This is a genomic window from Gryllotalpicola kribbensis (genome assembly GCF_039538245.1).
In the GTDB taxonomy this organism is placed as follows: domain Bacteria; phylum Actinomycetota; class Actinomycetes; order Actinomycetales; family Microbacteriaceae; genus Gryllotalpicola; species Gryllotalpicola kribbensis.
Genome location: NZ_BAABBX010000005.1, coordinates 1 through 54373, shown reverse-complemented (window position 1 = coordinate 54373; position 54373 = coordinate 1). Strand labels below are relative to the sequence as shown.

Below are 54373 nucleotides of genomic sequence, written 5' to 3'. Positions count from 1 at the left end.
CGACATTCCGGCGACGATCGATGGGGTTCCGGCCGGGACCGGTCAGACCATCGCGATCATCGATGCCTTCGGGAGCCCCACCGTGGCCTCCGATCTCGCCGCCTTCTCGCAGACCTTCGGGCTGCCCGCGGCGGACCTGACGGTGTACTACCCCGGGGGCAAGCCGACGTGGACCGGCAAGGGCACCCAGACCAGCTGGGCGCAGGAGACCTCGCTCGACGTCCAGTGGGCGCACGCGGTCGCGCCCGGCGCGAAGATCGCGCTCGTCGTCGCAGCGAACGACTCTGGCGCATCCATCGATACCGCTGAGAAGTACGTCGCCGACAACCACCTCGGCACGGTGCTCTCGATGAGCTACGGGGTGCCCGACAGCGCCATCAAGAACGCGAATGCCAACAACGGCCAGACGCAGCAGGGCGAGAAGGCGCTCGCAGCCGCCGCTGCTGCGGGCATCTCGGTGTTCGCCTCGTCGGGCGACTCCGGGTCCGACAACGGCGCCGGCTACGCGAACTTCGCATACCCCGCCTCGGACCCCAACGTGACAGCGGTCGGCGGCACCAATCTGTGGAAGGGCAGCGGGCTCGACGAGCCGAACGAGACGGTGTGGGACGACGACACGGCCTGCCCCCTGGACTGCTCGCAGGGCGCGTTCGGGGTGACCGGCGGCGCACCGAGCCTGTTCGACGCGAAGAAGGGCTCTGACGTCGCCTACAACGCCTCCGTCTACACGGGCGTGCTGACCTACCTCGGGTTCCTCGGCGCTGACAACAGCGGCCTGTACTTCATGGGCGGCACCTCGGCCGGAGCCCCGCAGTGGGCGGCTCTGACCGCGGACGTCATGCAGGCCACGGGTCGCACCGTCGGCAACGTCGGCACCCTCGCGAAGTCGTGGGCCGCGCAGGGGCTGCTCGACGACGTGACGGTGGGCGACAACGAGACCACCACCTTCAGCGGGGGCTTCCCGGCCGCCGCCGGCTGGGACGCGCCGACCGGCTGGGGCACCCCCGACGTCGGAAAGATCATCGCCGCGCGCTCATAACGGCAGCGCCTGAGCGGATGCCGCCGCCGAGCACCGACTCGGCGGCGGCATTCACGTAGGGTGGTGCTCGGTGAGCCGGGAAGCCTGGTCGGCATCCATCAGCGACTTCTGGAGATGCCGATGACTGCCTTCCACCTCGTCCGTTCCGAGCGCGTGGCGGCCGTGCTGCTGCTCGGCGCCGCAGTGCTCGGCCTGGTTCTCGCGAACCTTCCCGGCATCGGCCATGCGCTGATCGGCTTCGCGAACTGGCACCCGTCCCTCCCCCTGCCCGGCCTCTCGCTGTCTCCGCGGCACTGGGTCAGCGACGGCCTGCTGGCGGTGTTCTTCTTCAGCGTCTCGGTCGAGCTGCGGCACGAGCTCGCGGCCGGCGAGCTGAACTCCCCTCGCAAGGCCCTGCTGCCGACGATCGCGGCGCTCGGCGGCGTGATCGCGCCCGCGCTGATCTACCTGGCGATCGCCGGGCGCGACTTCCCCACCGGCTGGCCGATCCCGACGGCGACCGACATCGCGTTCGCACTCGGGGTCCTGGGGCTGTTCGGTCGCGGCATCCCCGGTCACGTCCGCGTGTTCCTGCTCGCGCTCGCGGTCATCGACGACCTCATCGCGATCCTGATCATCGCGTTCTTCTTCACCCCTGCGGTCGAGCTGCCCTGGCTCGCGGGCGCCGCCGGCTGCCTGCTCGTCTTCGCGTGGCTGAGCAAGCTGCTCGCCCCGCGCTCCCCCTATCTGCGCGAGCGGCGGCCGCGCTGGCCCGTGATCGCGACGCTGTGGGCGCTCGCCGTGCTCACGTGGTGGTTCGTGCTGATGAGCGGCGTTCACGCGACCATCGCCGGCGTCGCACTGGGATTCGTGATCGCGCGGATGCCGGGCGAGCGCATGCGCGCGCAGCTCGAGCCCGTCACCAACGGCGTCGTGCTGCCCTTGTTCGCCTTCGCCGCCGCCGCGGTGGCGTTCCCCGCGGTCGGCATCGACGAGCTGCACGCCGAGTTCTGGGCCATCGTGGTCGCCCTGCCGCTGGGCAAGGTGTGCGGCATCGTTCTCGCGGGGCTGCTCGGCGGACTCGGCTCGCGCGCGCCCGGCATCGCCCGCAACCCGGTGGACCTCATGATGGTGGGATGCCTCGGGGGCATCGGGTTCACCGTGTCGCTGCTGATGAACGAGCTCGCGTTCCGCGGGAGCGAGCAGATCACTGATGAGGGGACGATCGCCGTGCTCGCGGGCTCGGTGATCGCGATCGCGTACTCGGCCGTGTTCGTGGCGCTGCGGTCACGGCACTACGACCGCCGCGCAGTGAGCGGTCGCTGAAGCCGCAGACTGCGGTTCTGATCAGGGATTTAGGGTCGCCTCACCTTGCTAGCGCCCGGCGCGCGGCGGTGCTTGCATAGAGATGTGTCCAACGTTCTCTCGCCGCTGCGCGCCCTTCTCGGAACCTCGAGCGCGCCCGCGCCCGAGAGCCTCGCGTCTCGGCTGAACTGGCTGCGCGCCGGAGTCCTCGGCGCGAACGACGGCATCGTCTCGGTCGCCGCCGTGGTCATCGGGGTGGCGGGTGCGACGACCGCCGTGCACCCCATTCTGCTGGCCGGCACCGCCGCACTGATCGGCGGCGCACTCTCGATGGCCCTCGGCGAGTATGTCTCTGTGAGCTCCCAGCGCGACGCGGTGCGCGCGCGCATCGCCCGTGGTGAGAGCGGCGCAGAAGACGACGACGTCAGCCCGGTGCATGCGGCGCTGGCATCCCTCGTCGCCTTCTTCATCGGCGGCCTGCTGCCGTTCCTGTGCGCCGTGCTCGTTCCGGTGCCACCGAAGGTCCCCGTCACCTTCGGGGCCGTGCTGCTCGCGCTCGCCCTCACCGGGTGGCTGGGTGCGCGCTTCGGCGACGCTCCTCCGATGCGGGCGACCGTGCGCGTCGTGGTCGGCGGCGCGATCGCCCTCGCCGTCACCTTCGCCATCGGCGCGCTGCTCGGCACCGGCATGTCGGTCTAGCGATCGCCACCGCTGGCGGCGCGGTATCGCCGCACGAGCTCGTGCGCGCTGCCGCGCCAGGGCGCTCCGTGACCCGGGATCACCACTTCGATGTCGAGGCCGAGCAGTCGCTCCAATGAGGCGGCCGCCTCGGTCGGATCATCGGTGAAGGGCGCCGGCGCCGGGCCGCGCACGCCGGTGAGCACATCGCGCGTCGTGAGCGCGTCGCCGACGAAGACGGTGCGCTGCTCAGGGAAGTACACCGCGATGCTGCCCGGCGAATGCCCGGGCAGCGCGATGAGCTGCGGCCGCCCCGGCAGTTCGAGACGGTCGCCCTCGCGCACGGGCGTGACCTCTCCGAGGTAGCGGTTGCGCAGGCCGCCCATGCCGACGGTGTAGCCGAGGAACTGCAGCACGGGCCCGACGCGCCGCCGGCCCCACGCGGGCGTGCTCTGCTCGAGCCCGCGGGCACGGGCCGCGTCGGCCGCGTGCACATAGACCGGCACACCGTGTTCCGCGCGTAGCCGCTCAGCGAACCCGATGTGGTCGCTGTCGCCGTGAGTGAGCACGAGCCCGCGGATGTCGCCGAGTGAGCGGCCCATCGCCGCCAGCTCGCGCTTCAGCCCGCGGAAGTGCCCAGCGAGGCCGGCGTCGACCACGGTGATGCCGTCGTCATCTGCGAAGAAATGGATCGCGATCAGGTCGGTGCCCACGCGATGAATTCCGGGTACGATCTCCATGAAGGCTACGGTACATAGCTTTCATGGCTAATAGCAATAGCTATCGTGAGAGGAGTCCCATGCCGGCACCCAGCCGCACCACGCACGGCGACATCGTCGCCGCCGCTCGCGGAATCGTGGCAGCAGGCGGCCTCGAGGCGCTCACCATGCAGGCGGTCGCAACTCGGGTGGGCGTGCGAGCGCCCTCGCTCTACAAGCGCATCGCGGGCCGCACCGAGCTGATCAGGCTCGTCGTCGTCGCGGTCATCGACGACCTCGAGCGGCGTCTCGCATCGGCCGCGGCCCTCGTCGCACGCGACCCGCGCGGGGCGATCGCCGACCTGGCACGCGAGCTGCGCGCCTTCGCGCACGCGGACCCGTCGGGGTTCGGGCTGATCTTCGGCGGCGCTCCGCTCGACGCGCGGCCCCCTGTGGATGTGCTCGCCCGCTCCGCTGCCCCGCTCATCGACGCCGCGCGGCGACTCGTCGGCGAGGAGCGCGCGCTCGATGCCGCACGGACGCTGACGGCCTGGGCCAACGGATTCCTCACGATGGAGCTCGCCGGCGCGTTCCAGCTCGGTGGCGACGTCGACCGGGCGTTCGAGTGGGGCCTCGCCCGGGTCATCGACGCGGTCGCGGCCGACGAGCCTCACGATTCGAAGGCCGCGCGGCGACACTAGATGCTCTTCCGGTCGGCCCCTCCCCCGGCGCGGCGACACTAGATGCTCTTCCGGCCGGCCCCCTCCCCCGGCGCGGCGACACTAGATGCCGCTCTGCGCACCGCTGCCCCCGTGCGGCGACATTGGATGCCGCTCCGAGCATCGTGTTTCAGCGCCTAGTGTCGCCGCACGAAATGGGGCCAGGGGCGAAAAGACATCTAGTGTCGCCGCACGAAATGGGCCAGGCGCGAAAGGGCGCCTAGTGTCGCCGCACGAAATGAGCCCGGGGCGAAAGGGCACCTAGTGTCGCCGCACGAAATGAGCCCGGGGCGAAAGGGCACCTAGTGTCGCCGCACGAAGAGGCCGGGGCGGCGCACGGGACCCGACGCGGCGAGCCGAGGCAGCCCCGAGGCGCGCCGACATGACGCCCGAAGTCCCTTCCGCGCGGACGGGGCTTGCCGCTATGCGGACTTCGCCCCGGCCTGCGCCGACTCGGACGCCTTCTGTTCCGTCTTCTCAGGCAGCGGGAAGATCGCCTTCAGCAGGTCACCGACCCACGCGATCAGCTCGGCGTCGGCGAGCTGCTGCCCGTCGACGGTCTTGATCGGCACCGAGATGGCGCGCTGCTGCTGGAAGTGCTTGGCCCCCGGGTAGAGGCGCTGCAGCCGCACCTGGATCGAGTCAGCGAGGTCGGCCGGCGCGAGCCGCAGATTCGACCCCATCGTGACGACCTCGCCGAGCCCGGCGAGCTGGGCATGCCGTCGCAGACGAGCGACGGCGACGAGGTTCTGCACGGGCTCGGGCAGCTCGCCGTAGCGGTCGGTGAGCTCGTCCACGACGAGGTCGATCGCGTTGTCGCGGGCGTTCGGGCCGGAGGCCGCCGAGAGCTTCTGATACGCCTCGAGCCGCAGGCGCTCGGAATCGACATAGTCCTCGGGGATGTGCGCGTCGACGGGCAGCTCGAGCCGCAGCTCGGTCTGCCCCTCGGCGACGTCGCCGCGGAACTGGCCGACCGCCTCGCCGATCATGCGCAGGTAGAGGTCGAAGCCGACGCCCGCGATGTGCCCCGACTGCTCGCCGCCGAGCAGGTTGCCCGCGCCGCGGATCTCGAGGTCCTTGAGGGCGATCTGCATGCCCGAGCCGAGCTCGTTGTTGGCGGCGAGCGTCGAGAGGCGGTCGTGCGCGGTCTCGGACAGCGGCTTGTTCTCGTCCCACAGGAAGTAGGCGTACGCGCGCTCGCGTCCGCGGCCCACGCGCCCGCGCAGCTGGTGCAGCTGAGACAGCCCGTACTTGTCGGCGCGGTCGATGATGATCGTGTTGGCGTTCGAGATGTCGAGGCCGGTCTCGATGATGGTCGTCGAGACGAGCACGTCGAACTTGCGCTCCCAGAAGTCGACCACGATCTGCTCGAGGGTGTGCTCGGAGAGCTGGCCGTGTGCCACGGCGATGCGCGCCTCGGGAACCAGCTCGGCGAGCTGCGCGGCCACCCGGTTGATCGATGAGACCCGGTTGTGCACGAAGAACACCTGGCCCTCGCGCAGCAGCTCGCGCCTGATCGCGGCCGCCACCTGCTTGTCGTTGTAGGGGCCGACGAAGGTGAGAATCGGATGCCTGTCCTCGGGCGGCGTGGCGAGGGTCGACATCTCGCGAATCCCCGTGACCGCCATCTCGAGCGTGCGCGGGATCGGGGTCGCGCTCATCGCGAGCACGTCGACGTTGGTCTTGATCTTCTTGAGCGCGTCCTTGTGCTCGACGCCGAAGCGCTGCTCCTCATCGACGATCACGAGGCCGACGTCTTTGAAGGCGACGCCCTTCGCGAGCAGGCGGTGGGTGCCGATGACGACGTCGACGGTGCCGTCGGCGAGGCCGTCGAGCACCTCCTTCGCCTCTTTGTCGGTCTGGAAGCGGCTGAGCTGACGCAGGTGGATCGGGAAGCCGGCGAAGCGCTCGCTGAAGGTCTCGAAGTGCTGCTTCACGAGCAGCGTCGTCGGCACGAGCACGACGACCTGCTTCCCGCCCTGCACGGCCTTGAACGCGGCTCGCACCGCGATCTCGGTCTTGCCGAAGCCCACGTCGCCCGAGATCAGGCGGTCCATCGGGATCGGCCGCTCCATGTCGGCCTTCACCTCGTCGATGGTCTGCAGCTGGTCGGGCGTCTCGGCGAACGGGAACGCGTCCTCGAGCTCCTGCTGCCAGGGCGTGTCGGGCGGGAAGGCGAAGCCCTTTGCCGCCATGCGGGCCGAATAGAGCTTGACGAGCTCGACGGCGATGTCGCGCACGGCCTTGCGCGCCCTCGACTTCGCCGCGGCCCAGTCGCTGCCGCCCATCTTCGACAGCGCCGGGTCCTCGCCGCCCACGTAGCGGCTCAGCAGGTCGAGCTGGTCGGTCGGCACGTAGAGCTTGTCGCCCGGGTAGCCGCGCTTCGACGGCGCGTACTCGAGCACGAGGTACTCGCGCTTGGTCTTGACCGCATTGCGACCGCCCGACGAGACCTCGCGCTGCACCAGCTCGAGGAACTTGCCGATGCCGTGGGTCTGATGCACCACGATGTCGCCGGCCTTGAGCTGCAGCGGGTCGACGACGTTCTTGCGCCGGCTGCCGAGCTTCTTGACCTGCCTGCTCTCGTAGCCGACCGCACGGCCATAGAACTCGGCCTCGCCGATGAGCGCGAGCTTCTCGTCGGCCAGTTCGAAGCCGTGCTCGACGGCGGCCTTCACCAGATAGGCGACCCCCGCCTCGGCATCCGCCGGGTAGTCGTCGACCACGCGCGCGGCGAGACCCGCCTCGCTCAGCACGTCGGAGGCGCGCCCGACGAGCCCCTGGCCCGCGGCCGCGATGACGACCTTCCAGCCGCCCGCGAGCAGCTCGCCGACGTGCTCGAGCGCGCCCATGACGTTGCCCTGGAAGCTCGGCACGGCGGCACCCGAGAGACGCACGGCGTCACCCGCCTCACCCGCGTCGAAGGTCGAGATGGTCCACCAGGGGTCGCCAGGAACGCTCGCCTTGAGCGCTTCGAGCGTGAGGAAGTCGCCGGCCTCGAGGTCGATCGGGGCGGCGGCGCCCACGGTGGCCGCGCTCCACGCGGCGGAGAGGAACTCGCGGTTCGTCTCGGCGAGGCTCACCGCGCGGCTCGCGACGCGCTCGGGGGCGATGACGGCGACGGCGGCGCCCTCGGGCAGGTAGGCCGTGACGGGAACGAGCCTGTCGACGAGCGCGGGGGCGAGCGACTCCATGCCCTCGACGGGGATGCCCTGGCCGACCCGCTCGAGCAGGCTCGACAGGCTCGGGAACTCGTGCTGCATCTCGCGCGCGCGCTGCCGCACCGACTCCGACAGCAGCAGCTCACGGCTCGGCGGCAGGGTCGCCTTGTGCACCGGCTCGGCGAGCGAGCGCTGGTCGGCGACCGAGAACCAGCGGATCTGGTCGACCTCGTCGCCGAAGAAGTCGATGCGGTACGGGTGCTCGGCGATGGGGCTGAACACGTCGAGAATGCCGCCGCGCACCGCGAACTCGCCGCGCCGCGTGACCATGTCGACGCGGGCATAGGCGAGGTCGACGAGGGTCGCGGTGATGCGATCGAGGTCGTACCCGCGGTGACCGACCTCGAGCTCGACCGGGTCGATCTCGGTGAGGTTGTCGGCGATCGGCTGCAGCGCGGCGCGCACACTGGCGACCACGACGAGCGGATGCCTCGACTCGGGCGCCTCGCCCTGCCACTGCTTGAGCCGCCGCAGCGCCGTCAGTCGCTTCCCGACGATCTCGGCGCTGGGGCTGAGCCGCTCGTGCGGCAGCGTCTCCCACGCGGGGAACTCGATGATCTCGGCCTCGGGCGCGAAGCTCACCAGCGCCTGGCGCAGCGCCTCGGAATCGCGCCCCGTCGCCGTCACGACGAGCAGGGCCTGCTGCTCTTTCGGCCGCTTCGCGAGCAGCGCTGCGAGCAGCGGGACGCGGAGGCCGTCTGTGGCCTGGAAGTCGGCGGCGCGACTCGCGTAGGCGAGGGCGTCGTCGAAGTTCTGGGCGCGCGAAAGCGCCTCGATCAATCCCTCGAGTACCACTCCTCAAGTCTACGGAAAGGGTGCCGACATCGGGCTGGGGCGGCTCTAGGGTGAAGGCATGATCAGGCACACCGTCGCGTTCCGGCTCATCCACCCCGCGGGCTCGGCTGAGGAGGCCGCGTTCCTCCAGGCGGCGGCCGAACTCGCCGACATCCCCGGCGTCCAGAAGTTCGAGGTGCTGCGCGAGGTGAGCCCCAAGAACGACTTCGCGTTCGGCCTCTCGATGGAGTTCGACGACCAGGCCGCCTACGACGCCTACAGCTTCGGGCCGAAGCACTCGGCGTTCGTGACCGAGCGGTGGCAGACCGAGGTGGCCGATTTCCTCGAGGTCGACTACGTGCCCTTCACTGCGAGCTGAGACCCGCCGACAGATCCAGCCGTCAGACCCGGCCGTCAGATCCAGCCGTCCAAGGCAGTGAGGAACGCCTCGGGGTCATCGCGGCTGATCGTGTGCGACGCACCGGGCACGACGCGCACGACGAACCCGGCTGCGGCCAAACGCGCGGCCAGCGCCTCGTCGACGAGCTTCGACTGATCCGCCAGCACCAGCAGAGAGGGCACCGTCGGCCGCTCGGGTGCGACCAGGATGTCCGCGATATCGCGGCCGAGCAGGAAGGCGCGGAACTTCGGGTCGAAGGCATGGAAGTCCTCGGACTCGATGACCGTGTCCTCCTGCGCCCAGCGCGGGTTGTTCTTCGCGACCTTCGCCGGCGTCGAGCCCAGCAGGCGCCCGACCGCGGGCCACGCGATCGCGCGCGCGAGCAGCGAGAGCCGTGGGGCAGAGAACGCAGGGTCGACGTAGACCGCCCGTGCGGGCCGCAGCCGCCCGACCGCCTGGCTGAGTGCGAAGCCGCCGAGGGAATGCCCTACGGCGAGCTCGGGGCGCGCGGGCACGCTTTCGAGCAGGCTCTCGACGAGGAGCGGCGCGGTGTAGGCATCCGCCCGCGGGCTCTGCCCGTGGCCCGGCAGATCCACCGCGATCGCCCGGTAGCCCCGCGCGGCGAGTTCGGGCCCCAGCAGCCGCCAGTTCCGCGAGCTGCTCATCACACCGTGCACGAGCACCGCCACCCGCTCGCCCGCGCCCCACTCGCGCGTGAACAGTCTCATGCTCGGCAAGAGTACTTGGGCTGCGCCGCGCACCAGCCGCAGCCGCGCGCTACGCCGACTTGGTGTGGAACTTCAGCTGGGCCGCGGTGAGGCCCTGCGTCGTGATGAGCTCGACCGCGTCGGCTGCGTCGGCGATGAGGATCGGCAGGTTCTTCCGCTCGGCCGCGCTGAACGCCTTCAGCACATGATCGGCGGCATCCGATGCCCCGGGCGGCCGCCCGACGCCCACCCGCACGCGCGTGAAGTCGCCTGTTCCGGTCGCCTTGATGATGTCGCGCACGCCGTTGTGCCCGCCGTGCCCGCCGCCGAACTTCAGCTTCAGGGTGTCGAAGGGGATGTCGATCTCGTCCTGCACGACGATCAGCTGCGCGGCGGCGAGGGAATAGAACTTGAGCAGCTGCGAGACGGGGCCGCCCGAGGTGTTCATGTAGCCGTTCGACTTCGCGAGGATCAGCTTCGGGCCGCCGACGTGCACGCGCCCCTCGGCGACGTGCGCGTTCGTCTTGTGCGATTTGAAGGTGGCGGATGCCCGCGCCGCGAGCTCGTCGACCACCATCTGCCCCACGTTGTGCCTGGTGTTCGCATAGGCCGAGCCGGGGTTTCCGAGGCCGACGACGAGCCAGGTGTCGGTGGGGGTAGCCATAGCTCTCTACGGTACGCGAAAGGCGGGCGCCCCAAGGGAGCGCCCGCCTTCCTGACGCGGTCCTACTCGGCGGAGTCGCTCTCGGCGGCCTCAGCCTCCGCGGCCTCTGCAGCCTCTGCGGTCTCCTCATCGGCGGGGGCGGCCGGCAGGACGATGCCGACGATGAGCGTCTCGGGCTCGGTCACGAGCGTCGCACCGGCGGGCAGCTCGAGGTCGCCGGCGGTGATGTGCGTGCCGGCCTCCTTGCCCTCGACGTCGACGACGACGCGCTCGGGGATGTTGGTCGCCTCGACCTCGACCGTGACGGTCGACGCGTCCTGCTCGGCGATGGCCGAGCCGAAGGGCTCGCCCTCGACGTGCACGGGGACGTCGACCGTGACCTTCTCGCCGCGCTTGACGACGACGAGGTCGATGTGCTCGATGATCTGGCGCACCGGGTCGCGCTGCACGTCCTTCACGAGCGTCAGCTCGGACTGGCCCGCGATGTCGAGCTCGAGGATGGCGTTCGCCTTGCGGATGAGCAGCATGGTCTCGTGGCCGGGCAGGGTCACGTGACGGGGGTCGGTGCCGTGGCCGTAGATGACGGCCGGGATCTTGTGGGCGGCGCGGATCTTGCGCGCAGCGCCCTTCCCGAAGGATTCGCGGATCTCCGCGGTGAGCTTGTCAGCCATGTGGGTGCCTTTGCTGTCGGTGGGCTTCCCGCCCACGTCTGGTGTGTGGTCTCAACTCGAACGCGCGAGCGCGTGAGGAATGACGTGAAGCCGGTTCCACCGCGTCGATAACGGATGCCTGTTGTGTCGGTCGCCCGACGCGACAGGCAGCCCTCGCCGAAGTCGAGTCCACTTTATCAGCCCGGGCGAGCTACTCCCTGGGGAGGATGCCTGAGCCCACCGCGCCCCCTACGCTGACCCCATGCCGGCGGGAAGAGATGAGCGGAGCCGACGCTCGGCCCTGCGCGTCTGGGTGCCGGTGGTGCTGTCGGCGCTGGTGCAGCTCGGAACGACCTTCGCGGTCCTCGCCACGCGGAGCGTGCGGTCGGCGCCGCCGTGGGTGCAGCACCATGCTCCCCAGATCGAGCAGCCGGCCGCGGTCATCATCGCCGCGGTGCTGCTCGCGCTCGCCGGCCCGGTGCTGCTCATCTGGATCAGGCGCCGCCCGGGCCCGGTGCTCGTCGCGGTCGCCGCCGTCGCGGTGCTGGGCGAGTCGCTGCTGATCGCGGTGGTCGGCGCGGTGGCGTTCTATGTCTCGGTCATCTTCGGCGTCGTGATCGCGGTGCTGCACGGGGCTCGGCTCTGGGCATGGGTCGTGACGGGTGTGCTGTGGCTCACGCCGATCGCGCTGTACCTGGTGACCCTGCAACCGGGTGCACTCCTTCTGCTCGTGCCGTGGACGATCCTGTCGATCCTCGTGCTCGTGGTGCCCGAGGGCGTGCGCAACCGGCGCGCGTGGCGCGCGCAGCTGCTGCGCGATGCCGAGGCGCGGCGCGCCGAGGAGGCGCAGGCCGAGCGGGTGCGCATCGCCCGCGAGCTGCACGACGTGCTGGCGCACTCGCTGAGCCAGATCAACGTGCAGGCATCCGTCGGCCTGCATCTGTTCGACTCGCAGCCCGACAAGGCCGCGGCAGCCCTCGCCAGCGTGAAGGAGACGAGCAAGCAGGCGCTCGGCGAGGTGCGCCAGGTGCTCGGGATGCTGCGCGGCGACGCTCCCCTCGCGCCCGAGCGCGGGCTCGCCGACATCCCCGCGCTCGTCGACGGGGTGCGCGCCCAGGGCATCGATGCGTCGCTGCGCTTCGACGTGGCCGCCGACGTGCAGGTGTCCGCAGCGACGCAGCAGGCGGCGTTCCGGATCGCTCAGGAAGCGCTGACGAACGTCACGAGGCACGCCGCGGCGACGCGGGTGCATGTCGCCGTGACCGAGGAAGGCGGCACGCTGCGGGTCAGCGTCGCGGACGACGGGCGCGGCGCCGCGGCGAGCGCGTCCGCCGACGGCCGCGGGCTGATCGGCATGCGCGAGCGGGCCGAGCTGCTCGGCGGCTCATTCGTCGCAGGTCCCGCGGAAGACGCAGGCTTCCGCGTCGAGGCTCGGCTGCCGATCGAGGCGTCGCCGTGATCCGCGTCGTGGTCGCCGATGATCAGGCGCTGATCAGGGCCGGGTTCCGCAGCCTGATCGAATCCGAGCCGGATCTCGAGGTGGTCGGCGAGGCCGGCACCGGCCGGGCCGTGCTCGACCTGGCGCGAGCGGCGCGGCCCGACGTCGTGCTGATGGACATCCGCATGCCCGACGGCGACGGCCTCTGGGCCACCGAGCAGATCGCGGCCGACCCGGCTCTGGCATCCGTTCACGTCGTCATCGTCACCACGTTCGAGCTCGACGAGTACGTCGCGCGCGCCCTGAAGGCGGGGGCGAGCGGATTCCTCGTCAAGGACACCGAGCCCGTCGACCTGCTGCGGGCGGTGCGCGTCGCGGTGGCCGGCGAGGCGCTGCTCTCGCCCGGCGTCACGAAGCGGCTGCTCGAGCAGGTGGCGGCCGGCCGTGCACCGGTCGATTCGTCGCGCCTCGACGTGCTCACCGAGCGCGAGCGCGAGGTCCTGCGGCAGGTGGGCCGAGGGCTCACGAATCAAGAGATCGGGGCGGAGCTGTTCCTCAGTCCCCTGACCGCTAAGACGCACGTGTCGCGCATCATGACGAAGCTCGCCGCGCGCGACCGGGTGCAGCTCGTCGTGATCGCCTACGAGACCGGCCTCGTTCCCTGAGCCTCGAGCGCGGAGGTCGGGGCGCGGGGCGCGGGGCGCGGGGCGCGGGGCGCGGGGCGCTGCTGGCATCATCGAACGGTGCCCCACGCCGTTCTCGTCGCGCTTCTGCTGCTCGTCGCGGGCATCGCCGCGGGCGTGATCGGAACGGCCGGGGGCATCACGAGCCTGGTCGCGTACCCCGCGCTGCTCGCCACGGGCATCGCGCCGCTCGCGGCGAACGTCACGAGCTCGGTGGCGCTGCTCGGCAGCGGGCTCAGCTCGGCCGGCAGGGCGGCGCGAGACCTCGTGGGCCACGGCGAGACGATCCGCCGCTGGGCCCCCGTCGGTGCCGCGTTCTCGCTCGCGGGCGCGCTGCTGCTGCTCGTCACTCCGGGGCACGTGTTCGACCGGATCGTCCCGTTCCTCGTGCTCGCCGGCTCGCTCGCCCTGGTGCTGCAGCCCGCGATCACGCGCTGGCAGAGTGCGCGCGGCCACCGGTGGCGCGGCGGTGCGGTGTTCGGCGGTCTCGGCGCGGTCACGCTCTACAACGGCTACTTCGGCGCCGGTTCCGGCATCCTTCTGATCGCCCTGCTGCTCTTCACCCGCGAGCCGGTGCTGCACCGCGCCAACGCGATGAAGAACGTGATCCTCGTCGCCTCCGACATCCTTCCCGCCGCACTGTTCATCGCAGCCGGCGGGGTGGTGTGGTCGGCGGCTATCCCGCTCGGCATCGGCACGGTGATCGGCGGCCTGATCGGGCCTTCCCTCGCGCGGCGCGTGCGGCACGACATTCTGCGGTGGCTCATCGCCGCGTGCGGCTTCGCGCTCGCGATCTGGCTCTTCGTGCGCGCCTGAGCCGCCGCGGCCGGCACCGCGCTGCTCCCTGCGGAGTACGCGCGGTCACTCCCCCGGGCGGATTCGCGCGGGCCGGCGCTTCGCGACGCTGGACTCAGTTCAGTTGGCACCGCGAAAGGAAACCCTCATGAACACCGCACTCGCAGCGGCCACCGTCGCCCACTGGGGCGGCCCCGGCCCGTTCTTCCCGTTCTTCATCTTCATTCCGCTGTTCTGGATCGCGGTCATCGTCGCACTCGCGATCGTCTTCGGCCGTCGGCGCCGTGCCATGTGGGGCTACTGGCACGAGCAGGGCGCCGGCTCGGCCGAGCAGACGCTGGCGCAGCGCTACGCCAACGGCGACATCGACGAGCAGGAGTACCGCGCCCGCCTCGAGGTGCTGCGTGCGAACCGCCCGCAGTTCGGGCCCGGCGGCCCGCGCTGAGCTCAACCCGTCGGTCGAGTAGCTCGCTCTGCGCCTCCGCCGCTGGTCGAGTAGCTCGCTCTGCGCCTCCCCCGCTGGTCGAGTAGCTCGCTCTGCGCCTCCCCCGCTGGTCGAGTAGGTCGCTCTGCGACCGTATCGAGACCCCCTTCTGGCAAAGAAAGCGTCTCGATGCGCCCCTCGCGCTACTCGACCAGCGGGCGAGGTGGCTGTAGCCTCGACGAAGTCGTCCGCAATCGATGCCCGGAAGGAGTGATGAGCATGACTGAGATCTTCAGCGCCTCCGTGTCCACTTCCTTCCCTGAGGCCGCGCTCTAAGCAAGCAACGCGGCCTCCCTCGCATTGGAGACCGCAGTGTCTGTATTCGGCGACGACTTCGTCGTCCCCACCTTCGCCTACGCCGATGTCACTCTCGGCGAAGGCCAGCGCTGGTCGACCTGGCCGGCGACCATGCCCACCGAACGCGGGCCCGAGCCGCGCCCCGACTGGCTCGTCACCTCGGCGGGCGCCATCGATACCGAGCTCGGCATCGTCAAGACCGGCAAAGAAGCCGACCTGTTCCTGATCGAGCGGGCGGTGCCGGATGCCTCGCCCGGCGTGCCCGGTCAGACATCCGTTCTGGCCGCGAAGCGGTACCGATCGGCCGAGCAGAGCGACTTCCACCGTTCGAGCTCCTACACGGCAGGGCGGCGCGAGCGGCGCAGCCGCGACCAGCGCGCGATCGAGCGGAAGTCGGCATACGGCCGCACCGTCGCGGCAGGGCAGTGGGCCGCCGCCGAGTTCGGCGCTCTCTGCGAGTTCTGGCGCCGCGGGCTGCCGGTGCCGTACCCCGTGCAGATCTCGTACACCGAGATCCTCATGGAGTTCATCGGCGAGGACGGCGTCGCCGCCCCGCGGCTCGCGAACGCCGTGCTCTCGCACGCAGAGCTCGTCGACTGCTTCGACCAGGTGATCGCCATCTTGCACGGCTTCGCGGCGGCGCAGACCGCGCACGGCGATCTGTCGCCCTACAACCTGCTCGTGCACCACGGCCGCGTCGTCGTGATCGACCTGCCGCAGCTCGTCGACGTCATCGCCAACCCGAACGGCTTCGAGCTGCTCGAGCGCGACGTGCGGAACGTCTGCACATGGTTCGAGCGGCAGGGGGTGCCGAACGACGCCGACGCGCTCTTCGCCGAAGTCTGTGCAGAGATCTTCGCGTAGCCGCGCGCGGCGTCAGCAATCCACCCGCTGGTCGAGTAGCTCGCTCGGCGACCCACCCGCTGGTCGAGTAGCTCGCTCGGCGACCCACCCGCTGGTCGAGTAGGTCGCTCTGCGACCGTATCGAGACCCTCTTCTCGCGAGGTCCCTGTGGAAAGCTCGCGCGCCGCACGCCCCGAGCGGCGAGACTTCCCTGATGCCAGCGGTCTACATGCTCGAGTGCGGCGACGGTTCCTTCTACGTCGGCAGCACGCGCAATCTCGAAGCCCGCATCCAGCAGCACATGGTCGGCGCGGGGTCCGAATACACGAGGTGGCGCATGCCGGTGAAACTCGTCTGGGCGATGGAACTCGACAGCGTGGCCGACGCGTACGCACTTGAGAAGCAGATTCAGGGGTGGGGCCGAGCGAAGCGAATAGCGCTCATCGAAGGCCGATTCGGCGACCTGAAGGCCCTGGCGAAGAAGAAGTTCGGCAAGCCTCCGGCGGTCGAGTAGCCCGCGCGAAGGCGCGCGCCGACTCCCTTTCCTCACCAGAAGCGGGTCTCGATACGCTCGTACCTCGCTACTCGACCAACGGGACTGCAGCGGGTCTCTCCTCGCTGGTCGGCCGACGGCGCTTCCTACCAGTCGTGCATCGAGCCGTCGAGGAGGCGGTTGACCGGCAGATACGCCGCTTCGTAGGGGAACGATGCCGCCGCCTCGTCGTCGTAGCTGACGCCGAGGCCCGGCTCCTCCGACGCGTCGAGCATGCCGCCGGCGAACGAGTACGTGGTGTGGAACACGTCGTGCGTGGCGGGCGCGTGCTGCATGTACTCCTGGATTCCGAAGTTCGGAATGGCCAGCCCGAGGTGGATCGCGGCCGCAAGCCCGACGGGCGAGACATCCGTCGGCCCATGGATCCCCGACTTGATCTGATACACGCTCGCATAGTCGAAGATCCGGCGCAGCCCCGTGATGCCGCCCGCGTGCGTGATGGGGCTGCGCACGTAGTCGATGAGCTGCTCTTCGATGAGCGTCTTGTAGTCCCAGATCGTGTTGAACACCTCGCCGATGGCGAGCGGGGTGGTCGTGTGCTGGCGCACGAGGCGCAGCGCGTCCTGGTTCTCGGCGGGCGTCACGTCTTCGAGCCAGAACAGGTCGTAGGGCTCGAGGGATTTCCCGAGCTTCGCCGCCTGGATGGGGGTGAGCCGGTGGTGGCCGTCGTGCAGCAGCGGCAGCTCGGGCCCGAACTCGTTCCGCACCGCTTCGAACACGCCGGGAATGTGCCTGAGGTACGCCCGCGTGTCCCAGCTCTCTTCGACCGGCACGGCGTTGCGGCGCGCCGGCTCATAGTCGTAGCGCTCATCGGTGCCGGCGTCCGCCCCGGCCCGCGCATTCGCGGACGACGCGACGCCGTAGACCGAGGGCAGGCCGGGGATGCCCGTCTGGACGCGGATCGCCCGGTAGCCCTCGTCCTGGTGCTCGCGGATCGAGTCGAACAGCTCGGGCAGCTCGGCCCCCGAGGCGTGCCCATAGACGAGCAGCCCGTTCCGCGATCTGCCGCCCAGCAGCTGGTAAAGCGGCAGACCCGCCACCTTCGCCTTGATGTCCCACAGGGCCGTGTCGACGGCGGCGATCGAGGCCATCGTGACGGGCCCGCGGCGCCAATACGCGCCGCGGTAGAGGTACTGCCAGGTGTCCTCGATGCGGTGCGCGTCACGGCCAACGAGCAGCGGCACGACGTGCTCGCGCAGGTACGCGGCGACGGCCAGTTCACGCCCGTTGAGCGTCGCGTCGCCGAGACCCGTCACGCCGTCATCCGTCGTGATGCGCAGCGTCACGAAGTTGCGCCCGGGGCTCGAGACGAGCACCTCTGCCTTTTCAATCAACACCAACGACTCCTTCCCTCGATAGCGCGCCGGGCGCGCTCAATCCACACGTGCACGCCGCGTCCTCACGATCTCGTCGAACGCAGCGATGGTCGCCCGGCTCGCCTCGCCCGGGTCGAGCCCGGCCGCGGCGCGCGCGGCCATGATCGCCCGCTGCCGCTGCTCGAGCTTCTCGCGGCCCTGCCGCGCGATCTGGTCGAGCCGGTGCGCGATGCGGGGGTTGGCGAACCTCGTCCGCAGCGCCGCCAGCGCGGCATCCGTCTCAGCGCCCTCGAACCCGAGGACGGGCCGCACCTCGGCCCAGAGCTGCTCGACCGTCGCGCGGATCTCGTCGTCGGCCCATGCCTCATCGACCGTCTCGAACCCGCGCAGGAGGCCCAGGTACGTCATGGTCGAGTGCGCCGCGTTCAGCAGCCAGAGCTTGCGCCGTTCGAAGGGCGCGACGTCGTCGACGAAGCGGGCGCCGACCCGGTCCCATGCGGGGCGCCCGGCCGGGAACGAGCCCGCGAGCACCCACTCCGAGAACGGCTCGGTGATCACCGTCAGCGGGTCGCTCGAGTGCGGGGTGATGCGGTCGACCATGGTCGAGGGAAAGGTTGCGTTGCGCTCGACCCAGCGCGCGAGATCGGGGTCGGATGCCTCGGCCAGCCGCACCACGGTCGAATGCAGCACCTCGCCGTTGCCCGCGAGGTTGTCACAGCTGACCACCGCGAGCGGGCCGCCGCCGGCGGCGCGGCGCGCCGCAAGGCCCGCCAGCAGACGCGCCGGGGCCGGGGAGCGCGTCGAGTCGTAGCCGGTCTCGGTCACGGTGACCGTCACCACGGCGAGCTCGGGGTCCGCGAAGACCCCGGCCCAGGCATCCGCGTTATCGCCCGCGAACGACGCCGAGACCGCGCCGATCTCCGTCGCGGCGTCGCCCTCGGCGCCGCGCTCGATCAGCATGTAGCGGTTGCCGGCCGCCGTCATCGCCGCGGCGAGCGCGGGCGACCGCCCGGTGAAGGCCGTATAGCGCCATGGGTCGGCCCCGGGCAGCGCGTTCGCGCGCTCCGTGTACCACGCCTGGTGGGCGCGGAAGAAGCCACCGAGGCCGAGATGCGCGAGCCGCGTCATGCGGTGCGGCTCGCGCGCTGCCAGGCCTCGCGAACGTAGGCGAGGTTGTCGGCCGTGCGCTCGCGCAGTGGCAGAGCGGTGGAGAAGTCTTCCAGGGTCACCCAGCCGTCATATCCGATGCGGGCCAGTTCGCGGAAGAGCGCGTCGATATCCGCCTGGCCCTCGCGCAGCGTCGCCCACTTCGCCGCCCACAGCGCACGACCGCCAGGGCCGATCTCGCCTGTAGCACGCCAGGCGACGTTCTTGACGTGCACGTGCGCGAGGTACTCGCCGAGCAGCTGGAACGCGGCCCGGAAGTCCTCGTGCCCCTCGTGGACGAGGTTGCCGATGTCGTGGATGACGCCGACGCGCGCCGGGTCGAGCCCGTCGATCAGGCGCAGCGCCGCCGAGGCGCTCGAAGTGATGGTGCGGTGGTGCAGCTCGACGAGGACCTGCACGTCGTGCGCCTCGGCGCGCGCGACCGCCCACTCGAGGTCAGCACGCGTGGCCTCGAAGGCGGCGCGGTAGTCCTCGACGGGCAGCTTCGGCATTGTCACCCGCACCCGTCGCGCGTCGAGCGCGGCGGTCGCGGCGAGCAGGCGCTCGACGCCGACGTGATCGCCCGCCTCCGCGTAGCCGCCGATTCCGGAGAACTCGAGTCCCGCGTCCCTCGTGATGCGCAGGATCTCCGGCACGGATTCCTCGAGGCCGGTGAGCGCCCAGGTGGCGCGATTGCCGGCCCAGAATCCCGGGGTCGCTGCGTCGTCCTGATCAGTGATCCGCCACTCGACGCCGTCCCACCCCTGTTCGGCGAGGGTACGGGCGGCTTCCTCCGGTGTCCATTCCGGAGTCGAAGCGGTGAAGACCGAGAATCTCACAGCGCTCCCTCCATACCGGTCGGGGCCTTCGTCGGATCGAACACGATGTCGTCGTACTGCCCGCTCAGCACCTCTGCGACCGCCACTTCCCGGCCGAGGGCCGCCGAGACATAGAGCGCGCGCACGACGGCGAGCGAGAGCAGCGCGTCGTCGGCACCGACGGCAGGCGCACGCCCGTCGCGGATCGCGGCCACGATGTCGTCGTATTGGCGCGCGTGCGCCTGCGCGAACGCGTCGGCCGGCACGGCAGCACCTTTCACGTGCTCCGGCGGCACGACATCGGGCGCGAGGTTGCGCGGCCCCAGTCGGGTGGGGTCGGCGTGCGTGTCGCCGAGGACGGCAGGGTCGATCCCCTCGCTCGGCTCGGCGTAGAAGTACTCCAGCTGGTCGCGGTCGATCAGCGCCGAGCCCTTCGAGCCGTGCACGTTCAGCCGCACGGAGAGGCCGGGAAAAGCGGCCGTGGTGGTGTGCAGCACCGCGATCGCGCCGTTCTCGAAGCGCACGGTCGCCGCGAGCGTGTCCTCGACCTCGATGCGCTCGTGCGCGAGCGAGCCGGCGTACGCGAACACCGCCACGGGGTTCCCGAGGAACCAGACCAGCAGGTCGACGGTGTGCACACCCTGGTTCATGGTCGACCCGCCGCCGTCGAGCGCCCAAGTGCCGCGCCACTCCCCCGAGTCGTAGTACTCCTGGCTGCGCCACCACCCGACCGTCGCGACGGCGCTCGTGAGCCGCCCGAGGCTGCCGCTGTGCGCGGCATCCGCAACGACGACCGAGGCCGGGTCGAAGCGGTGCTGGCTGATGACGCTCACGATCTGACCGCGATCGGATGCGTCCCGCGCGGCTCTCACGAGGGGCAGGGCCTTCCCGACCGTGGTGTCGAGCGGCTTCTCGATCACGACGTGCGCGCCCGCGGCCAGCGCCTCAAGGGCGAGCTCGACATGCGTGCCGCTCGGGGTGGCGACGACGACGACATCGGGCGCGGCTGTTGCAAGCGCCTCACCGAGCGTGTCGAACCGGGCCGGAGCGCCCCACTCGGTCTCGGCGGCGATGAGCGCTGCGATCTTCTCGCGTGCCTCGGGGTCCGGGTCGACGAGCGCGGTGACCTGCAGCGACCCGTTCAGCGCAATCGCACGCACGTGGTTCACGGCGATCACGCCGTTGCCGACGAGAGCGGCCCTCAGCTGCTCGCTCATGCTGCGTCCACCCCGATCTGCTCAAGCAGCCGGCGGAAAGCCCGGGCTGCTCGCCCGAACTCGTATGGGCCCGAGAATCCCCCGTTCTCGGCGGACAGCGCGAGATGCGGCTCCAACGACGCGAAGCCCGAATACCCGTCGTCTCTCAAAGCGGTCATCGTCTCGAGAAGCTGCCCGTCGCCTTCGCCGGCCGGGGTCACCTCGCCGTCGGAGAAGCGGGCGTCCTTGACCTGCAGGTACTCGAGATGGCTCTTCAAGAGCGGATAGGCCCTGGTGAAGGGCTCCACGCCGCACTGCACGAAGTTGGCGCTGTCCCACGCGACCCGCAGCCGATCCGAGCCGACCGACTCGATCAGATCGAGGACGCGCTCTGGGGTGTCGCCGTAGATGTCCTTCTCGTTCTCGTGCAGCAGAACCACGTCTTCGCGCTCGGCCACGTCCGCGAGCGCCCGCATGCGCGCGAGCACGGCGTCGCGCATGCTGGCAGCGGTGTCGTCGGGCAGGGCGCCGGCCGCCAGGGAATGCGACCCGTTCGCATGACCTGCCGGCCAGAAGGAGAAGACGCGGATGTACCGAGCCTGCACGCGGTGAGCGACGGCGATCACGCGCTTCAGCCGCGCCACCTCGTGGTCGACCGGCGCAGACACCTCCACCTTCCCGACCGGCGAGCCGATCGCCGAGACCTGCATGCCGCGGCGCGAGAGGGAACGCGCGACGCCGTCGAGCTGCTCCTCGGTGAACTCCGCGACGTTCGTGGACCAGGCGCTGCGCAGCTCGATGTGTCGCGCGCCCAATGCCGCGAGGACGCTGAATTGGATGTCGGGCTCCGCGTCGATCTCATCGGCGAAGCCGCTCAAGGTCCAGGTGGTCATTTCACTCCTCCGGCGGTGAGGCCGCCTACTAGATAGCGTTGAAAGATCAGATAGAGCAGCACGACGGGCGCGGCGCACACGAGCGAGGCCGCCATCAGCTGCCCGTATGCCGGCAGCGCGCCGCCTTCTTGCGCGCCGCCGAAGACCTCGAGCGCGACCGCGACCGTCTGCGTGTTCGAGTTGGTGATCACGGAGGCGAACAGCACGTCGTTCCACCCCAGCAAGAAGGCGAAGATCGCGGAGACGACGATTCCGGGCCAGCTGAGCGGAAGGATCACCTGAGCGATGATCCGCAGGTTGGAGGCTCCATCCATCCGCGCGGCCTCCTCCAGCTCGCGGGGCAGCCCCCGCAGATACGTCACCATCACCCACGTCGAGAACGGCAGCGCGAAGGTCAGATAGGTGACGATCAGCCCCCACCGGGTGCCGATGACCTGGATGCCCAGGTAGGTGCTGAAGGACGAGAACACCACGAACAAGGGCAGTACGACGAGAGTGCCCGGAACGGACTGCAGAGCCAAGAGGCCCCGAAGTATGGTCACTCGGCCGAAGAAGGCGAACCGCACCAGGACGTATGCGGTGCCGACGGCTACGGCCGTGGCGACAACCGCGGTGGTTCCCGCGGAGATGAGGCTGTTGATGATGCCGTCTGCCAGGCCCACCGTGGACCAGATCCTGCCGAAATTCGCAAGCGTGAAGCTCGACGGGAAATACTGCCCGCTCGCCACGCCGATGTCGGAGTTGACGGAGCCGAAGATCACGTACATCAGCGGCAGCACGATCGCCACGCAGATGACCACGACGATCAGCGTGCGCAGCCAGACGGGCACGAGCTGGGCGACGGCGGCGTTCGACGCCTTGCGGCTCCTCTCGGCGCGTGCGGCGCCCGGCTTCTCAGCGACCGCGGTCATGCTCCTGCCACCTCAGCCTCCGTGCGGTCGAGCCGCGCCACGCGCAGATAGATGAACAATGGGATGGCCAGCAGAACCAGAGAGCAGATCGCCGTCGCCGCGCTGAGTCCGAAGCGGAAGGACTGGAAGCTCTGGATATACGTCAGGAACGGCAGGGTCTGCACGTTGTCCGGCGCGGGCATCCCGAACAGCACGAACGGAAGGGTGAAGTTGTTGATGTGCGCCAGGACGGCGACCACGCTGGCGAGCGCGACCGGGCCCCTGAGGTTCGGAAACACCACGTGGCGCAGCTGCTCCCACCAGCTCACGCCGTCCAGTGCCGCGGCTTCGAACACGTCCTGCTCGATCGTCTGCAGCCCCGACAGCGCCAGCAGGTAGATGAACGGCCACGCGGCCCAGATCTCGACGATCACCAGCGTCCAGAACGCGTTCGGCCCATTCAGCCACAGGCCGGGGTGGATTCCGACGACGGAGAGCAACCCGGTCCAGATGCCGCCCGGCTGCATGATGGTGCGCCAGATCGTCGCGGTCACGAAGGACGGGATCACGTAGGGCACGAGGAACACCGACCGCACCAGCGCCCGCCCGCGGTACGCGTTCTGGGTGGCGAGCGCGGCGGCGACCCCGATCGGGATCGTCACCAGCGTCGAGATCAGCGCGAAGGAGATGCTGATCCCGAAGGACGAGAGCAGCGGCGAATCTGTGATCGCCTCGACGTAGTTCGAGAGCGCGATGAACGGCGCTTGCAGCCACTGCCTGATGGTGTACTGGTTGAGGTCCAGCAGTGACATGTACACAGCCATCGCCAGTGGGATGAGCACCACGACGACCATGAGCACTCCGCCAGGGATGAGCATCCACAGCGGCCTGTTCCGGCGACTCAAGCCCCTTCGGCGGCGCGAGCGGTCGGGTCTCTCCAATACCGAGCTGAGCGAGAGTTGCCGAGTGCTGCTCATGGCCCGCTCCGCCGTCACTTGCTCTGCGGCGCCTGCGCAAGGGACTTCGTCACCTTGTCTTGGGCGTCCGCCAGCAGGGACTTGATCTTCGTCTCGCTCACTGAGCCGTCTGCGAGGTCGGGGATGGATTGCGTCACGACATTCAGAAGCCCGACCTGAGCATCACCCCAGGCGCCGCTGAAAGGAGTCGAATATGACTTCTTCCCTGCGGCGAGGACCGGAGCGAGCGCGGGCGCGTTGGACTCCAGCTTCGCGGCGGCGGACTTCGTCACCGGCAGGTTGCCGAAGTCTTGGTATTGCTCGGCCTGGATCTTGTCACTGGTGAGGTAGTTGACGAACTCGAAGGCCAGCGACTTGTTCGGCGAGAAGTCCGCCACGGCAAGGTTGTCGCCCGAGAGGATGCTGGCCGCCCCCACGCCCTTGCTCGGCAGCGACGAGTGCCCCGGCGGGACCGTCGGCATGACCGCGTACTTGTAGTCGCCCTTCACCGCGGACTTGTCCAGCGTCGGCGTCGCATTGGAGGTCGTCATGGGCAGGATGGCTGCCTTGCCGGACGCGAACGCGGCCAGCGCCTGCGGCGCGGTCCACCCGACCGAGGCCGGGTCGGTGACGTGGTCGTCAGTCAGCAGGCCGAAGTAGCTCTCGTATGCGGAGACGACAGTGGCATCGTCCAGGTGCGCCTTCGCCCCCTTGATGAAGGGATTCCCCAGCTGCGTCGCGAACGTCCACACGTACTTCCACGGGTCAAGGGCGTCCTTGTAGTCGATCGCCATTCCGTAGACGCCCTTGCTCGGATCGGTGAGCTTCTTGGCCTGAGCGATCAGGCCGTCCCAGGTGTCAGCCGGCTGAGTGAGCCCGGCGTCCTGGAACAGCTTCGTGTTGTAGGCCAGCACGAAGGGGCGCGACTGGTAGGGAACGCCGATCTGCTTGGAATCCGATGGGCCGGAGATCCCCAGCGTCGCCGGCACGAACTTGTCCTTGCCGCCGACCAGCTTCCAGTCCGCGTCGTCGAGGGTGACGAATGCGCCCGTGGCATATGCCGTCGGAGTGAACGTCGTGCCGAGGTCGAACACGTCGGGACCCTGCCCGGACACCGCGGAGGTCTGGATCTTCGTCAGCGTGTCATTGGCCGTCGCGCCGTGCTGCCACACCACGGTCGCCCCGGTCTGCTTCGTGAAGTCGTCGCCCACCTGCTTCTCGAACTCCCGCTGCAGCTGCGGGTACGTCGTGTTCACCCCGGTATAGACCGTGATCGTCTTGCCCTTGCCGTCGACGGCACCAGCGCCGCTCGACGAATCGCCACCGCTCGAACAGCCCTGCAGCGCAACGCCGAGCACGACCGCGCCTGCGATCACGGCGAAGCCTCGCTTCATCCTCATGACAACTCCTCTTTGAGTTCCAGTTCGACCCCGCCACCGTGAACGGCGTCAGGCTGCCTGCGACTCTACGAACCGCTCACCGAGAGGGGCAATCGTTTGCCATTGTTTGCAGGCGATGCTTGGATCATGCCGTGGCTGACCATGCATCCGGATTGGGCGGGCGACCGACGCTTGCCGACGTCGCAGCCGAGACCGGCTTCGCGATCTCAACCGTCTCTCGTGCTCTCTCCAAGCCCGAACGCGTCAACGCGAGAACGCGCGAACGGATCGAGGCCGCCGCGAAGCAGCTCGGCTACACGGCCAACACCACGGCTCGAGCGCTCACCTCCGGCCGCACGCGCAGCGTTGCCGTGCTCGTATCGGACGTGACGAACCCGTTCTATTTCGGCATCATCCGGGGTACGCAGCAGGAGCTGAAGACCGCCGGCTACACCCAGCTTCTCGTTGACACGGAGGAGTCCGACGATCTCGAGGACGCCATGCTTCGCCGGTTGCGCGCGTCTTACGACGGGGCGATCATCGCGGCATCGCGGCTCACCGACCGACGCCTCGCGGAACTCGCCGCGCAGATGCCGCTGGTCGCCATCAACCGACAGACCCGCGGGGTTCCGAACGTGTTCATCGACACGCCCGCCGGCGTCGACCAGGCGGTCGAACACCTCGTCTCGCACGGGCATCGCGCCATCGCCTACGCCTCAGGACCGCCGACGTCGTGGCCGAGCGAGCGCCGCTGGCGGGCGTTCACGAAGGCCGCGGGCCGTTGGGACGTGGAGGTGTCGCGGGTCGGGCCGTTCAGCCCGCGGCAGATCCAGGGCGCTGCCGCTGCCGACGCCGTGCTGAATACCCGCGCGACGGCGTGCCTCGCCTTCAATGACCTGCTCGCGATCGGAATGCTTGCGCGGTTCGCCGAGCGCGGCGTGCGCGTGCCCGAGGATATGAGCGTCGTCGGTTGTGACGACATCTTCGGCGCCGATTTCTGCCACCCGCCACTCACGACCATCACCGCGCCGATCACGCAGGCGGGGCGCGCGGCCGTGTCGCTTCTGCTGGCGCAGCTGGACAGGGACGGCGAGCCCGTGCGACGCACCATCACGCTCCCCACCCACCTCACGATCCGCGCATCGTCCGGGGCCGCTTCGACTGCATGAGGCGGCTGCAGCAAGAAACGGCAAACGTTTGTCAGTCCGGGCGCCCTGCTGCTTGACTCGCGGGTATGACTGCGCTGTCGCCGCACCCCGATCGCCTCCTTCCCGCAGATCCCATGACGCGCAACGTGGCGCGACGGCTGTACGACGAGGTGGCGGCCGCCCCGATCCTGTCGCCGCACGGGCACGTCGACGCACGGGTGCTGCTCGACGACGCGCCGTTCCCCGACCCTGCCACCCTGTTCATCACTCCCGACCACTACGTCACCCGCCTGCTGCACGCCCACGGGGTTCCGCTCGACGAGCTCGGCGTGGGCGTGCCGCCGGAGGACCGTGACGGCCGGGCGATCTGGCGCCACTTCTGCCGCCACTGGGACGCGTTCCTCGGCACCCCGGTGCGGTTCTGGTTCGAGAGCGAGCTCTCCGACGTCTTCGGCCTCGACGAGCAGCCGAGCGAAGCATCCGCAGATCGCATCTACGACCAGCTCGAGGCTCGGCTCGCCGAGCCGGAATTCCGGCCGCGCGCCCTGTTCGACCGCTTCGGCATCGAAGTGCTCGCCACCACCGACGACCCCGCCGACGACCTCGCCGCACACCTCGCCCTGCGCGAGGACCCCACCTTCCACGGGCGGGTGGTCCCGACCTTCCGCGCCGACCGCTATATGACGCCCGGTACGGCGGCCTGGGCACCCGCGCTCACGGCGCTGGCCGAGGCATCCGGCATCGACACGGGCAGCTACGCCGGCCTCATCGAGGCCCTGCGCAGCCGCCGCGCGTTCTTCCGGGCGGCCGGCGGCACCGCGACCGACACGGGCGTGCTCACGCCGGAGGCGACGCCGCTGCCGGACACCGAGGCCGAGCGCATCCACCTCGCGGCGCTCGCGGGAGAGGTGAGCACGGCCGACGCATCCGCTTATCGTGCCAATCTGCTGTACCGCTTCGCCGAGATGTCCGTCGACGACGGGCTCGTGATGCAGCTGCACGCGGGCGTGCACCGCAACACGCACCGCCCGACCTTCGACCGTTTCGGCCCCGACACCGGCCACGACCTGCCGGCCGTCGGCGGCTACACGCTGCCGCTCGCCCCACTGCTCGCCGGCTTCGGCACCGCACCGGGCTTCCACCTCGTGCTGTTCACCGTCGACGAGACCCTGTTCAGCCGCGAGATCGCGCCGCTCGCGGGCTTCTACCCCAGCGTGTTCGCCGGCGCGCCGTGGTGGTTCCTCGACTCCCCCGCCGCCATCACGCGCTATCGCGCCGCCGTCACCGACTCCGCAGGCTTCGCCAAGACCAGCGGCTTCATCGACGACACCCGCGCGTTCTGCTCGATCCCGGCGCGCCACGACATGTCACGGCGCGTCGACGCCGCATACCTCGCGTCCCTCGTCGTGACGCACCAGCTCTCCGAGGATGACGCGCTCGGCATCGCCCGCCGACTGGTCGACGAGCAGCCGCGGCACGTCTTCAAGCTCTGACTGCTCCCGCGGGGGTCACGCCTCGGTGTCGGCGTCTTCGCTCTGGGCGGCCTCGAGCTGGTCGGCCTGCGCCGTCTCGGCTGCGACCCACTCGGCCCACATCAGCGCGCGCTGATACGAGCCGTGCAGGAACTGCAGGCTGTCGAGCAGGCGCTCGTCCCGCGGGGTGCTCACGTCGGTGAAGTCCTCGAGCGTCACCCAGCCGTCGTAGCCGATCGACACCAGAGCCCGGAACAGCCAGTCGATGTCGACCTGCCCGTCGCGCAGGCTCGACCAGTTGTGCTCCCACATGATCTGGCTGTCGGGGCCCTGCTGGCCGTTCGGCCACCACACGGCGTTCTTGACGTGCACGTGGGCGAGGTACTCGCCGAGGATCTGGAACGCGGTGCCGAGGTCTTCGAAGCCCTCGATGACCTGGTTGCCGACGTCGTGAATGACGCCGATGCGCTCGGGGTCGAGCCCCTCGACGAGGCGATAAGCGGCCGAGGCGCTCGAGACGATCGTGCCGTGGTGCAGCTCGACAAGCACCTTGACACCGTGCGCGGCGGCCCGCTCCACCGCCCACTCGAGGTCGGCGCGGGCGGCCGCGAAGGTCGCGCGGTAGTCGGCCACCGGCACGTGCGGCAGGGTGACGCGCACCTGCCCCGCGCCGAGTGCGGCGGTCGCGGCGAGCAGCCGCTCGACGTCGTCGTGATCGGATGCCTGCGCGTAGCCCCCGATGGCGGAGAAGTCGAGCCCGGCCTCCCTGGTGATGCGCAGGATCTCGGGCACGGCTTCCTCGAGACCGGTCAGCGGCCAGGTCGCCCGGTTGCCTGCCCAGTAGCCCGGCTCGTCGGCCTCGTCCTGATCGGTGATGCGCCACTCGATGCCGTCCCAGCCCTGGGCGGCGATCGCTGGGGCCGCCTCTTCTGGCGTCCATTCGGGGGTCGAGGCGGTGAAGACGGAGAAGCGCATCAGGACGGTTCCTCTGCAGGGTTCGGGTCGAAGGTGACATCGTCGTGGGCGCCCCCGAGGATCTCGTCGATGTCGACCTCTACGCCGAGGCCGGCCGAGACGCTGAGCGCACGCACTACTGCCAGCGAGAGTAGCGCGTCGTCGTAGGAACCTCGCTCCCCCCCGAAGAGTGAGTCGGCGCTTCCTCCTCGCGCGTTCTAGAACGCGAAGTGCCCCGAAGGGTGACTTCGGAGCACTCGGGCGAGAGGCTCAGCTCTGCAGAATCGCCGAGCGGCGGGCGAACGGCTTCGCCAGAGCGCGCCAGCCGAGCAGCACCGCCCCGGTGAAGAGCAGCGCGACGATCACGAACGGCAGCGCGACGCCCTGGCCGCTCACGAAGCGCAGCAGCATGCCGACGCCCACCGTGACGAGCCAGATCGGAATCGCCGAGGAGCGGATCGCCAGCGGGCGGCGCCAGGCGAGGCTCACGGCCCAACCGAGCAGCGTGCCGACGACGAACGGCCATGCCGTGTGCGCGACGCCGAGGAAGCCGAGGTCGTAGCCATGGATCATGCGCCCCACCATCGTGAAGGCGGTCACCAGGGCCAGGTCAAGGAAGATCGCGGGCACGAGCCACGGGCTCGGGCCGACGCGACGTGCGGACGTGATCTTGTATACGGTCATAGATGCATGATTGCGTATAAGGCTTGAAGAACGCGGTGAGCGGGAGGCGATCGGGATGCGTCGACGGCGCAGTCATGCCCGCGAACCAGGCAGCAGGCTGCACGGCCGACGCCCCCGCCTATCGCGCCGACCTGCCGTACCGCTTCGCCGAGATGTCCGTCGACGACGCGCTCGGGGTCGCCCGCCACCTGGTCGTCGCGCAGCCCCGGCACGCCTTTACGCTCTGAGACGACGGCGCCTAGTCGCCCGAGGGCACCCCCGAGCTCTGCAGAGCCGCCGTCTCGTGGAAGTCCGAGTAGCTGAGGGTGTCGGCCTGCGCCCCGATCAGGCCAAGCACCATGTGCCCCTGCCCGAGAAGCGTCATGAGCGCCTCGAGCGTGAGCGGGTTCGCCTGGAGGCTCTTGTCGAGCCCCTCGCCGTCGCCGTACTTCGTGCCGATGCGGTCGATCCAGATCACGGCGTGGCCCTTGAGCGTCATGCCGTGGGTGTCGAGGTTCACCAGTTCCTGCCGGTTGGAGGAGTCGAGGTGGAAGTTGCCGATCGTGAGCTCGTCGCACTCGATGCGGATCGCGGTCGCCCGGGCGCCGTTCGCCAGCGGAACGGTGACGATGCCGACCTGGCTCGGGCCGGCGATCTTCAGCGTGTCACCCCAGGTGTTGGCCGACGGGGTCGTGAAGATGCCGTGATCGTTGTCGGCGCCGATGGCGACGAGCGGCGTCTGCGTCGTCGGGTCGCTCGGTGCGGGCGCGGTCGTCGTCGGCGTCTGGCCGGGGGCCGGAACCGAGCCGCCGCTCTGGCCAGGGATCTGGACGGAGGTGCCGCCGCTCGGATCGGGTTCGATGAGAGACCCGCCCGAGCCCGAGGATGGGGTGGGGCTCGGGGCGGGAGTCGTGGAGCTCGGCGTGGGTGTGGGCGACGGCGAGGGATCCGGCGAGCAGAAGATCAGCAGCACGCAGCCCGATTGCACGGCGGCCGGCTCAGCCGCCCGCGCCTGCTGCGGAGCCGCCGCGGCGAGCGCGACCGTCAGCGCGGCGACGGCCACTGCGGCACCCCCACGCATCACGCGACGGCGACGCGAGGTGTCGGGCCCCGGGGTCTCGTCGCCCGAGGCCGAGGGCGTGCGCAGCGAGGGCGGGATCACCGGCTCCGCATGGCCCTCGCCGTGAAGCACCCGCGAATGGGCGGGTTCCTGGCGGGCCGGTTCTGGCGAGGCATCCGCCCGCCTCGCCTCTGCCTGGGTCTTCGGCACCCACGCGACCACGAGGATGCCGCCGACCGCCGACAGCAGCATGCCGATGATGAAACCGCCGAGGTTCACGCCGATCAGCGAGTACAGCGACAGCAGCAGCGCGATGACGCCGTAGAAAATGCGGTGCACCGGCATGAGTGCGATGAGGATCGCGAGAAGCACCAGGATCGCCGGGACCACCAGCGCCTGCAGACCCTCGAGCCCCAGCTGGATGTGGATCTTCCCGATGTCGAGCTGGCCGGAGAAGAACTCCTCGATGCCGCCGATCGCGATCAGCACCGCGCCCCAGAACGGACGCTCTCGGCGCCAACGCGCGAAGGTGGCGCGTCGTGTCGTCACGAGTCGCGTGCCTTACTTGCCGGGGCAGCCGCTGCCGTCGGTCACGACCTTGAGGTGCATGTTCGACAGCGCCAGGGTGCCGGCCGTCGTGCTGTAGGCCGTCTGCGAGAAGTTCTTCAGCGTGATGCCCTCGGAGTCCTGAGCGAAGTCGCCCGCGGAGCCCTTGGCGCTGGTGACGACCGAGGCGGCGTCGGTGCCGATGCGGATGTTGCTGAACACCGCGTCGCCCTTGAGGTCGGTCATGCCGATCTGCAGATTCTGGGCCTTCACGGGCGCGCCGGCCTGGTCGCCCGCCGTGATGACCAGCCCGACCTTGCCGAGCGGGGTGTCGGTGACGACCTGCTGGCACAGGTTCGCGATCGTGGCGCTGCCGATGTTCGCGATGGCGACCGGGACCTGCTTTCCGTCCTGGAGCTTGGCGACGCCGCCGTACTGCGAGAACGAGGTGCCGTCGAGTTCGGTGCCGCCCATAGTGAAGGACTGACCCGAGATGGAGAACGAGACCGGCACGGCCCCCTGGGCGACACCGCCCATGACGACCGCCGCTGCGATTCCCACCGGAACGGCGACCATCGCGATGCGCCCCCCGCGCGACTTCACGATGCTCTTGAAGTTCATTGCTCCCCCTTTGGAACGGTGGCAAGACCACTCTGTCTTGCCCTGTTGAGGTTACAAGCCTATTGACAACCGGTCAAATAAGGGGCGGGCGAGTGCGGCGGATGACTCAGGCGCGGGATTGCGCCGAGGCGAGGTCGACCACCGCGAGGCAGCTGCGCTCGAGGAACACGACCAGCTCGTCGTGGCCGAGCTCATGGTTCACCGCGCCGTCGACCAGAGCCTGCTCGGCGAGTGACACCCAGGCGCGCAGAGCGACGTGCAGCCGCGAGCTCGGCGCGACGCCGAGCTCGCCGAACATGACCGACAGCCGCTCGGCCTGGGCCGAGCGCACCTCGTCGACGATCATGCGCACCGTCTCGTCGCCGGACGCCGCCCCGCGGACGAGCGAATAGAACGTCTGCCGGTGGTCGCGCGCGAACGTCACGAAGCGCTCGAGCGTGTCGTGCAGCCGCTCGGCCGGGCCGAGCTCGGGCCGCGGCTCGGTCGCGCGCATGAGGCTGTCACGCGCGGCGCGCACGAGCTCGTGGTGCAGCCCGGTCTTCGAGCTGAAGTAGTAGAACACCAGCCCGCGCGAGACACCGGCCTCGGCCGCGAGGAACTCGATCGTGACGTCCTCCAGGGGCCGGTCGGCGAGCGAGTTCACGCCCAGAGCGATCAGCTGCTTGCGTCGCTCCTCGGGCGTCATGCGCGTGCGGCGCTCGGTGCCTGGCATCCTCTGAGCCTACCGAGCGCCGGGTGGGCGCCCGCTGAGGCGTCGCCTCACTCGCAGATGATGTCGCCCGGCGCCGGCGCTGCGATGTCGACGGGTTGGTCGGCGGCGAGCGCGTCGCGGATCTCGGCGACGAGCTCGCCCACCGGGCGGGCGATGTCGAAGACCCCGCCCCGCTCGTCGGCGCCGAGCGGCTCGAGCGTCGCGAGCTGCGAATCGAGCAGGGTCGTCGGCATGTATTCGTGATGGCGGCCGGCGAGACGCTCGGCGAGCAGCTCGCGCGTTCCGCTCAGCAGGGCGAAGTACGCGTCGGGCGCGTACTCGCGCAACAGCTCGCGATAGGTGCGCTTGAGCGACGAGCAGGCGATGATCACGCCGTCGCCGACCGCCAGGCGCTCGCCGATCCGGAGCAGCCACGGCCAGCGGTCGTCGTCGGTGAGCGGGATGCCCGCCGCCATCTTCTCTTTGTTGGCAGCCGGGTGCAGGTCGTCGCCGTCGATGAAGATGCGACCGGATGCCGCGGCGAGGCTCTCGCCGACGGTGCTCTTCCCCGATCCGCTGACGCCCATGAGAACAATCGGTTGCAGTGTGACAGACGTCGCGGAATCCATGTCTCTATTCTGTCTAGGCTGAGCACATGACAGAGCAGTCCGTGGCAAATATCGGTGTCGTCGGCCTTGCGGTGATGGGGTCGAACCTCGCCCGCAACCTCGCCTCGCGCGAGGGCAACAAGGTGGCGGTCTTCAACCGCTCGTGGGAGCGCACCGAGACGCTGATCACCGAGCACCCCGAGGCGGGCTTCGTCGCCGCGCACGACTACGAGGAGTTCGCCGCGTCGCTGGCGCGCCCACGCACCGCGATCATCATGGTGCAGGCGGGCAGGGGCACGGATGCCGTGATCGACGAGCTCACGAAGGTCTTCGAGCCGGGCGACATCATCGTCGACGGCGGCAATGCGAACTTCCACGACACGATCCGCCGTGAGCAGGCGATCCGCGAGACGGGCATCCACTTCGTCGGCACCGGTATCTCCGGCGGCGAAGAGGGCGCGCTCAACGGCCCGTCGATCATGCCCGGCGGCTCGGTCGAGTCGTACAAGACGCTCGGCCCGATCCTCGAGTCGATCGCCGCCCGCGCCGAAGACGGCGAGCCGTGCGTGACCCACGTCGGCACCGACGGCGCGGGCCACTTCGTGAAGATGGTGCACAACGGCATCGAATACGCCGATATGCAGCTGATCGCCGAGGCCTACGACCTGATCCGCCGCGGCACTGGCAAGACGCCCGCCGAGATCGCCGACGTCTTCGACGAGTGGAACACCGGCGAGCTCGAGTCCTACCTCATCGAGATCACGGCCCAGGTGCTGCGCCAGACCGACGCCGAGACCGGCAAGCCGCTCGTCGACGTCATCCTCGACGCCGCCGGCGCCAAGGGCACTGGCGCATGGACCGTGCAGAACGCACTGGACCTCGGCGTTCCCGTCTCCGGCATCGCCGAGGCCGTGTTCGCCCGCTCGCTGTCCTCCAAGGCCGATCAGCGCGCGGCCGCCGCCGGCGTGCTGCCCGGGCCCAACAGCGAGGCCTGGAAGCCCTCCGACCCCGACGCGTTCATCGAGGACGTGCGCCAGGCGCTCTACGCCTCGAAGATCATCGCCTACTCGCAGGGCTTCGACGAGATCATCGCCGGCGCCGACCAGTTCGGCTGGGACATCAAGAAGGGCGACATCGCGAAGATCTGGCGCGCGGGCTGCATCATCCGCGCCCGCTTCCTCGGCCGCATCACCGAGGCCTACGCCGAGGACCCCGACCTCGTGGCCCTGGTGCTCGCGCCGTACTTCCGCGACGCCGTGACCGCCGCGCAGGGCGCGTGGCGCCGCGTCGTGGTCTCGGCCGCCGAGGCCGGCATCCCCAGCCCCGCGTTCTCGTCGTCGCTGGCCTACTACGACGGACTGCGCGCCGAGCGCCTGCCCGCCGCCCTCGTGCAGGGGCAGCGCGACTTCTTCGGCGCGCACACCTACAAGCGCATCGACAAGGACGGCATCTTCCACACCCTGTGGTCGGGCGACCGCACCGAGATCGAGACCGAGCCGAGCTGGCACTAGCCGCGCCCCTCTCGCCCTCATCGGCCGATCGCGCGGCGACAGTAGACACGGGAAAGACGCCCTCTTTCCGGCCGCTATTGTCGCCGCGCGGCCGTAGCGGCCCGCGATTCCGGCACCTAGTGTCGCCCGGCCGCGGCACGCACGTTCGGCTACAGGTCGAGGGCCTTCTGATTCCGGTCTTCGCGATGCTCGAGGACGCGGCGCATGAGCACTGAGCCCGCGACGGCGACACCCAACGGGGCGAGGAACTCGGGCGAGGCATCCGTCAACTCGAACACGATCGCGAGCGCCATGAGCGGCGCCTTCTGGCTTGACGCGAGCAGCGCCGCTCCCCCGACGATCGCGAACGCGGCGACGGGCGAACCGGGCCACATGAGCGCCCACGCGACGCCGATCGCCGCGCCGCCGGCAGCGCCGAGGGCGATCGCCGGCTGCAGCACACCGCCGGCAGCGCCTGAGCGGATCGTGAGCAGCGTCAGGACCGACTTGGCGGCGAACCCGATCACCAGAACGCCGACAGCGGCCCAGCCCGTCGAGTCGAACGCGTACTGGCCGAGCGCGCGCCCGTTGCCCATCACCTGCGGGAGCCAGATGCCGACGACGGCGACGATGACGGATGCCGCAGGCAGCAGCCACAGCACAGGCAGACCCGCGGGCTTGCGGCGCTCGGCCCACGCCGTCCAGTGCGCGAACCAATAGCCGAGGAAGCCGAACAGCGGGCCGAAGATCAGGGCGAAGACGGCGAGCGACCACGAGGTCTCGGCACCGTGGACCGCATAGAAGGCGTGGCCGCCCTCGACGACGCGCGCGACCGCCGCGGCGAGCGCCGAGGCGCCGAGCGCGACGCCGATCGCCTCGAGCGAGAGCTCGGCGAGCAGGATCTCGACCGTGAACAGCGCCCCGGCGAGGGGCACGTCGTAGACGCCGGCGAGCCCGGCGCCGGCGGCGGCCGCGACGACGAGCGTGCGCTCACGCGCATCGAGCCCGAACAGGCGGCCGAAGGTCTGGCCGATGAGCGCGCCGAGCTCGCGCGGGGCGACCTCGCGGCCGACCGGGGCGCCCGCGCCGACGATGAAGACCTGCAGTGCCGCGTGCACGATCGTCTGCCACCAGGGCATCTCAGCGCCGCCGACCGCCTTCTGCACACTCGGCACCGCGCGCGCCCGGGTGCGCAGCAGCCACCAGACCACGGCCGCGATGCAGCACGCGACGATCACCGAGACGAAGCGGCGCCACACGGGCGCCGCGACGGCGCCGGGGCGGCTCGGGTCCTCCCAGAAGCCGAACGCCAGTGTCTCGACGCCGCGGAAGAAGAGCGTGACGAGGCCCGCCATGACCCCGACGAGCAGCCCCACGATGAGGATGACGAGCGCGAGGCGGAGGATCCGTCGGGCGGGGGCGGGCATGGACTCGACGTTAGCGGGTCCGCTGCGGCATCAGCGACGGCGCAGCGTGGCCGGCGCCGGCCACGGCAGGGTCCACGTGGCGCGCCGGCGCCCAGGGGCCACCACGGCGGCGGAGCCGTATGCGTCGTCCACCACGACGATCGCGTCGACCGACACCTCGGAGAGCCGCACGGGCACCGCGACGCCGTCGCGCTCGAGCGACCAGCGCTCGGCGAGGAATCCGATGCCGAGCTCGTCGAGCACGCCCTCCGCGCGGTCGAGGTCGAGGGCGGCCGGTGCGGCGTCGCGGCCCAGCAGGTCGACGGGCATCCAGCCCTCGCCGTCGGGGCGCAGCCAGCCGACGAGCTCACGGTCGGAGCGGCGGAACTCGAGCCAGTCTGCGGGAACGCTCATCGCACCAGCCTCTCAGCCGCGCCGCAGCAGAACCAGCGTCTCGAAGTGGGCGGTGTGCGGGAACATGTCGAAGACCTGTGCGCGCACGGGGCGCAACGAGGGCATCTCGGCCAGGTCGCGCGCGAGGGATTCCGCGTTGCAGCTCGAGTAGAGCACGTGCGCGACGCCGCTGCTCTCGAGCCACGCGGCGAGCTCGGGGCCGATTCCGCGCCTGGGCGGGTTCACGACGACCAGATCGGGCGCGGATTCCTGCTGCTGCGCCCACTGGGTGGCATCCGCCGCGATGAACGTCGCGTCGATGCGGGCGGATGCCGCAGCCATGGCGGCCGACGCGACGGCGTCTTCGCTGATCTCGACGCCGGTGACGCGGAAGGAAGGGGTCTCGATACGCTCGCTGCGCTCGCTACTCGACCAGCGGGAAGTCGGGCGCTCGCTACTCGACCAGCGGGAGGCGAGAGCGCGGGCGAGGTGGAGCGCGAAGCCGCCGACGCCGCAGTACAGGTCCCAGGCGGAGGACGGGGCCAGCTCGGCGGCCCACGCGGCGCCCGTCGCGTAGAGCTGCGCCGCGATGCCGTGATTGGTCTGCACGAAGCTGCGCGGCAGCAGGTTGAGGGTGACGCCGTCGAAGGGAAGCTCGAGCGCGCTCTCATCGGTGAGAGCGCGCTCCTCGTCCCCCTCGAGCACCGCCTTGTGCTCGGGCAGCAGGTTCACGGTCGCGACGCGCAGCTGCGGCAGCTGCGCCTGCAGCGCCGGGAGGTGCTTGCGGATCCGCGCGACCGATTCCGTCGAGCGCAGCACGAAGCGCACCATCAGCTCGCCGCGGGAGTTCGTGGTGATGATCAGGTACTTCAGTTCGCCGCGCCGCGCTGGGATGTCGTAGGGCACGAGCCTCGCCGTGGTGATGAACGCCGAGAACGCGGGCAGGACCTCGCGGATCGCCGGCGCCACGATGGGGCAGCCCTCGAGATCGACGCCGTGCTGCTCGCCGTCGAGGATGCCGAGGGTCGGGGCATCCCACGTGCCGCCGATCACGAGCTTCGCCTTGGTACGGAAGCCGCCCGGCTCGCTCGCGACGGGCGCGCGCCACTCGATGCGTCCGAAGCCGTCGATCAGCTCTCGGGCGCGCGCCTGCTTCGCCGCCAGCTGCGCGTCGTACGCGATGTCGAGCAGCGAGCACGAGCGGCAGACGCCTGCGTCGAAGTAGGCGCAGCGGAGCGCCAGCGAGCGGCGCTGGTCTCCATTCGGCTTCGCCGAGTCGACCAGCGGAACCGGCTTCGCCGAGTGTGTCAGCGGGCTATGCCGCACCATCGAACATGCTCGTCACCGAGCCGTCGTCGAACACCTCGTGGATCGCCCGCGCGAGCAGCGGCGCGATCGACAGCACCGTGAGACGGTCCCAGCGCTTCTCGGCCGGCAGCGGCAGCGTGTCGGTGACGACGACCTGATCGATGAACTCGCTCTGCAGGATCTCGACGGCCGGGTCCGAGAACACCGCGTGGGTCGAGGCGACGACCACGCCGATGGCGCCGTTCTCCTTCAGCGCCTCTGCGGCCTTCACGATGGTTCGGCCGGTGTCGATCAGGTCGTCGACGAGCAGGCACACGCGGCCGCGCACATCGCCGACGATCTCGTGCACCGTGACGTCGTTGTGGACCTTCGGGTCGCGGCGCTTGTGGATGATCGCGAGGGGGACGCCGAGCTTGTCGCTCCAGGCATCCGCCACCTTGACGCGCCCCATGTCGGGCGAGACGACCGTGAGGGTCTCGGGGTCGAGCGACTGCTTGAAGTGCTCGAGCAGAACGGGCATCGCGAACAGGTGGTCGACGGGGCCGTCGAAGAAGCCCTGGATCTGCGCCGCGTGCAGGTCGACCGACATGATGCGGTCGGCACCGGCGACCTTGAACATGTCGGCGACGAGGCGGGCCGAGATCGGCTCGCGGCCGCGGCCCTTCTTGTCCTGCCGGGCATAGGGGTAGTACGGCGCAACGACGGTGATGCGCTTCGCGGATGCCCGCTTGGCGGCGTCGACCATGATGAGCTGCTCCATGAGCCACTCGTTGATCGGCCGCGTGTGCGACTGCAGCACGAAGATGTCGGCACCGCGCACGCTCTCATCGAAGCGCGTGTAGATCTCGCTGCCTGCGAAGGTGCGGATGTCGGTGGGCAGCAGCTCGATGCCGAGCTCGTCGGCCACGTCGCGCGCGAGCTCGGGGTGCGCCCGGCCCGAGACCAGCACCAGCCGGCGGCGTGCGTCCGACTTGATGCCCCACTGCGTCACGGATTCCGTCACCGGCCCCGCCCTTCCTCGTCGTGCGGCTCGGCCCCCGCAGAGGCCTGCGCTTCGCTCGCGGCCTGATCGGCCGCGCTTCCCGGGCGGTTGGAGTGAACCCAACCCTCGCGGTTTCGCTGGGGAGAGACATTCAACGCGAGCGCGCCCGCCGGAACGTCTCTGCGAATCGTCGTCCCGGCGCCCGTGTAGGCTCCGGCTCCGATTCTAACGGGCGCGACGAAGACGTTGTGCGCGCCCGTCTTGACTCCCGCCCCGATCTCGGTGCGGTGCTTCTTCTCGCCGTCGTAGTTGGCCGTGATGCCGCCCGCGCCGATGTTCGCGCCCGCCCCGATCTCGGCGTCGCCGATGTAGCTGAGGTGCGGCACCTTGGCGCCTTGGCCGATCTTCGAGTTCTTCACCTCGACGAAGGCGCCGACCTTGCCGTCGGCGCCGATCACGGTGCCCGGGCGCAGGTAGGAGAACGGGCCGACGTCTGCGCCCTCTCCGATGACGGCGAGCGTGGCGTCCACTCGCCGCACGCGCGCTCGCGCGCCCACCTCGGTGTCGACCAGCGTCGTGTCGGGGCCGACCACGGCGCCCTCGGCGACGACGGTCGCGCCCTTGAGCTGCGTGCCCGGCAGGATCGTGACGTCGGGATCGAGCTTCACGGCGAGGTCGATCCAGGTGGTCGCCGGGTCCTGCACGGTGACGCCCGCGAGCTGCCAGCCGCGCACGATGAGCGCATTGAGCTGCGCCGCCGCCTCAGACAGCTGGGCGCGGTCGTTGATGCCCTCGACCTTCCAGCTGTCGGGAGTGGGCACCGCCGCGACGTCCATGCCGGCGGCGCGCAGGGCCGCGATGACGTCGGTGAGGTACTTCTCGCCCTGGGCGTTCGCGGTGGTCAGGTGCGCGAGCTTGTCGCGCAGCGCGGCCACGCCGAAGACGTAGACACCCGCGTTGATCTCATCGATGGCGCGCTCGACCCTGCTCGCGTCCTTGTGCTCGACGATGCGCGCGAGGGCCCCGTCCGCATCGCGCACGATGCGGCCGTACCCGGTCGGGTCCGGCACGACGGTCGACAGCAGCGTGCCGCTGTCGGAGGCCTGCCGGTGCGCCTCGACCAGCGCCCGCAGGGTGTCCGCGTCGAGCAGGGGCACATCGCCCGACAGGATCAGCACATCGCCGTCGAAGTCGTCGGGCAGCGCCGCCACCGCGAGCTCGACTGCGCGGCCGGTGCCGGGCACCTCGTCCTGGTCGATGAGGCGGGCGGATGCCGCGAGCTCGGCGACCGCCGCCGCGACGCGGTCGCGCTCGTGCCGCACGACGACGAGCAGGTGCGCCGCGTCGAGCGCCTGCGCCGAGTTGAGCACGTGCCCCAGCAACGGGACGCCGGCGAGTTCGTGGAGCACCTTCGGGGTCGCGGACTTCATCCGCGTTCCCTGCCCGGCTGCCAGGACGACGATGGCGAGGCGGCTGTCGGTCACAGAGCCATTATGGCTGCAAGCACCACCTCGGCCGAGCGGGCGGCCGCGTCGTCGACATGGGTGAGGAACTCGGTGCCGTCGGGCGCGCAGAGGTCGCTGATGGCACGGATCGACACGAAGCGCTGCCCATGGGTGTGGGCGAACTGCGCGATCGCCGCGGTCTCCATGTCGACCGCCACGACGTCGGGGAAGTCCTCACGCAGGCGCAGCGCACGGTCGGCGATGACGAAGGCCTCGCCCGAGCCGATCGCCCCCGACTGCACGGCGATCTCGCCGGCGTGCACTGCGAGCGCCCGCTCGGCGAGGGTCTCGTCGGGGGCATAGTCGGCCGGCATGCCGGGAACCTGGCCGAGCACGTAGCCGAATGCTCGGGCATCCGCGTTCAGGTTCACATAGCGCGACCCGACGATGACGTTCCCGACCTCGACGCCCGCCGCAAGACCGCCCGCGGTGCCGGCGCTGATGACGGGCGCGTCGGCGCCGAGCGTGTAGAACGCGTAGGCCGCAGCCGCGGTGGCGTTCGCGAAGCCGATGCCGGCGCGCAGCAGCACGAGCCGCTCACCGCCGAGCTCGAGGTCGCGGCGCACCGCGTGCGCATTCGTCGCGACCTCTGTCACGCGGTCGGCGCGGTCGAGGAAGGGCGCGGCCTCTTCCTCCATCGCGACGATGACGACGGATGCCGAAGCCTGGGCATCCGTCATGCTTCGACCTGGCTCCACTCGTCGCGCTTGGCGAGGAACTCGCGTGCCGCCTGCTGGGCGCCCTCGAGCGAGTGGTTCGCGCCCCAGCCGCACTGCACCTCGTTGGCGGCGGGCACCTCGGTGGCGGTCGTGATGTCGGTGAGGGTCTGCTCGATGAGGGTGAGCACATCGTCGTAGGCCGGCTCGCCCTGGAGGATCAGGTAGAAGCCCGTCTGGCAGCCCATCGGCGAGAAGTCGATGACGTCCTTGCTGTGGTTGCGGCTCTTCTCGGCGAAGAGGTGCTCGACCGAGTGCACCGTCTTCATCTCGAGATGGCCCACGTTCGGCTGGGCGAAGCGCACGTCGTACTTGACGATGACATCGCCCTTCGGGAGGACCTTGCGGTCGGCGAGGCGCACGTACGGCGCCTTCACGGTGCGGTGGTCGAGGTTGAACGACTCGACGTTCATGCGCTGCTGATCGGTCATGCGTCGATTCTTGCAGGCACGTGCCATGAGCGCGGTGGAGGTTACATCGTTTGAATCAGGCCGCCGTCGATCGTGACCGAGGCGCCGCGCTCGGCATCCGCCTGCTCCGCCCGACGCAGCCAGCGCGAGCCGGCGCCTTCCCCGGCGGCCTCGTCGCCCGGGTTGAAGAGAGTGCACTTCCCGAGCGAGAGGCAGCCGCACCCGATGCATCCGTCGAGATCGGACGCGAGCCGCTGCAGCACCTCGATGCGCCGCTCGACCAGGGTCGCCCAGTGCCGCGACATGCGCGTCCACTCCCGCTGGGTGGGCGCACGGTCGCGCGGCAGCTCGTCGAGCGCGTCGGCGATCTGCTGCAGGCTGAGGCCCACGCGCTGCCCGGCGGCGACGACGGCCAGCCGGCGCAGCGTGTGCCGTGGAAAGGCGCGGCGACCGCCCGTCGTGCGCACGGCGTCGATGAGGCCGCGCTCTTCGTAGTAGCGGATCGTGGGCACGCTCACGCCGGCGCGCCGCGCCACCTCGCCGATGCGGAGAAGCTCGTTGGGGGCGATGTGGGGCACGTCACGAGTTTCTCGCCAGGAGGGCTTGACCTCAAGTCGACTTGAGGTTGTCTGATCGAGTCATGCGAATCACCGACGTCGTTCTGCCCACCAGAGACCTTGATGCGACCGAGCGCTTCTACCGCGACCGTCTCGAGGTGCCCGCCACGCGCTCGGGCGCCCGCCTCACGGTCGAGATCGGGGCGTCGCGCCTCCTGTTCGAGCAGGGCGACTACGCCGGCTCCCAGCACCTCGCCATCACGATCCCGACCGGCTCGTTCGCTGACGCGAAAGCGTGGATCGCGACGAGGGCGGCGCTGCTGCGCGACGAGGCCGGCGCCGACGAGTTCGAGACCAGCCCCGCCTGGAACGGCCGCTCGGTCTACTTCGACGGACCCGACGGCCAGGTGCTCGAGCTCATCGAACGGCGCGATCTCGACAAGAGGATGCCCGCGCCGTTCGGCCCGCGCGGTCTGCTGTGCATCAGCGAGGTCGGCATCGCCGTGCCTGACGTGCCCGAGGCCGTCGAGCGGCTTCGCGGCCGCGGCGTGCCGCCCTACGGGAATCCGCCGGGGACTGCGTTCGCCGCCGTCGGAGACATCCACGGCCTGCTGATCCTCGTCGCCGCCGGCCGTGCCTGGATGCCGACCACCGACCGCCGCGCGCAGAGCGCGCCGATCACGGTGCGCGCGGAGGGAGTGCGTCGCACGCCGCTCGCACCCGACGCCGCACTCGAGCCCGCGAGCTGACGCCCGCGGACCGACTCGGCGTCGAGCTGAGAGAGCTCCCCACGTGCGACTGCTCGCGTGCACCGACGCACCTCGTCGACTACCGTTGAGAGCATGTCCGACCTCGACGCGAACAGCCTGATCGTCAGGCGTCTGGAGGTCGTCGGCGCTGTCGCCGGCTCGAGATAGGCCCGTCCCCGTCTGCTTTCGACCACTGGCGCTTCCCGCGCCGGGCCCTTTCTCGACGGAGTGCGCCACCGTGCGCCTCACGACAATGCCGACACGACAGGTTTTTCACTCATGCAACCGCTCACCGAGCAGCAGCTCAAGCAGTCCTTCGTCAACACCTCCCTTCGGGAGCGCAACTCCATCAGCATCCCCAGCCTCGACGACGTCCGGTGGGACGAACTCGACTATCTCGGCTGGCGCGACCGCAAGATCGACAACGTCGGCTACGTCGTCGCCTGGGTCGACGACGAGCCGGTCGGGGTGATGCTGCGCACCGGCAACGGCCGCACCCGCACCCGCCCGCAGTGCGCGTGGTGCGAAGATGTCCACCTTCCGAACGAGGTCGTGTTCTTCAGCGCGAAGCGCACCGGGCAGGCGGGTCGCAACGGCGACACCGTCGGCACGCTCGTGTGCGCCGGGTTCGAGTGCTCGGCCAACGTGCGAAAGAGGCCGCCGCTCGCCTACGTCGGATTCGACGTCGAGGCGGCGCGGCAGGAGCGCATCGAGACGCTGCGCTGCAACGTGACCCGGTTCGTCTCGGCGGTGCGCGCGCGTTAGGCAGGCGGGCGGTGCGCTCCGCGACCTGGATTCGAACCAGGACTTAACGGCTCCAAAGGCCGTCGTGCTGCCGTTACACCATCGCGGATCGGTTACCAGTCTGGCATTGCTCTGCTCGGTAGGCTGACCGCATGGCCGCACCCCAGGACGAAGTCGACAGCATCGTCGGCGCGTGGCTGCGCGAGCGACCCGACCTCGACTTCGCCCCCCTGCAGGTGCTCTCACGCGTGGACCGCCTGTCGCGCCACCTCGAGTCGGCGCGGCGGGCGGCCTTCACCCGCTCGAGCCTGCAGTCGTGGGAGTTCGACGTGCTGGCCGCGTTGCGCCGCGCCGGAGCGCCGTATCAGCTGTCACCGAAAGCGCTGCTGCAGCAGACGCTGGTCTCATCGGGAACGATGACGAACCGCATCGACCGGCTCGTGCAGCGCGGCTTCGTGGAGCGGCTCTCCGACCCCGCCGACGGGCGCGGCGTCCTGGTGCGGATGACCCGGCAGGGGCTGACTCATGTCGACGCGGCCATCACCCGGCTGGTCGACGCCGAAGCGGGCATCCTCAAGAGCCTCAGCGCCCATGACCAGAACCGGTTGAGCACGCTGCTGCGCAAGCTGACCGTCGATGTCGACGAGCCATGAGCGGCCGCGACGGCGACGTGCGCATTCGCAACGCCGCCCCTGAGGATGCCCCGGCGCTCGTCGCCCTGCGGCTCGCCTGGGAGCGCTCGCGCTCTGCACCCACCGGCGAGGAAGCCGCGTATGTCGCGGCGATGACCACCTGGATCGCGGAGCATCGCGAGAGGGTGATCGGCAAGCTCGCCGAGCTCGACGGGCGGATCGTGGGCATGGCGTGGCTCGCCGTCGTCGACCGCGTTCCCGTGCCGACCGACTTCGACCGCCGCAGCGGAGAGGTGCAGAGCGTCTTCGTCGATGCGTCGTTGCGGGGCCGGGGCATCGGCCGTGCGCTGATGGACGCGATCGCGGCCGAGGCGCGGGCGCGGGGCATCCACCGCATCGTGCTGCACTCGACCCACGAGGGCGTCGCGTTCTACCGGCGCAGCGGCTGGGTGAACGCGGAGACCCTGCTCGAGGTCGAGCTCTAGTTGTTGCTAGCCGTGACGGGGCTGTTGATGGCTGCCATGTCGGGCGTGGTGAGCAGTTCGGCGTAGGCCGCAGGGCTCATGGCGTTGATCATGAGGCGGCCGGAGACGTCGGCTTTGACGTATTCGACGGCGAGCAGCGCGATGACGGGGTTGGTGGTGAGGGTGGCCTGGTCGGGGGTGCGGTCGCCGAACTCGGCTACGACAGCGTCGGTGTCGTCGGCTACGACGACGGCGAGGCGCCGGCCGGAGAGGCGCAGCCTCGCGCTGGCGCCGCATTCGGCCATGTCATAGCTGTGCGGTCCGGTGAGGGTGCGGGTGCCATAGATCGCGACGTGGGTCTCGATGCCGCGTGCGGATGCCGCTTCCAGTAGCGGGCCGAGCGTGTCGAGTTCCTCGTCCCACAGACCGGCGAAGATCGTGCGCCGGGCGTGCTCGATGGCCCGGCCGATGGACTGCACGATGGCGTCGCGCCCGCTGAGCGACCACACGAGTCCGGGCTCCTGCTGCGCGGGGAGCTGCTCGAGTGCGGCCTCTGCGGCGGCGAGGTCGGCGTCGAAGCGCTCGCGCAGTTCTTTCAGCAGAGCGGTGTGCGGGGTCGCGGTGTAGCGCACGGGTTCGGAGCGGTTGACGAGCACGGCGCCGCGGGCTTCCAAGCGGCCGAGGGTCTCGTACACCTTCGACGGCGGCATACCGGCGCGGCGTCCGACCTCGGCGCCCGTGAGGGCGGCCTGCCCGACGAGGGCCGCGTATGCCTGGGCTTCGTACTGGGTGAAGCCGAGGCGGGTGAGCGAGGCGACGAGTTCGGTGTCGACGGGCATGGGCCGATTCTATCGATTTGCCTTCTCTGCAACTACTCGGGTAGTTAATGAATCCCTGAGTTACTACCCGAGTAGTTGAAGGAGTTCGGATGCGCAAGCTGGTCAGCACGGGGTCGCCGTGGGAGTCGAAGGTCGGGTACTCCCGCGCCGTGGTCATCGGGAACGCGATCTTCATCTCCGGAACCTCTGGGGAAGGCGAGGACGTGTACGCGCAGACGCGCAATGCGCTTCAGACGATCGAGAAGGTCCTCGCCGAGAACGGCTTCGCCCTGGCGGATGTCGTCCAGAGCCGTCTCGCGGTGGCGGACTTCGACCACTGGGAGGACGCCGCCCGCGCCCACGGCGAGGCCTACGGCGAGATCCGGCCCGCGTTCTCTCTCGTGCACGCGCTGCCGTTCGTCGAGGACGCGATCCTCGTAGAGGTCGAGGCTGTGGCAGTGCGGGCCTCGGCATGACCGAGGGTGCTGTCGGCGTGCGGCTGCCGGGTGCCGCCGTTGCGGTGCTTGCAGTCGCCGCCGGCGGCGCGATCGCCAACGACTACGCCATCCAGCCCGCACTCGCCCAGGTCGCCCGCGACTTCGGAGCGCCGGTCCCGCTAGTCGCGGTCGTCGCATCGGCGGCGATGGCCGGCTACCTGGCCGGGCTCGCCCTCCTCGTGCCGCTCGCCGACCGGCTCAACCCTCGCACCCTCATTCCGGTGCAGCTGCTGGTCCTGGCCGGGGTCCTGGCGTTCGCGGCCGCGGCGCCGAGCCCCGGCGTTCTCATCGGATGCTTCGTCGTCATCGGCGGGCTGACGACGGTCGCGGCTCAGGCCAGCGCCGTCGTCGGCAAGCACTCCGATCCCGGCCGTCGCGGCGCGCGCATGGGGGCTGTGTCCGCCGGGATCTCCGCCGGCATCCTCCTCAGCCGCTTCGCCGGCGGCGTGCTGGCTGACTGGATCGGCTGGCGCGGCGCGCTGCTGGCCTTCGCCGCGTTCGTGGCCGCGACGGCACTGGCGGCCTTCTCACTCCTGCCGTCCGGCAAGGAATCCCCGTCCGGCAGCTACCTCGCCTCTCTGCGCGCCCTGCCCGGGCTGCTGCGCACACGTCCGCGGCTGCGCCATGCGACCGCCGCGGGCATGCTCTGGTTCTTCGCCTTCAACCTCGTCTGGGTCGGCCTCGCCCTCCGCCTCGCCGAGCCGCCCTACACGCTCAGCCCCGCCGCGATCGGGCTCTACAGCCTCGCCGGGGTCCTCGGACTCGTCGTCACCCGCACCGCCGGGCGGCTTTCCGACCGCTTCGGCAACCGCGCCGTCATGACGACAGGACTCACCGTTGCCGCCTGTGCCGCGCTCGTACTCACCTTCGGCCTCGGCAACCCCGTCGCGACCGCGGCCGCACTCGCGCTCTTCGACGCCGGATGCTTCGCCGCCCAAGTCGCCAACCAAGCCGGCATCGTGGCCATCGACCCCGCCCGCTCCGGGGCCCTGAATGCCGCCTACCTCACCCTCTACTACGCCGCCGGCGCGATCGGCACCGCCATCGCCGGAACGATCGTGGCCGCCGGCTGGCCGGCCATCACCCTGCTCGCGGCCGCCGCCGCAGCCGCCGCGGTGCTTCTGACGAGAATCAAGCGACGACGCGTCAACAACGTCCTGACCTCATACATCTAGCTCTACTTCCGAGCGGGGCGCCGGCGCCTGTGGAAAAGTCGAGGGCGCCACGCATTGTGTGAATAAGTATTCGAACTGATGTCTGGTCAATGTCACAGTGCCGTCGTATACTTGTTCACATGTCGAGGGTCGGGTCCGCTGCGTGCGATGCGCTGGCGCGCGTGCGCGCCGTGCTTCCGGTGGACCCCGCGACCCTGTCCGACGGCCAGCTCGTGGGGTTCGCGGAAGATCTTGCCGCCCTGCACCGACACCTGGACGCCCTGGACCTTGCTGTCGCCGGCGAGGTTGCCGCGCGCTCGGCCGACGGAGCTGCGGATTCCCTCGCCAGAAGGCTGGGGTTCAAGACCGCCGCCGGCGCGATCCAAGGCATCACGAAGACCTCCGGGAAGGAGGCCGCGAAGCTCGTGGCCCAGGCCACGGAGCTGAAGAGATTGCCCGTCGTCGAGCAGGCGGTACTCGACGGCCGCATCGGCCGAGAATCGGCCTCGGCGATCACGGGAGAACTGCAGAAGGCCGCCGGCGAGGACCTTGCGCGTGCGGATGCCGGCGAGCTTGCGGCCGTCGAATCGGAGCTCGTGGAACTCGCGGTCACCGCGGGGGCGGATGAAGTGAAGGCGCGCGCGGCGCAGAAGGCCGCCGCGTTGGAGCTCGCAGCCATCGAAGACCAGGCACGCACGGCGATGGCGGAGCGCTACTTCCACATCGGCCCGACCGTGGACGGGCAGGCGCGCGTCTCCGGGTTGCTGCCGGCCGGGCACGCCGCCGTCGCCCGCAGCCTGTTCGACGCCTACGTGAACCCGAAAGGGAAGAGGACCGTCTCGTTCACCCCCGCCGAGGAACAGACGCCCGAGGATGCGCGCACGGCCGGGCAGAAGCGTGCCGACCTGTTCCGGGACATCTGCGCTGCCCAAGCCCGATCGGCCGAGGCACCCGACATGGGCGGCGATCACCCGACGGTGTGGGTCTCCACCACGCTCGCCGAGCTCGAGGCCGGGGTCGGCACCGCGTTCTATGCGGGGACCCCCGGGCCCGTTTCCGTTCAGGAAGCCGAGCAGGCCGCCTGCGCCGGCGGAATCCAGACCGTCATCTTCACCCCCGAGGGCGACCTGCTGCGCCTCGGGCGCGAGGTGCGCGCCTTCACGCGCCGCCAGCGCCGCGCGATCGCCGTGCGAGACGGGGGCACCTGTCTCATCCCCGGCTGCGACGTGCCCGCACAGTGGTGCGAGGTCCACCACGTCGTCGCCTTCGCCGACGGCGGGGCGACGGATGTCGGCAACGGAGTCAATCTCTGCTGGTTCCACCACCACGACATCGACGCGGGGCCGTGGCACATCAGAATGATCGACGGCCTTCCGGAAGTCCGCTATGCCGCGATGGGGCGCGACACTGGTTGGAGGCCCGCCGGCAACCGCGCAGCCAGCAGGTCCAAAGCTGAAGCGCCGCCCGGAGCACCGCCGCCGGGGTGAGCCGGGGCAACGCGCGTGCCGCCGGAGTGAGCCGGGGCAGCGCGTGGCGCCGCGCGCGTGGCGCACGTGCGCGGGTGCGCACAGGTACGCAGGGTGCACACAGGTACGCGGGTGCGCGCAGGTGCGCGGGTGCGCGCAGGTACGCAGGTACGCAGGTACGCGCGGGTGCGCAGGTGCTTCGCTACCCGGCGTGCCTACACATCGACGGGTTCGAGGCGCGCCGCTCGGCGGGCCGCCGCGGCCAGATCCTCGAGGAGCGCCTCGGTGTCGTCCCACCCGATGCAGGCATCCGTGATCGACTTGCCGTACACGAGGCCCTCGAGGCCCGCATCCGTCAGCTTCTGCGCCCCCGGCTCGATGAAGCTCTCGACCATGACGCCCGCGATCGGCTCGCCGTCGGCGATCTGCGCGGCGAGCTCGTGTGCGACCTCGAGCTGGCGGACGTGGCTCTTGCCGCTGTTCGCGTGGCTCGCGTCGACAATGATGCGCGGCGACAGGCCCGCGCGTGCGAGCAGGCGCGCCGAGTAGATGACGTTGTGCGTGCCGTAGTTCGGGCCGAAACGGCCACCGCGCAGGATCACGTGACCCGCACCGTTGCCACGGGTCGTCACGATGGCGGCGCGGCCCTCGTCGTCGATGCCGAACGTCGTGTGCTGCTGCGCGGCGACGGTCACGCCGTCGATGGCGACCTGGACATCGCCGTCGGTCGCGTTCTTGAAGCCGATCGGCATACCGAGGCCCGACGCCATCTGGCGGTGGATCTGGCTCTCGGTCGTGCGGGCGCCGATCGCGCCCCAGCTGACCAGGTCGGAGATGTAGGAGGGGCTGACCGGCTCGAGGAACTCGGTGCCCGCAGGCAGGCCGAGCTCGACGACGTCGAGCAGCAGCTTGCGGGCGACGCGCAGCCCGGTCGCGATGTCGTGCGTGCCGTTGAGGTGCGGGTCGTTGATGAGGCCCTTCCACCCGCCCGTCGAGCGCGGCTTCTCGAAGTACACGCGCATGACGACGAGGATGTCGTCCTTGAGCTTCTCGGCGATGGGCGCCAGTCGGCGCGCGTAATCGAGAGCGGCCTCGGGGTCGTGCACGCTGCAGGGGCCGACGACGACGAGCAGGCGATCGTCCTGCTCTTGCATGATCGCGTCGATGTCGGCGCGATGGCGGGCGATCTGCGCCGCGGCCTCGGCGGTGATCGGCAACTCTGCCTTGAGCTGGTTGGGCGTGGGCAGCGGCTCGAAGGTGGCCGCACCGAGATCGTTCGACATGGGTTCCTCTTCTCCTCCCGGGCGGAAGGCCTTCAGCCCGACGCCTAGAAAGACGAATGGCAGAGAACTTTCGTCTCTGCCTGGCTGAAGGTGGGGTTCTGGTTGCGTCAGAGTGCCGGCACCTCAGCCGGAGCCTCATACGCATACCAGAAACGGTTCATGCCGCTGAGGTTATCACGGTGAGTGCTCGCCGGGTCCGCGGCGTGTCCCCTGGCCGCAACACGGAACCGTGACCACTATGGGGGCCATGCCCACAGACGTCGGCGGCGAGTGGAACCGCGACGCCGCCTACCACCCCTGGATCCAGCGCATCGCGGCGGAGCACGCCGGCGACGTGCTCGACGTGGGCTGCGGCGACGGCCTGCTCGCCCTGCGCCTCGCCGAAGTCTCACGCAGCGTGGTCGGCATCGACAAGGACCCGGTTGCGATCGCCCAGGCCCACAAGCGGCTCAGCATGGTGCCGAACACCGACGTCGCCGTGTCCGAGTTCGGCACAGAGTGGGGCCTCACCCCTGAGAGCTACGACGTCATCACGATGGTCTCCGTGCTGCACGAGTTGCCGTTGCTGCCCGCCCTCGCACGGGTGAGCGAGCTGCTCAAACCGGGCGGCACCCTCATCGTCGTGGGCCAGGCGTCCGCGGTGACGCTGGTGGAGCGCGCCGTGCAGTGGGCGTCGGTGCCCTACTCGCGCGCGCTGCAACTCTTCTATACCTGGCGCGGCATGTATCGGCCCGAGTTCGCGTCTGTCGCACCCGTCGAACCGGCGTACTCCTTCGCAGACGTGACGGATGCCGCGGCCGAGCTGCTGCCCGGCGCCGAGCTGCACCGCGGACTGCTCGGCAGGTACCGGCTCACCTGGGCCAAGCCGGTCACGGTCGCGACTCCCGAAGTCGACCTCGGCGCGATGGCTGCGGCCTCCTCCGAGGCGCGTGCGGGCGCGGCATCCGCCGATGATTCAGAGGACGCCCGCGTGCTCGCCCGCGACGATGTCGATGAGCTGTCGCACCTGTTCGACCAGACGCGCGAGGTGCCGACGATCGAACCACGGGGCGACGCGCGCCGCAGCGCGTAGGGCGCGCTCCCGTAGCCTCGGTCACGTGAGTGATGGTTCGGCCGCAGAGTCGCCCGCGCCCGCGCCCACGCTGCGCGCGGTGTTCGCGGGGCCCCGCGGGCGGTTGCTGATAGCGCTGCTCATCGGGGAGTTCGGCGGCGCGGTGCAGGGCATCGCCTACTCCACCGTGCTGCCGCTCGCGGCATGCGATCTGCACGGGTCTGCGCTGTACGGCGCGACGCTCGCCGCGGCCACGCTCTCGTCGATCTTCATGCTCGCTCTCGGGCCCGCGCCCCTCGAGCGGCTCGGGTTCTCTGCGGCGATCGGCATCGCCACCGTGCTCTTCGCGATCGGCGCGGCGCTGTCGGCGCTCGCGCCCGACATGGTGTGGATCCTGATCGGGAATGTGATCAGGGGGCTCAGCATGGGCATCATCGCCGGGCTCGGCTACGCCGCCCTCGGCTCGCTGTACGAAGACGCGCTGCGCCCGCGCGTCTTCGGGCTGTTCGCGTTCATGTGGCTCGTGCCGTCCCTCGTCGGGCCGCTCGTGAATGCGGGCATCGCCTCCGCCGTCGGCTGGCGCTGGGCCATGGTGTGGCCGGCGGTGCTCGTGATCGGCGGGCGCGTGCTGATGTGGCGGTCGGCGGCGATCATTCCGAGACAGCGCAGTGGCGCGCGCGTGAGCCCCCTGATCGGGTTCGGTGTCGTTGGCGCCCTCGTGCTCGCGTCGTGGACTTCGTCAGAGCAGGGGCCGTGGGCATGGCTCGGGTACCTCGTCGGCCTGTGCGCCGCAGTCGGACTGTCTCTTCTGCTGATCGTGCGGGCCTCGGGCGGCGCCCGGCGACGGGTCTTCGCGCTCACGGCTTTCTTCGGCTCGTGCGTCGTCTACTTCGCGGCAGAGTCGGTGATGCCCCTCGCGGTGGTCGGCGGCCTGGGCGGTTCGGTGCTCGCCGGGGGTCTCGTCGTCGGGGCGGCCGGCGTCGGCTGGTCGCTGCTCGGGCTGGTTCCCGTGCGCGGCGTGCCCGGCCAGGGGCGCCTGTTCGGCCGGGCACCGATGGGCGTGATGCTCGTCGGGCTCGGCATGATCGCATTGGCGCTCGCCGTGCTTTCGCGCTCGGCGACGATCGGGGTTCCGGTCGCCGTCGCAGCGGGCGCCGTCATCGGGGTCGGCATGGGAATGGCCTACACGGTGCAGTCGGCAGCCAACTTCAACGATCTCGAGCCCACGCGTGTCTCGGCCGTCGCAACCGCCGCCGCATTCGCCGAGACCGGCTCGATCACCGTCGGCTCACTGCTCACCGGCGGCAGCTATTCGCTCGCGACCTCGGCCGGGGCGCACGCCGCGTCGACACTCGCCACCGGCTTCCTCGTTCTCGCGGCGCTGGCCGTCGTCGTCACGGCGCTGACGACCGCGGCGCTGCGGCGGCCTGACAGAGTTGTTCCGTGAACTCCTCGCTGCCAGAGACCGCCGTTCCCCAGACCGACTTCGCCGCACTCGCCGACGCCGCCTGGCCCGCGCTCGAGCGCGCCCGCGTGGGCGCCTGGCAGGTGCGCTTCGCCGAGGGTGTGACGAGGCGCGCCAACTCGGCATGGCCCGCCGGCGGCGAGGCGGATGCCTCACCCGGCGCCCTCGCCGCCGTCGAGAGCGCCTACCGCGAGCGCGGCCTGCCGCCCCTGTTCCAGCTGTCGGGCAATGACGGTGCGGTGCGGCAGCGGCTCATCGGCCGCGGCTACCGCGTCGCCGACGAGACGCTCGTGCTCGCGGCATCCGTCGCCCCGCTCTTCGACACGTCGACGGATGCCGCCGTCGAGCTCGCCGATGAGCCGAGCGCCGAGTGGCTGGCCGTGTGGTGGGCGGTGGACGGACGCGGCGGCGACGCAGAGCTCGACGTCGCCCGGCGCATTCTCACCGGTGTGCCGGCCCTGTACGCCGGCCTGCGGGTCGATGGCGCGGTCGTGTCGGTCGCCCGGCTCGCTCTCGTCGGGGGCGGCTGGGGCGGCCTCTACACCGTGGCGACGCTGCCCGATCACCGCCGGCGCGGCTACAGCGAGCGTGTCGTGCGCGCGCTGCTCGCGGCAGGGGCTGCGCGCGGGGTGAGGGATGCCTGGCTGCAGGTGCTCGCGTCGAACAGCGGCGCCATCGCGCTGTACTCGCGCGTCGGCTTCACCGAGGCGGGCCGGTACAGCTACCTCGTCGGCCGGCTCGCGGTGCCGCCGGCAGGGGCCTGTCGCGCCTGAGGGCGTCAGCCCTCGAGCTGCTCGGAGAGCTCGAGCCAGCGGGTCTCAAGCTCGGCGAGCTCGGTCTCGAGCGCGCGCAGCGCCTCGGTGAGCTCGCCGAGGCCGACGTAGTCGGACTGGTCGTGCGCCGCCAGCCGGTCGTGTGCGGCCGCGATCTCGCCCTGGAGGCGCCCGATGCGACGGTCGATCGAGGCGATCTCCTTCTCGGCCGCGCGGCGCTCGGCGCCGGTGAGAGCCGCGCTCGAGGTGCTGGTGGCGCCCTTCGCCTGCGGCGCGTCGACGCTCGCGGCGGTGGCCGGTGAGGCATCCGCCGCCTGCTGTGCCCTGCGCAGCTTCAGGTACTCGTCGACGCCGCCCGGCAGCTGACGCAGGTGGCCGTCGAGGATCGCGTACTGCTGGTCGGTGACCCGCTCGAGCAGGTAGCGGTCGTGCGAGACGACGATGAGCGTGCCCGGCCACGAGTCCAGCAGGTCCTCGATGGCGGCGAGTATGTCGGTGTCGAGGTCGTTCGTCGGCTCCACGAGCATTTCGGGGTCTGACACAGAAAGCGCACCTACTCGACATGGAATCTACTACCGCACTCATCTACACCCGGGCCTCGATGGATCGCCTCTATCTGAAGCGCTCGGTCGGCGACCAGGAGACAGACTGCCGCGCCTGGTGCGAGCAGCAGGGCTGGCAGGTCGGCCGGGTCATCACCGACGCGAACCGCTCCGCCTCCCAATGGCGCACGAGGGAGAGGGAGGGCTTCGAGGAGGCGTTGCACCTGATCCGCTCTTCATCGTTCGACGCGTTCGTGACCCGGGAGCCGTCCCGGGCGGGCCGGGAGATGCCGGCGTATGTGCAGTTGCGGGCGGCGTGCCAGGAGGCGGGCGTGCTGTATCTGACGAAGGGGCGGGTCTACGACTTCTCCCGTAGTGACGACGCGTTCATGATGGGGCTGGAGTTCCTCACCGCGGAGAAGGACGCGGCGACCATCCGCGAACGCCAGCTGCGGACGGTACGGTTGAACGCGCAGAAGGGCCGCCCGCACGGGCAGCTGCCCTACGGGTACCGGCGCGTCTACGAGACGACCACCGGGGTGCTGCTGCGGCAGGAGATCGACCCCGTCCAGGCGAACCTCATCCGCACCGCGGTGGAGGAGATCATGCGGGGCGTCCCGGTCAACCGGATCATCACCCGGCTGAACCGGGAGGGCGTGCCGACGCCGAAGAAGCCGACCAGCGACCACTCGCGCGGGTGGATGAACGCGACGCTGCGGCAGATCATCCAGAACCCCACCATTGCCGGTTTGCGCGTCTACCGGGGCGAGATCATCGGCCAGGCCGACTGGCCCGCGATCCTCCCAGTCAAGCAGTGGGAGGAGGTCAACCAGATCCTCAACGATTCCGCCCGCCGCGTCCGCTACGTCGAGGAGGACAACCACAGCCACCCAAAGTGGCTGCTGTCCCACATCGCCAAGTGCGGCTACTGCGGGCGGCCCCTCGTGCGCTTCCTCGGCGTGATCCCCCGCAAGGACGGCAGCGTGCGCAACAACTACGCCTGCCAACACACCGGCTGTCGCAAGATCAGCATCGACGTCGAACGCACCGACACCTACGTCACCGCAGTCCTCATCGGCTGGCTCACCAAGCCCGAGAACCTCGCCATCCTCTCCGACCCCGAAGACCAATGGCTCGACCGCGTCAAAGAGGCCCAAGCGCTCGTCGCCGAGCTCCGGCAGCGACTCGACGAGGCCGCCAAGGAGTACACCGAGGGCCGGATCAGCCTGTCAATGCTCTCGAACATCGAGCAACGCCTCACCCCGCAGATCGAACAAGCCAGCAAAGCCGCCGTCCCGCCCGTGACCGACGAGAACCTCGCCGCGCTCCTCAATGCTGACGACATCGAGGACGCCTGGCAGGGTCTCGGGCTCGTCGACCGGCGGCACATCCTGAAAGCGCTCCTCGACATTCGCATCGAGAAAGCACCCCAGATGGGCGGCAAGTTCCACCCCGGACGGATCAAGGTCGCGCCGCGATTCGCCCATCCCAGCCCATATCGATGGCGGCAACCGACTAACTAGGGCTCGGCACGGATCTCAGCGCGATCCGCAAGACCGAGCTCTGCGGATCGCTAAGCCGGAGCTATCAACTACCAGTAAAGGGCCACGATCTCTCCGGGGTCTGTCAGTTAAACGGTGTGCGGGGCCCGGCGGTTCTCAATGGGTGGTTCTCTCGAAGCGGC

At 70.2% G+C, this 54373-nt stretch carries 55 protein-coding genes, 1 tRNA gene and 1 pseudogene (1 of these 57 cut by a window edge); 26 read left to right on the top strand and 31 right to left on the bottom strand.

What is annotated here, in order from left to right:
• From ABD716_RS03500 to ABD716_RS03490, 3 genes are all read left to right on the top strand, one after another.
• Positions 1-1039 carry the 3' portion of a S53 family peptidase gene (locus ABD716_RS03500; RefSeq protein WP_344773852.1) on the top strand. Its footprint begins 248 nt before the window's first position, so 1039 of the gene's 1287 nt are visible here — the last part of the coding sequence; its start codon lies off the left edge, out of view; its stop codon occupies positions 1037-1039.
• Positions 1040-1153: 114 nt separating this feature from the next.
• Positions 1154-2344, top strand: a complete 1191-nt coding sequence (locus ABD716_RS03495) for a Na+/H+ antiporter NhaA (RefSeq protein WP_344773850.1) — start codon at positions 1154-1156, stop codon at positions 2342-2344.
• An 84-nt stretch (positions 2345-2428) separates the two neighbouring features.
• Complete coding sequence (locus ABD716_RS03490) at positions 2429-3022, top strand: VIT1/CCC1 transporter family protein (RefSeq protein WP_425553375.1); 594 nt, start codon at positions 2429-2431, stop codon at positions 3020-3022.
• Here ABD716_RS03490 and ABD716_RS03485 read toward each other — a convergent pair.
• On the bottom strand, positions 3019-3741 hold the full coding sequence (locus ABD716_RS03485; protein WP_344773848.1) for an MBL fold metallo-hydrolase: 723 nt from the start codon (positions 3739-3741) through the stop codon (positions 3019-3021). The two genes, ABD716_RS03490 and ABD716_RS03485, sit on opposite strands and share 4 nt — an antisense overlap.
• Before the next feature lie 59 nt (positions 3742-3800).
• On the opposite strand from ABD716_RS03485, the gene ABD716_RS03480 reads away from it, so the two are divergent.
• Entirely contained in the window at positions 3801-4400 is a 600-nt protein-coding gene (locus ABD716_RS03480; RefSeq protein ID WP_344773846.1) for a TetR/AcrR family transcriptional regulator, read from the top strand.
• A 440-nt stretch (positions 4401-4840) separates the two neighbouring features.
• Here ABD716_RS03480 and mfd read toward each other — a convergent pair whose 3' ends face one another.
• Positions 4841-8434 (bottom strand): transcription-repair coupling factor, encoded by a 3594-nt coding sequence (gene mfd, locus ABD716_RS03475; RefSeq protein ID WP_344773844.1) that lies wholly within the window; start codon positions 8432-8434, stop codon positions 4841-4843.
• 58 nt (positions 8435-8492) lie between these two features.
• Here mfd and ABD716_RS03470 point away from each other — a divergent pair, with 58 nt between their 5' ends.
• A complete protein-coding gene (locus ABD716_RS03470; protein WP_344773842.1) occupies positions 8493-8792 on the top strand; it encodes a Dabb family protein in 300 nt (99 codons plus the stop codon).
• A gap of 35 nt (positions 8793-8827) precedes the next feature.
• On the opposite strand, the gene ABD716_RS03465 is transcribed toward ABD716_RS03470, so the two are convergent.
• From ABD716_RS03465 to ABD716_RS03455, 3 genes are all read right to left on the bottom strand, one after another.
• A complete protein-coding gene (locus tag ABD716_RS03465) occupies positions 8828-9541 on the bottom strand; it encodes an alpha/beta fold hydrolase (RefSeq protein WP_344773840.1) in 714 nt (237 codons plus the stop codon).
• 49 nt (positions 9542-9590) lie between these two features.
• Positions 9591-10184 (bottom strand): aminoacyl-tRNA hydrolase, encoded by a 594-nt coding sequence (gene pth / locus ABD716_RS03460; RefSeq protein ID WP_344773838.1) that lies wholly within the window; start codon positions 10182-10184, stop codon positions 9591-9593.
• 62 nt (positions 10185-10246) lie between these two features.
• Positions 10247-10855, bottom strand: coding sequence for a 50S ribosomal protein L25/general stress protein Ctc (locus ABD716_RS03455; RefSeq protein WP_344773836.1), 609 nt, complete (start codon positions 10853-10855; stop codon positions 10247-10249).
• A gap of 241 nt (positions 10856-11096) precedes the next feature.
• Between ABD716_RS03455 and ABD716_RS03450 the strand changes: the two genes are divergently transcribed.
• The 6 genes from ABD716_RS03450 to ABD716_RS03425 all read left to right on the top strand — a co-directional run bounded on the left by ABD716_RS03450 (position 11097) and on the right by ABD716_RS03425 (position 15888).
• Entirely contained in the window at positions 11097-12293 is a 1197-nt protein-coding gene (locus ABD716_RS03450) for a sensor histidine kinase (RefSeq protein WP_344773834.1), read from the top strand.
• Positions 12290-12937, top strand: a complete 648-nt coding sequence (locus ABD716_RS03445) for a response regulator (protein WP_344773832.1) — start codon at positions 12290-12292, stop codon at positions 12935-12937. The genes ABD716_RS03450 and ABD716_RS03445 overlap by 4 nt, the downstream gene beginning before the upstream one ends.
• 78 nt (positions 12938-13015) lie before the next feature.
• On the top strand, positions 13016-13771 hold the full coding sequence (locus tag ABD716_RS03440; protein ID WP_344773830.1) for a sulfite exporter TauE/SafE family protein: 756 nt from the start codon (positions 13016-13018) through the stop codon (positions 13769-13771).
• A gap of 127 nt (positions 13772-13898) precedes the next feature.
• The gene (locus ABD716_RS03435) at positions 13899-14195 is read left to right on the top strand and encodes an SHOCT domain-containing protein (protein ID WP_344773828.1); all 297 of its coding nucleotides are present in this window, start codon (positions 13899-13901) and stop codon (positions 14193-14195) included.
• A 351-nt stretch (positions 14196-14546) separates the two neighbouring features.
• The gene (locus ABD716_RS03430; protein WP_344773826.1) at positions 14547-15395 is read left to right on the top strand and encodes a serine protein kinase RIO; all 849 of its coding nucleotides are present in this window, start codon (positions 14547-14549) and stop codon (positions 15393-15395) included.
• Between the two features lie 193 nt (positions 15396-15588).
• Positions 15589-15888, top strand: a complete 300-nt coding sequence (locus tag ABD716_RS03425; protein WP_344773824.1) for a GIY-YIG nuclease family protein — start codon at positions 15589-15591, stop codon at positions 15886-15888.
• Between the two features lie 125 nt (positions 15889-16013).
• On the opposite strand, the gene manD is transcribed toward ABD716_RS03425, so the two are convergent.
• Genes manD through ABD716_RS03385 form a run of 8 tightly spaced genes read right to left on the bottom strand, consistent with a single transcriptional unit; the run spans position 16014 to position 24542 of the window.
• Positions 16014-17264 (bottom strand): D-mannonate dehydratase ManD, encoded by a 1251-nt coding sequence (gene manD / locus ABD716_RS03420; protein WP_344773822.1) that lies wholly within the window; start codon positions 17262-17264, stop codon positions 16014-16016.
• A gap of 36 nt (positions 17265-17300) precedes the next feature.
• The gene (locus ABD716_RS03415) at positions 17301-18371 is read right to left on the bottom strand and encodes a mannitol dehydrogenase family protein (protein ID WP_344773820.1); all 1071 of its coding nucleotides are present in this window, start codon (positions 18369-18371) and stop codon (positions 17301-17303) included.
• A complete protein-coding gene (locus ABD716_RS03410) occupies positions 18368-19228 on the bottom strand; it encodes a sugar phosphate isomerase/epimerase family protein (protein WP_344773818.1) in 861 nt (286 codons plus the stop codon). The genes ABD716_RS03415 and ABD716_RS03410 overlap by 4 nt, the downstream gene beginning before the upstream one ends.
• Positions 19225-20424, bottom strand: coding sequence for a Gfo/Idh/MocA family protein (locus tag ABD716_RS03405; RefSeq protein WP_344773816.1), 1200 nt, complete (start codon positions 20422-20424; stop codon positions 19225-19227). Before ABD716_RS03405 ends, ABD716_RS03410 begins: the two co-directional genes overlap by 4 nt.
• On the bottom strand, positions 20421-21296 hold the full coding sequence (locus ABD716_RS03400) for a sugar phosphate isomerase/epimerase family protein (protein WP_344773814.1): 876 nt from the start codon (positions 21294-21296) through the stop codon (positions 20421-20423). The genes ABD716_RS03405 and ABD716_RS03400 overlap by 4 nt, the downstream gene beginning before the upstream one ends.
• Entirely contained in the window at positions 21293-22207 is a 915-nt protein-coding gene (locus tag ABD716_RS03395) for a carbohydrate ABC transporter permease (RefSeq protein ID WP_344773812.1), read from the bottom strand. Before ABD716_RS03395 ends, ABD716_RS03400 begins: the two co-directional genes overlap by 4 nt.
• On the bottom strand, positions 22204-23163 hold the full coding sequence (locus ABD716_RS03390; protein ID WP_425553374.1) for a carbohydrate ABC transporter permease: 960 nt from the start codon (positions 23161-23163) through the stop codon (positions 22204-22206). The genes ABD716_RS03395 and ABD716_RS03390 overlap by 4 nt, the downstream gene beginning before the upstream one ends.
• 14 nt (positions 23164-23177) lie before the next feature.
• Entirely contained in the window at positions 23178-24542 is a 1365-nt protein-coding gene (locus tag ABD716_RS03385; protein WP_344773810.1) for an ABC transporter substrate-binding protein, read from the bottom strand.
• A 131-nt stretch (positions 24543-24673) separates the two neighbouring features.
• On the opposite strand from ABD716_RS03385, the gene ABD716_RS03380 reads away from it, so the two are divergent.
• Together ABD716_RS03380 and uxaC are read left to right on the top strand one after the other, a co-directional pair.
• Positions 24674-25690 carry a LacI family DNA-binding transcriptional regulator gene (locus ABD716_RS03380; protein ID WP_344774294.1) on the top strand — a complete coding sequence of 339 codons (1017 nt, stop codon included), beginning with the start codon at positions 24674-24676 and terminating at the stop codon, positions 25688-25690.
• Between the two features lie 65 nt (positions 25691-25755).
• Complete coding sequence (gene uxaC / locus ABD716_RS03375) at positions 25756-27162, top strand: glucuronate isomerase (protein ID WP_344773808.1); 1407 nt, start codon at positions 25756-25758, stop codon at positions 27160-27162.
• Between the two features lie 15 nt (positions 27163-27177).
• Here the strand turns inward: uxaC and ABD716_RS03370 are convergent, their stop codons facing one another.
• Positions 27178-28116, bottom strand: coding sequence for a sugar phosphate isomerase/epimerase family protein (locus ABD716_RS03370; RefSeq protein ID WP_344773806.1), 939 nt, complete (start codon positions 28114-28116; stop codon positions 27178-27180).
• A 249-nt stretch (positions 28117-28365) separates the two neighbouring features.
• A complete protein-coding gene (locus ABD716_RS03365; protein ID WP_344773804.1) occupies positions 28366-28779 on the bottom strand; it encodes a DUF3054 domain-containing protein in 414 nt (137 codons plus the stop codon).
• Positions 28780-28853: 74 nt separating this feature from the next.
• On the opposite strand from ABD716_RS03365, the gene ABD716_RS03360 reads away from it, so the two are divergent.
• Positions 28854-29006, top strand: a complete 153-nt coding sequence (locus tag ABD716_RS03360; protein ID WP_344773802.1) for a hypothetical protein — start codon at positions 28854-28856, stop codon at positions 29004-29006.
• A gap of 11 nt (positions 29007-29017) precedes the next feature.
• On the opposite strand, the gene ABD716_RS03355 is transcribed toward ABD716_RS03360, so the two are convergent.
• The 4 genes from ABD716_RS03355 to ABD716_RS03340 all read right to left on the bottom strand — a co-directional run bounded on the left by ABD716_RS03355 (position 29018) and on the right by ABD716_RS03340 (position 32263).
• Positions 29018-30367, bottom strand: a complete 1350-nt coding sequence (locus ABD716_RS03355; protein WP_344773800.1) for a DUF6114 domain-containing protein — start codon at positions 30365-30367, stop codon at positions 29018-29020.
• 12 nt (positions 30368-30379) lie between these two features.
• The gene (locus ABD716_RS03350) at positions 30380-30985 is read right to left on the bottom strand and encodes a DUF6230 family protein (protein WP_344773798.1); all 606 of its coding nucleotides are present in this window, start codon (positions 30983-30985) and stop codon (positions 30380-30382) included.
• Between the two features lie 106 nt (positions 30986-31091).
• A complete protein-coding gene (locus ABD716_RS03345; RefSeq protein WP_344773796.1) occupies positions 31092-31697 on the bottom strand; it encodes a TetR/AcrR family transcriptional regulator in 606 nt (201 codons plus the stop codon).
• A 47-nt stretch (positions 31698-31744) separates the two neighbouring features.
• On the bottom strand, positions 31745-32263 hold the full coding sequence (locus ABD716_RS03340; protein ID WP_344773794.1) for a gluconokinase: 519 nt from the start codon (positions 32261-32263) through the stop codon (positions 31745-31747).
• A gap of 68 nt (positions 32264-32331) precedes the next feature.
• Here ABD716_RS03340 and gndA point away from each other — a divergent pair, with 68 nt between their 5' ends.
• Complete coding sequence (gndA, locus tag ABD716_RS03335; RefSeq protein WP_344773792.1) at positions 32332-33795, top strand: NADP-dependent phosphogluconate dehydrogenase; 1464 nt, start codon at positions 32332-32334, stop codon at positions 33793-33795.
• 149 nt (positions 33796-33944) lie between these two features.
• On the opposite strand, the gene ABD716_RS03330 is transcribed toward gndA, so the two are convergent.
• Genes ABD716_RS03330 through soxR form a run of 8 tightly spaced genes read right to left on the bottom strand, consistent with a single transcriptional unit; the run spans position 33945 to position 41072 of the window.
• Positions 33945-35201: a chloride channel protein gene (locus tag ABD716_RS03330; RefSeq protein ID WP_344773790.1), complete on the bottom strand. Its 1257-nt coding sequence runs from the start codon at positions 35199-35201 to the stop codon at positions 33945-33947.
• Positions 35202-35231: 30 nt separating this feature from the next.
• A complete protein-coding gene (locus ABD716_RS03325; RefSeq protein ID WP_344773788.1) occupies positions 35232-35594 on the bottom strand; it encodes a hypothetical protein in 363 nt (120 codons plus the stop codon).
• 12 nt (positions 35595-35606) lie between these two features.
• Positions 35607-36902, bottom strand: coding sequence for a methyltransferase domain-containing protein (locus ABD716_RS03320; RefSeq protein ID WP_344773786.1), 1296 nt, complete (start codon positions 36900-36902; stop codon positions 35607-35609).
• Positions 36889-37884, bottom strand: coding sequence for a ribose-phosphate diphosphokinase (locus ABD716_RS03315; RefSeq protein ID WP_344773784.1), 996 nt, complete (start codon positions 37882-37884; stop codon positions 36889-36891). The genes ABD716_RS03320 and ABD716_RS03315 overlap by 14 nt, the downstream gene beginning before the upstream one ends.
• A complete protein-coding gene (gene glmU, locus ABD716_RS03310) occupies positions 37881-39347 on the bottom strand; it encodes a bifunctional UDP-N-acetylglucosamine diphosphorylase/glucosamine-1-phosphate N-acetyltransferase GlmU (protein WP_344773782.1) in 1467 nt (488 codons plus the stop codon). The genes ABD716_RS03315 and glmU overlap by 4 nt, the downstream gene beginning before the upstream one ends.
• Positions 39344-40048 carry a 5'-methylthioadenosine/S-adenosylhomocysteine nucleosidase gene (gene mtnN, locus ABD716_RS03305; protein WP_344773780.1) on the bottom strand — a complete coding sequence of 235 codons (705 nt, stop codon included), beginning with the start codon at positions 40046-40048 and terminating at the stop codon, positions 39344-39346. Before mtnN ends, glmU begins: the two co-directional genes overlap by 4 nt.
• Positions 40045-40515: an S-ribosylhomocysteine lyase gene (locus ABD716_RS03300; RefSeq protein ID WP_344773778.1), complete on the bottom strand. Its 471-nt coding sequence runs from the start codon at positions 40513-40515 to the stop codon at positions 40045-40047. Before ABD716_RS03300 ends, mtnN begins: the two co-directional genes overlap by 4 nt.
• Positions 40516-40556: 41 nt before the next feature.
• Positions 40557-41072: a redox-sensitive transcriptional activator SoxR gene (gene soxR / locus ABD716_RS03295; protein ID WP_344773776.1), complete on the bottom strand. Its 516-nt coding sequence runs from the start codon at positions 41070-41072 to the stop codon at positions 40557-40559.
• A gap of 62 nt (positions 41073-41134) precedes the next feature.
• On the opposite strand from soxR, the gene ABD716_RS03290 reads away from it, so the two are divergent.
• The gene (locus ABD716_RS03290) at positions 41135-41800 is read left to right on the top strand and encodes a hypothetical protein (RefSeq protein ID WP_344773774.1); all 666 of its coding nucleotides are present in this window, start codon (positions 41135-41137) and stop codon (positions 41798-41800) included.
• A gap of 279 nt (positions 41801-42079) precedes the next feature.
• Positions 42080-42565 carry an FBP domain-containing protein gene (locus tag ABD716_RS03285; protein ID WP_344773772.1) on the top strand — a complete coding sequence of 162 codons (486 nt, stop codon included), beginning with the start codon at positions 42080-42082 and terminating at the stop codon, positions 42563-42565.
• A gap of 16 nt (positions 42566-42581) precedes the next feature.
• Here ABD716_RS03285 and ABD716_RS03280 read toward each other — a convergent pair.
• Positions 42582-42653: transfer RNA gene (locus tag ABD716_RS03280), tRNA-Gln, on the bottom strand.
• A gap of 43 nt (positions 42654-42696) precedes the next feature.
• Here ABD716_RS03280 and ABD716_RS03275 point away from each other — a divergent pair.
• Positions 42697-43197 carry a MarR family winged helix-turn-helix transcriptional regulator gene (locus ABD716_RS03275; RefSeq protein ID WP_344773770.1) on the top strand — a complete coding sequence of 167 codons (501 nt, stop codon included), beginning with the start codon at positions 42697-42699 and terminating at the stop codon, positions 43195-43197.
• The gene (locus ABD716_RS03270; protein ID WP_344773768.1) at positions 43194-43661 is read left to right on the top strand and encodes a GNAT family N-acetyltransferase; all 468 of its coding nucleotides are present in this window, start codon (positions 43194-43196) and stop codon (positions 43659-43661) included. Before ABD716_RS03275 ends, ABD716_RS03270 begins: the two co-directional genes overlap by 4 nt.
• Here ABD716_RS03270 and ABD716_RS03265 read toward each other — a convergent pair.
• Positions 43658-44479 (bottom strand): TrmB family transcriptional regulator, encoded by an 822-nt coding sequence (locus ABD716_RS03265; RefSeq protein ID WP_344773766.1) that lies wholly within the window; start codon positions 44477-44479, stop codon positions 43658-43660. The genes ABD716_RS03270 and ABD716_RS03265 overlap by 4 nt on opposite strands.
• 89 nt (positions 44480-44568) lie before the next feature.
• On the opposite strand from ABD716_RS03265, the gene ABD716_RS03260 reads away from it, so the two are divergent.
• From ABD716_RS03260 to ABD716_RS03250, 3 genes are all read left to right on the top strand, one after another.
• Complete coding sequence (locus tag ABD716_RS03260) at positions 44569-44934, top strand: RidA family protein (RefSeq protein WP_344773764.1); 366 nt, start codon at positions 44569-44571, stop codon at positions 44932-44934.
• Positions 44931-46130 (top strand): MFS transporter, encoded by a 1200-nt coding sequence (locus ABD716_RS03255; protein WP_344773762.1) that lies wholly within the window; start codon positions 44931-44933, stop codon positions 46128-46130. The genes ABD716_RS03260 and ABD716_RS03255 overlap by 4 nt, the downstream gene beginning before the upstream one ends.
• A 119-nt stretch (positions 46131-46249) precedes the next feature.
• A complete protein-coding gene (locus ABD716_RS03250) occupies positions 46250-47596 on the top strand; it encodes an HNH endonuclease signature motif containing protein (protein ID WP_344773760.1) in 1347 nt (448 codons plus the stop codon).
• Positions 47597-47790: 194 nt separating this feature from the next.
• Here ABD716_RS03250 and ABD716_RS03245 read toward each other — a convergent pair whose 3' ends face one another.
• Positions 47791-48858 (bottom strand): 3-deoxy-7-phosphoheptulonate synthase, encoded by a 1068-nt coding sequence (locus ABD716_RS03245; protein ID WP_344773758.1) that lies wholly within the window; start codon positions 48856-48858, stop codon positions 47791-47793.
• Positions 48859-49105: 247 nt separating this feature from the next.
• Here ABD716_RS03245 and ABD716_RS03240 point away from each other — a divergent pair, with 247 nt between their 5' ends.
• The 3 genes from ABD716_RS03240 to ABD716_RS03230 are packed head-to-tail and all read left to right on the top strand — an operon-like array spanning position 49106 to position 52147.
• Positions 49106-49930: a class I SAM-dependent methyltransferase gene (locus tag ABD716_RS03240; protein WP_344773756.1), complete on the top strand. Its 825-nt coding sequence runs from the start codon at positions 49106-49108 to the stop codon at positions 49928-49930.
• Positions 49931-49955: 25 nt separating this feature from the next.
• Positions 49956-51356 (top strand): MFS transporter, encoded by a 1401-nt coding sequence (locus ABD716_RS03235; protein WP_344773754.1) that lies wholly within the window; start codon positions 49956-49958, stop codon positions 51354-51356.
• On the top strand, positions 51353-52147 hold the full coding sequence (locus tag ABD716_RS03230) for a GNAT family N-acetyltransferase (RefSeq protein ID WP_344773752.1): 795 nt from the start codon (positions 51353-51355) through the stop codon (positions 52145-52147). Before ABD716_RS03235 ends, ABD716_RS03230 begins: the two co-directional genes overlap by 4 nt.
• 5 nt (positions 52148-52152) lie before the next feature.
• On the opposite strand, the pseudogene ABD716_RS03225 reads toward ABD716_RS03230, so the two are convergent.
• Positions 52153-52689, bottom strand: a pseudogene (locus ABD716_RS03225) (ABC transporter ATP-binding protein); the annotation flags it as partial.
• A gap of 20 nt (positions 52690-52709) precedes the next feature.
• On the opposite strand from ABD716_RS03225, the gene ABD716_RS03220 reads away from it, so the two are divergent.
• Positions 52710-54212, top strand: coding sequence for a recombinase family protein (locus tag ABD716_RS03220; RefSeq protein ID WP_344773750.1), 1503 nt, complete (start codon positions 52710-52712; stop codon positions 54210-54212).
• Positions 54213-54373 lie beyond the last annotated feature (161 nt).

What these genes read in the sequence shown, in the direction of transcription:
- ABD716_RS03350 (WP_344773798.1), bottom strand. Translation starts at nt 30,985, where the DNA reads ATGAACTTCAAGAGCATCGTGAAGTCGCGCGGGGGGCGCATCGCGATG.
- ABD716_RS03395 (WP_344773812.1), bottom strand. Translation starts at nt 22,207, where the DNA reads ATGACCGCGGTCGCTGAGAAGCCGGGCGCCGCACGCGCCGAGAGGAGC.
- uxaC (WP_344773808.1), top strand. Translation starts at nt 25,756, where the DNA reads ATGACTGCGCTGTCGCCGCACCCCGATCGCCTCCTTCCCGCAGATCCC.
- ABD716_RS03290 (WP_344773774.1), top strand. Translation starts at nt 41,135, where the DNA reads ATGCGAATCACCGACGTCGTTCTGCCCACCAGAGACCTTGATGCGACC.
- ABD716_RS03240 (WP_344773756.1), top strand. Translation starts at nt 49,106, where the DNA reads ATGCCCACAGACGTCGGCGGCGAGTGGAACCGCGACGCCGCCTACCAC.
- ABD716_RS03385 (WP_344773810.1), bottom strand. Translation starts at nt 24,542, where the DNA reads ATGAGGATGAAGCGAGGCTTCGCCGTGATCGCAGGCGCGGTCGTGCTC.
- mtnN (WP_344773780.1), bottom strand. Translation starts at nt 40,048, where the DNA reads ATGACGGATGCCCAGGCTTCGGCATCCGTCGTCATCGTCGCGATGGAG.
- ABD716_RS03365 (WP_344773804.1), bottom strand. Translation starts at nt 28,779, where the DNA reads ATGACCGTATACAAGATCACGTCCGCACGTCGCGTCGGCCCGAGCCCG.
- ABD716_RS03285 (WP_344773772.1), top strand. Translation starts at nt 42,080, where the DNA reads ATGCAACCGCTCACCGAGCAGCAGCTCAAGCAGTCCTTCGTCAACACC.
- ABD716_RS03425 (WP_344773824.1), top strand. Translation starts at nt 15,589, where the DNA reads ATGCCAGCGGTCTACATGCTCGAGTGCGGCGACGGTTCCTTCTACGTC.
- ABD716_RS03400 (WP_344773814.1), bottom strand. Translation starts at nt 21,296, where the DNA reads ATGACCACCTGGACCTTGAGCGGCTTCGCCGATGAGATCGACGCGGAG.
- gndA (WP_344773792.1), top strand. Translation starts at nt 32,332, where the DNA reads ATGACAGAGCAGTCCGTGGCAAATATCGGTGTCGTCGGCCTTGCGGTG.
- ABD716_RS03320 (WP_344773786.1), bottom strand. Translation starts at nt 36,902, where the DNA reads ATGGTGCGGCATAGCCCGCTGACACACTCGGCGAAGCCGGTTCCGCTG.
- ABD716_RS03265 (WP_344773766.1), bottom strand. Translation starts at nt 44,479, where the DNA reads ATGCCCGTCGACACCGAACTCGTCGCCTCGCTCACCCGCCTCGGCTTC.
- ABD716_RS03330 (WP_344773790.1), bottom strand. Translation starts at nt 35,201, where the DNA reads ATGCCCGCCCCCGCCCGACGGATCCTCCGCCTCGCGCTCGTCATCCTC.
- ABD716_RS03260 (WP_344773764.1), top strand. Translation starts at nt 44,569, where the DNA reads ATGCGCAAGCTGGTCAGCACGGGGTCGCCGTGGGAGTCGAAGGTCGGG.
- ABD716_RS03450 (WP_344773834.1), top strand. Translation starts at nt 11,097, where the DNA reads ATGCCGGCGGGAAGAGATGAGCGGAGCCGACGCTCGGCCCTGCGCGTC.
- ABD716_RS03340 (WP_344773794.1), bottom strand. Translation starts at nt 32,263, where the DNA reads ATGGGCGTCAGCGGATCGGGGAAGAGCACCGTCGGCGAGAGCCTCGCC.
- ABD716_RS03455 (WP_344773836.1), bottom strand. Translation starts at nt 10,855, where the DNA reads ATGGCTGACAAGCTCACCGCGGAGATCCGCGAATCCTTCGGGAAGGGC.
- ABD716_RS03255 (WP_344773762.1), top strand. Translation starts at nt 44,931, where the DNA reads ATGACCGAGGGTGCTGTCGGCGTGCGGCTGCCGGGTGCCGCCGTTGCG.
- ABD716_RS03345 (WP_344773796.1), bottom strand. Translation starts at nt 31,697, where the DNA reads ATGCCAGGCACCGAGCGCCGCACGCGCATGACGCCCGAGGAGCGACGC.
- ABD716_RS03480 (WP_344773846.1), top strand. Translation starts at nt 3,801, where the DNA reads ATGCCGGCACCCAGCCGCACCACGCACGGCGACATCGTCGCCGCCGCT.
- ABD716_RS03405 (WP_344773816.1), bottom strand. Translation starts at nt 20,424, where the DNA reads ATGAGCGAGCAGCTGAGGGCCGCTCTCGTCGGCAACGGCGTGATCGCC.
- ABD716_RS03360 (WP_344773802.1), top strand. Translation starts at nt 28,854, where the DNA reads ATGCCCGCGAACCAGGCAGCAGGCTGCACGGCCGACGCCCCCGCCTAT.
- ABD716_RS03415 (WP_344773820.1), bottom strand. Translation starts at nt 18,371, where the DNA reads ATGACGCGGCTCGCGCATCTCGGCCTCGGTGGCTTCTTCCGCGCCCAC.
- ABD716_RS03325 (WP_344773788.1), bottom strand. Translation starts at nt 35,594, where the DNA reads ATGAGCGTTCCCGCAGACTGGCTCGAGTTCCGCCGCTCCGACCGTGAG.
- ABD716_RS03370 (WP_344773806.1), bottom strand. Translation starts at nt 28,116, where the DNA reads ATGCGCTTCTCCGTCTTCACCGCCTCGACCCCCGAATGGACGCCAGAA.
- pth (WP_344773838.1), bottom strand. Translation starts at nt 10,184, where the DNA reads ATGGCTACCCCCACCGACACCTGGCTCGTCGTCGGCCTCGGAAACCCC.
- ABD716_RS03465 (WP_344773840.1), bottom strand. Translation starts at nt 9,541, where the DNA reads ATGAGACTGTTCACGCGCGAGTGGGGCGCGGGCGAGCGGGTGGCGGTG.
- ABD716_RS03250 (WP_344773760.1), top strand. Translation starts at nt 46,250, where the DNA reads ATGTCGAGGGTCGGGTCCGCTGCGTGCGATGCGCTGGCGCGCGTGCGC.
- ABD716_RS03270 (WP_344773768.1), top strand. Translation starts at nt 43,194, where the DNA reads ATGAGCGGCCGCGACGGCGACGTGCGCATTCGCAACGCCGCCCCTGAG.
- ABD716_RS03435 (WP_344773828.1), top strand. Translation starts at nt 13,899, where the DNA reads ATGAACACCGCACTCGCAGCGGCCACCGTCGCCCACTGGGGCGGCCCC.
- ABD716_RS03245 (WP_344773758.1), bottom strand. Translation starts at nt 48,858, where the DNA reads ATGTCGAACGATCTCGGTGCGGCCACCTTCGAGCCGCTGCCCACGCCC.
- ABD716_RS03300 (WP_344773778.1), bottom strand. Translation starts at nt 40,515, where the DNA reads ATGACCGATCAGCAGCGCATGAACGTCGAGTCGTTCAACCTCGACCAC.
- ABD716_RS03485 (WP_344773848.1), bottom strand. Translation starts at nt 3,741, where the DNA reads ATGGAGATCGTACCCGGAATTCATCGCGTGGGCACCGACCTGATCGCG.
- ABD716_RS03220 (WP_344773750.1), top strand. Translation starts at nt 52,710, where the DNA reads ATGGAATCTACTACCGCACTCATCTACACCCGGGCCTCGATGGATCGC.
- ABD716_RS03495 (WP_344773850.1), top strand. Translation starts at nt 1,154, where the DNA reads ATGCCGATGACTGCCTTCCACCTCGTCCGTTCCGAGCGCGTGGCGGCC.
- ABD716_RS03390 (WP_425553374.1), bottom strand. Translation starts at nt 23,163, where the DNA reads ATGAGCAGCACTCGGCAACTCTCGCTCAGCTCGGTATTGGAGAGACCC.
- ABD716_RS03470 (WP_344773842.1), top strand. Translation starts at nt 8,493, where the DNA reads ATGATCAGGCACACCGTCGCGTTCCGGCTCATCCACCCCGCGGGCTCG.
- ABD716_RS03275 (WP_344773770.1), top strand. Translation starts at nt 42,697, where the DNA reads ATGGCCGCACCCCAGGACGAAGTCGACAGCATCGTCGGCGCGTGGCTG.